Below are 56,202 nucleotides of genomic sequence, written 5' to 3'. Positions count from 1 at the left end.
CAGCGAGCCGGGAATGCCGATGCCGATCGTGCCCCGGCCCCCGGTCTTGGCCTCCATGTCCGCGATGATGGAGCCGATCATGTCGATGCAGCCGAAATAGTCGTGGCGCGGGGTGTCGCGCCGCTCGCGCGCCAGCTCCGTCCCGTCCGGCAGAAGGGCGATGCCCTCGATCTTGGTGCCGCCCCAGTCGATGCCGATCAGCATGCGCGTGTCCCGCCTCCCCCTTGCCTTGCCGGGCCTCACTGGATGCCGCGCCCCTCCCAAGGCGCGGCGCGAGACCCGATTCGCCGACGCGAGCCTATGCGAGCCGCCGCGCCGGGGAAAGCGTGGCGTCTGTCTGTTTGCGCGCTTGGAGTGGGTGCAAGTCCTTCTCGCGAGAGATCGCGTCCGCTCGCGGAAAACCGGTCGCGCGCCGGCCGTGCGGATGCTTAGATGCGGGCAACCGATGCCGGGAGGAAAGCGCATCGGCGCGCGCCGGCCGCTCCATGGGGGCGGGGCCGCAGCTTGCCTGGGAGGAAGAATGACCACGATCGGCCTCGGCGTTGTCGGCTGCGGCAACATCGCCATGACCTATATGCGCAACGCCAAGCTCTTCGGCGGCGTCGAGCTGCGGGGCTGCGCGGACCTGTCGGCCGACATGGCCGCGACGCGCGCCCGCGAATACGGCGTTCGCGCCATGACCCTGGACGAGCTCTACGCCGCGCCCGAGATCGACATCGTTCTCAACCTGACCATCCCCGCCGCGCATTTCGATGTGACGATGTCGGCGCTCTCGGCCGGAAAGCATGTCTTCACCGAGAAGCCGCTCGGCGTGACGGCGGCGGAGGGGCGGCGCATCGTGGCGGAGGCGCGCGAGCGCGGCCTGAAGCTCGGCTCGGCGCCCGATACGTTTCTGGGCGCGGCCGGGCGGCGCGCGCGGCGGTTGATGGACGAGGGGGCGATCGGCAAGCCGGTGGCCGGAACGGCCTTCATGTTCGGCCGGGGCATGGAGCACTGGCACCCCAATCCGCAATTCTACTACCAGCCCGGCGCCGGGCCGATGCTCGACATGGGTCCCTATTACCTCACCATGCTGGTGAACCTTCTCGGGCCTGTGCGCCGGGTCATGGCGCTGACCTCGATGGGAGAGGCCGAGCGCCTGATTACAGCCGAGGGGCCGTTCCAGAACACGCGCTTTGCCGTCGGCACGCCGACGACGGTGCTGACGCTCCTGGAGTTTTCGTCGGGCGCGCAGGTCACCTTCGGCACGTCCTGGGACGTGTTCCGCCATTCCAACCACCCGATCGAGCTGCACGGAACGCAGGGCTCGCTCCGCCTGCCGGACCCCGACACGTTCGGCGGCACGGTGTCGCTCTCCGAGCGCGGGGCCGCGTGGCGCGACTTCCCGAGCGAGGGCGAACTCTACGGCGCCATCAATTGGCCCTTCGCGGCGCCGGAACGGGCGAACTACCGGATGCTCGGCGTCTGCGACCTCGCTCGCTCCATCGCGACGGGGCAGGCGCCGCGCGCGTCCGGCGATCTGGCGCTCCATGTTCTCGAAGTGATGGAGGCGGCGCTTCGATCCGGCGAGACGGGCGAGGCCGTGCACATCGAGGGCACGGTCGCGCAGCCCGCGCCGCTCGGCGAGGCCGAGGCGCGCTCGCTGCTGGCGCCCGAGGCCGAAGCCGCATGAGCGCGCTCGATCCCGGCGCGGCGCGCGTTCTGGACTTGGGGCGCGAGTCCGGCGGCAAGCCCTTCGAGGAGGGGACGGCCGCCGAGGCGCGCGTGGCCTATCGCCGGTCCTATCTCGCCCTGCAGGGCGAGAAGGAGCCCGTAGGCGCGGTGGAGGAGCGCGTGATCGAGGGGCTGCGCGGGCCGATCGCGGCTCGGCTCTACCGCGGCGCGGGTGCGCCGACGACGGGCGCGCCGGGGCTTCTGTATTGCCATGGCGGCGGCTGGGTGATCGGCGATCTCGACTCGCATGACGATATCTGCCGCTGGTTCGCCAACCGTATCGGCGGCGTCGTCCTCTGCCCGGACTATCGCCTCGCGCCCGAACATCCCTTTCCGGCCGGGCTGGAGGATGCGGCGGCAGCTCTGCGTTTCTTGGGTGCGTCTGCCGAGGCACTGGGTCTCGACCCCGCGCGCCTTGCCGTCGCGGGAGACAGCGCTGGCGGAAATCTCGCTGCCGTGCTGGCGCTGATGAGCGGCCGGGACGGGCTGCCGACGCTCGCCGCGCAGCTGCTGATCTATCCCAACACCGACGCGCGGCAGGGATCGGCCAGCATGCGGCGCTACGGCGAGGGTTTCGGCCTCACTGCCCGCACCATGGCGTGGTTTCGCGACCAGTATGTCGGCGGCGACGCCCATCTTGCCTCGGACTGGCGCGTGTCGCCGCTCCTGGCGCCTGAACTTGCGGGCGCGCCGCCGGCCTTCGTGGCGCTGGCGGGGCTCGACATTCTGTTGGACGAGGGCGCAGCCTATGCCGAGCGGTTGCGCGAGGCCGGCGTGCCGCTGCGCCTCGCGCACTGGCCGGACCAGATCCACGGCTTCGTCTCCGCCGGGCGCTTCATTCCGCAGGCTCGCGAGGCGGTGGACCAGGCGGTGGCCGCCTGGCGCGAATTCGAGACGCGCTGACGGCGCGCGTCAGGCCAGGGGGTGGCGTGCGAGATGGGGCAGCGCCGCCTCCGATCCGTCGAAGACATGGCAGGCCGCGGCGTCGATCGACAGCCGCACGGCGGCATGGGCCGGGGTCGGGTTGTTGCCGTCGAGCTGCACGACGGCCGTGCCGCCGTCCGTCAGATCGACATGCAGCACGGTCATGTTGCCGAGCCGCTCGGCCACCAGCGTCGTGCCGCTCAACTCGCCCTCCGTGGAGAGATGCAGATGCTCGGGCCGCACGCCGAGCGTGACCGCCTCGCCGACCGTCACCCCCCGCCCGTCCACCGGCACCAGAAGCTCGGCGCCCGACGCGAGGCGAAGGCGCAGCCCGTTTCCGGCCACCGCCGCGACGCGGGCGGGCATCGTGTTCATCTTGGGCGAGCCGATGAAGCCGGCGACGAAGAGGTTGCGCGGATGGTGATAGAGGTCGAGCGGCGTGCCGACCTGCTCGATCCGCCCGGCGCTGAGAACGACGATCTTGTCGGCCATGGTCATGGCCTCGGTCTGGTCGTGCGTGACATAGATCATGGTGGCGTCGAGCCGCTCGTGCAGGCGCATGAGTTCCAGCCGCATCTGGACGCGCAGCGCCGCGTCGAGATTGGACAGGGGCTCGTCGAACAGGAAGATCTTCGGGCTTCGCACGATGGCGCGCCCGATCGCGACGCGCTGGCGCTGTCCGCCTGAAAGCTCGCGCGGGCGCCGCTCCAGAAGCGGCCCGAGCTGCAGCACCTCGCCGGCCATGCGCACCTTTTCCTCCCGTTCGGCCCGGCCGAGCCCGGCGAGCTTGAGCGCGAAACCCATGTTCTCGGCCACGGTCATGTGCGGGTAAAGCGCGTAGGACTGGAACACCATGGCCAGCCCTCTGTCGGACGGGCCGATTTCGTTCATTCGCTGGCCGTCGATGCGGATTTCGCCGCCGCTGATCTTCTCCAACCCCGCGATCATGCGCAGCAGCGTGGACTTGCCGCAGCCGGACGGGCCGACGAAGACCACGAATTCGCGGTCCTCCACATCGAGGTCGACACCCTTGATAGCCTCGAAGGCGCCATATCGCTTGCGAACGTCCTGAAGGTGCAGCGTCGCCATTCGTCCGGCCTCCCGATTTCAGGTTTCAGGCGCCGTAGCGGCGCATCGTCTCGCGATTGGCGGCGACCGCCGCTTCGGGCGCGGCGCCGGCCTCCTCCGACTCCTCCTCCAGCACCAGCCAGCCGCTGAAACGCGGCGCGCCGCGCACCGCCTCGATCACCGCCGGCGTGTCGCAGACGCCCTTGCCGAGCATCGCCCACTCTCCGGCTCCGTCCACGTCCTTGAGGTGGACGTAGCGGATGCGGTCGCGATGGGCGCGCAGCGTGTCCAAGAGATCGTCGTGGCCGCGCAGAATATGGCCGGTGTCGGGCACCCAGCCGACCCGCTCGGGGTCGAGAAGCGAGAAGATCGTGTCGTAGTCCGCCCGGTCGAACAAAAGCGTGTTGTGATGCGAGCTGGGATGCACCGCGACCTCGACGCCCGCGCCGTGCCCTAGTTCGGCCGCGCGGTTGTAGATCTCGGCGGCGACGCGGAACTTCTCCTCGCGCGGCCCGTCGCTCATGATCGTCGCCGACCCCATGGAAAGAACCGCGCCGGGAAAGCGGGCGGTGAAATCGAGCCAGCGGCGCGCCGCTTCCAGATCGCTCTCCACCTCGTTCAGCTCGGTGAAGCCGCTGGGCGAGCCGATGGCGAAGGCGACGAGCGCGAGCCCGAGATCGTCCAGCGCGCGGGCGAACTCGTCGGGTTTGCCGGCGTAGAAGCCGATCATCTTGTCGGTGATCTCGATGCCGGCATAGCCGGCGCCGGCCACCGCGCGCAGAAGATCGTCCGGCCCTCCCCGGAAGCCTTCGCCCAGCATTTCCCAGGTGAAGGTCTGGCAGCCCAGCTTGATGGATCGATCCGGCATGATGCTCATTTCTTGGTGCTCATTCCTTGACGCCGCCTTGGGTCAGGCCTTCGATGATGTGGCGCTGGAAGACCAGCACGAGGAGGATGAGGGGCACCGTGACGACGACGGACGCGGCCGCGATGTCGCCCCAGGGCACGTAATAAAGGTTGGTGAAGTTCGCGATGCCGACCGGGATGGTCTGGTGCTCGATCGTGGAGGTGAAGGCGAGCGCGAACATGAACTCGTTCCACGCCGCGATGAAGGCGAGAAGCCCGGTGGTCACGAGGCTAGGGAGCGACATGGGCAGGATGATGCGGAACAGAAGACCCAGCGTCGACACGCCGTCCATGCGCGCGGCCTCGTCGATCTCGCGCGGCAGCGTTTCGAAATAGCCGAACAGAACCCAGGTCACGAGCGGCAGGCCGAGCGCGACATAGGTGATGACGAGCCCGGTGAACGTGTCGAGAAGGCCGAACTCGGACGCCACGAGATAGAGCGGGCCAACCAGCGCGATCTGCGGAAACATCGAGATCGAAAGCACGAGCCCGAGCACGCCGAAGCGGTTCTTGATGTCGAGCCGCGACAGGGCGAAGGCCGCGAGCGCGCCGATCAAAAGGCAGACGAGGGTGGTCAGGCTCGCCACGATCAGCGAGTTCACGACATAGTCCTGAAACTGCTTCTCCACGAAGATATTGCGATAGTGCTCCAGCGTGGCGGGCGAGGGCAGGAAACGCGGCGTGTCCGCCGTCAGCTCGCGGTCGAGCTGGAACGAGGTCGAAAGCTGCCAGAGAAACGGGCCGCCCGACCAGAGAAGAATGAGCGAGCCGCCGAGATAGAGCACGAGGCTCTGGACGAGGGGCCGATCGTCGTTCATCCCGCCCTCCGCATCTGGCGCATCACGAACAGGCCGAAGCCGACCGCGATGATGGCTTCCGTCACGAACATGGCGGTGGAGATCGCCGAGCCGTATCCGAACTGAAGCGTGGAAAAGAAGATCTTGTAGGACAGGGTGGACAGGGTCTCGGTGGAATCCGCCGGGCCGCCGCCGGTCAGGACATAGACGAGATCGAACACCCGAAACGCGTCCAGCGCGCGGAACAGGCCGGCGATCAGGAGCGTCGGCAGAAGCAGCGGCAGGCGCACGTACCAGAAGATCGCGAAGGCCTTGCCCCCGTCCATACGCGCGGCCTCCACCAGCGAGGCGGGAATGGTGTGCAGGCCGGCTAGAAGGAGCAGCGCCATGAAGGGCGTCGTCTTCCAGACATCGGCGAAGATGATCGTGCCCAGCGCGTTGTCGACCGAGCCGTACCAGTTGACGTTGGCGTCGATCAGCCCGACCTGGAGGAGGAGATAGTTCACCAGCCCGTGCTGCCCGTCGAAGAGCCAGCCGAACATCTTGGAGGTGACGACGGTGGGCATGGCCCAAGGCACCAGCATGGCCGCGCGCACCACGGCGCGCCCGCTGAAGGGCTCGTAGAGGAGAAGCGCCATGGCAAGGCCGATCAGCGTCTCGGCCAGCGTCGAGACGAGGGTGAAGATCAGCGTGTGCCGCCAGGCGTTCCAGAAGGTCGGGTCGTCCCAGAGCAGGGCGTAGTTCGCCAGCCCCACGAAGTCGTGCTCCTGCGTCACGAGCGAGGTGTTGGTGAGCGACAGCCAGAGCCCGTTGACGATGGGATAGACCGAGACCGACCCCAGCGAGACGAAGGCCGGCACGAGCAGGAGCCAGGGGGGCAGCGCGCGGCGCGGAAAGAGCCCAGCCCCCTTTCGGGCGCTGGACAGGCCGGCCGGAGCGGCGAGCACGGAGGGCATCAGGCGACGATTTTGTCGATGCGGCTGGCTGCGGCGTCGAGCTCCTTCTTCACCTCGCCGCTGACGAGGGCGCGCGACACGGCGGACTGGATGGCGAGCGTGACCTGCGCGTATTTCGGCGTCACGGGCCGGGGCGTCGCGCCGGTGAACACGGTCTCCAGCTGCTGCATGAAGGGCTGCTCCTGGCCGAGCTTCTGCTCCTTGAAGACGGCGGGGCGCGTCGGCGCGAGGCCGAGCTGCAGCGCGAACCAGAGCTGGGTTTCGGGCGAGGACATCCAGCGCACGAACTCCACCGCCGCCTCGCGGTGCTTGGTGTTGGCGTTGACGCCGTACTGGTAGCCGCCGAGGCACGCCGCGCTCTTGCCGCCGGCAAAATGCGGCAGCGGCGCGACGCCCACCTTGTCCACCACGGAGGAACCGCTCGGGTCCTGCGCGATGGCGTAGACATAGGACCAGTTGCGCAGGAAGGCCGCCTTGCCGCCGGTGAAGGGTAGGCGCGAGGGCTCCTCGTCCCAGGACAGGACGTCGCTCGGCGAAATCTTGCTCTTGTTGATCGTGTCGTAGAGAAACTGCACGGCCTCGACCGCCTTGTCGGAGCCGATCGCGGCGGACTTGCCATCGGGGGCGAGGATCGCGCCGCCGTTCGTGGCGATGGCCTCCACCGCGTCGCAGACCAGGACCTCGGCCTGCTTGCCCTGCCAGAGATAGCCGAAATCGACCTTCTTGCTCTTCTGCATCTCGCTGGCGATGGTGGTCAGCTCGTCCCAGGTCTGCGGCGCCTTGGCGCCCGCCGCCTCCAAGAGGTCCTTGCGGTAAAAGAGCATGCCGCCGTCCACGATCCAGGGCAGCGCGGTCAGCTTGCCCCCATAGGTGCAGGCGTCGATCAGGCCGGGGAAATACTGCTGCCGGTCGGCGGCGGGCACGTATTCGTCGAGCGGCAAGGCCCATCCGGCGCCGGCGAACTCGGCGATCCAGATGACGTCCTGGGTGAACACGTCGGGCGTGCCGGAGCGGCGGGCCAGCTGCTGCACCAGCGCCTGATGCACCTCGGTGGAGGAGCTTGGCGGGGGCAGTTCGAGGAACTTGACGAGGATCTTGGACTGGGACTGGTTGAACATCTCGACCGCCTGCCCGATCGACTGCTTGCCGTAGAACTTGGCGCTGGCGAAGGTGATCTCGGTGCGCGACTGGGCGCTGGCACGCGAGGAGGCCGAGGCGAGGAGGCCCCCGCCGGCGAGCGCACCGCCCGCTACCGAGAGGGCGAGGAGGCCGGTGCCCTGGAGGAAGCGGCGCCGGCTCGGCGCGAGACCCTGTGCGGGTTCGCTCGGCGCGGAAGCGGGCGCGGCCTCCGGCGTCTGGGCGCGAGGTGTCGGTCCGACGGCGGCATCGGTGTCGAGTTTGGCCATGGTTCCCTCCGTGAGGCTCCGCGATGCATCGCCGCGGATGTCCGTCAGGGGAAAGCAAACGCCGACTCGCCCTTGGCGTCAAGCAGAATCACGCAATAAAATGCATATGCAATGCAGCATTCTTCGTGCGTTGCGGCATCGATCGATCAGCCGGGGGTGACGACGCTGACGTCCGCGCCCCGCAGCGCCTCCGCCAGAGCGCCGTCCGGCGCGCGGTCGGTGACGAGAATGTCGATCGCCGACAGGGGCGCGATGGTCGCGAAGGCGTATTGGCCGAATTTCGAGGCGTCCGCGACGACGATGGTGCGCCGGGCGAGCGCCATCATGTCTGCGATCATCGAGGCTTCCGCGAGATCGCTGGTCAGGATGCCGTTGTCGGCATGGATGGCGCGCACGCCGATGATCGCCGTGTCGATGTTGATGCGCTCCGAATTGGCGAACAGGAGCGGGCCGACCGACACGCGGGTGAGCGCGCGGTACTCTCCGCCGAGCACGTGCAGCGCGGCGAAGTGCCCCGGCGCCAGGCTGGCGGGCAGGGCGAGATTGTTGGTGAAGACCACGGTCTGCGCATGATCCGCCAGCGCCTCGGCCACGAGAAGCGTGGTGGAGCCGCCGTTCAGCATCAGCGTTTCGCCGTTGCGCACCTGTTTCGCGCAGAGCTTGGCAATCGCCGCCTTCTCGCTGGACTGGTCGAGAACCCGGTCCGCCAGGGGCTTCAGCGGATCGCCCTGCGACACGCGCAGCGCGCCGCCATGCGCGCGCACCAGCGCGCCGCTGCGGGCCAGATGGTCGAGATCGCGCCGCACCGTGTCCAGCGAAACCGCGAAGCGCTCGGCCAGATCCGGCACGCTGACGCTGCCGTCCCGGCCGATCAGCTCCAGCATGTTGGCGCGCCGCCGCGCGGGAAGGGAACTGGCGTTCTTGGCCATCGGGACTCCTGTGTCTCACGCTCGAAATTGCAAAGAGCCTTACGATCTCTCGCTTGACTTGCGCAATGTAGAAGCGATACCTAGCACATAACAGCAAAAAAACGCATATACGGGAGGCGAAGATGCGGAGCGGCGAGGCCGACTTCTGGCGGGACGCCTATGGCGAACTCGCCTTGCGCCTGCCCGGACGGGCGGCGGAGGCCGCGCCGGTGCTGCTCGGCTTTTCCGCCTTCGTGGACGCCGTCGTGCCGCTGCACGAGGCCGCCGCGCTTTTCGCCGGCGATGCGCCCCCCGGCGCCTGGGCCTTGTCGGACGAGCTGCGGCGGCGCGTCGAGGACGGCATCGGCGGCGAGATCGCGCTGGACTGGCCGGAGGGCGACGCCTGGATGGCGGAGAGCCTGCCGCATCGGCTTCGCGCCGGCGGCACCTCGCTGCAGATCGCCAATGTCCTGGCGCTTCTCGGCACCCCGGCGCTGCTGGCGCTCAGTGACCGCTCGCCCGACCAGCTCGCCCTCGTTCACCCCGACGTGCGGCTGGCCGCGCCGGGCGGCTGGCGGCCCAAGCACCGGATCAATGTCGAGCCCGGCGCGGGCAAGGCGCGGCACTGGATCTTCGAAACGCAACTCGGCACCACGATCGGCGGCGTGCCCGTGCGCCGCGCGACGCGGGTCATCGTTCGACTGGCGGCCGACGGGCCGGAGCGCGACGCCGCGTTCGAAGCGCAAAGCGCGATCTTTGCCCATGCGGCGGGCGCGGGGGCCATTTCCAGCCTCGTCGCGACGCCCGACGAGGCGATCGAGGAAACGCTCGCCCATGTCGGGGCGCAGGCGCTTCTCTGGCGCCGGGCGGGGTTGCCCTTCCTGCATCTCGAACTTGCCGACTACGGCGCGCGGGCCCATCTGCCCCAGCGCATCCTCGCGGCCCTGCGGGGCTCGCTGACCTCGGTCGGCATGAGCTGGTCGGAATGGTGCGGCATCAGTGGCGGCGATCTCGGGCCGGAGCTCAAGCTCTTCGCGCTGGCGCACGATCTGGAGCGCGTCTGCGTCCATGCCGACGAGTGGGCCGCCGCGCTGACGCGGGCCGACCCGGCGCGCGAGCGGCAGGCGCTGATGACCGGCTGCCTTCTCGCCGCCTGCCGGGCGCGGGCGGGCGAGCCCGTTCTTCCCGACACCTGCCCGCCGGGCGCGGCCTTCACCGACGCCGGGCCGGACCAGGATCTCGGGCAGGGCTGGCGCCTCGTGCGCTGCCCCAGCCCCTATACCAACCGCCCCCGCAGCACGATCGGGCTCGGCGACACGTTTCTCGCCGGCTGCCTGCTCGTCCACGCGGCGGCGCGCTCCCCATCCCGACACTTGACCCCAGGAGAACTCGCGTGACCGTCCATCCCCGCATCGAGCAGCCTGCCTCCACCGTTGACCTCGATCCCGGAAAGCTGCGCGGCCTGCAGCGGATCACGACGCCGGACGGCTTCTTCGCGATCCTGGCGCTCGACCATCTCATCAGCTTCAAGGACCTTCTGGCCGAGGACCGCAACACCGTGTCCTACGAGCAGGCGGTGGAGGCCAAGCTCGAACTGGTGCGCCACATCGCGCCTGTCGCGAGCGCCTTTCTGCTGGAAGCGCAGTTCAGCTTGGCGCAGGTGATCGCCTCCCGCGCGCTGCCGGGCGCGGTCGGCCTCATCTCCAGCATCGAGGGCGAGGGGTTCGACGTGGTGAACGGCGAGCGGCGCACGCGCTGGCGGCAGGGCTGGACGGTGCGCAAGATCAAGATGCTGGGCGCCGACATGGTGAAGCTGCTCTGGTTCTACCGGCCGGAAGCGGAGACGGCCGAGGCGCAGCGGCAGGTGGTGCGCGATCTCGTGGTGGACTGCCGCGCCTTCTCCATTCCGCTCGTGGTGGAGCCGATCTGGTACGCCCTGCCGGGCGAGGACACCAAGAGCGCCGCCTGGGCCGCGCGCCGCGTGGAAGGCATCATCGAATCCGCCCATCTCGCGGCCGAGTTCGGCGCCGACATGCTGAAGGTGGAGTTTCCCGGCGACGTCTCGACGCCCGAGGGGCGGGACGCGTCGGTCGATGCCTGCCGGCGCCTCGACGCCGGCATGAGCCAGCCCTGGGTCATCCTGTCGGCGGGCGTCGGCTACGAGGAGTTCCGCGATCAGGTCGAGGTCGCCTGCCGGGCGGGCGCGTCGGGCTTCCTGGGCGGGCGCTCGATCTGGCAGGACGCGGCGGCGACGCGCGACCCCGCCCAGCGCGCCGAGGCCGCCGCCGCCGCCGCCGGGCGCCTGTCCGAACTCACCGACATCGCCCGCCGCCATGGCCGCCCCTACCGGCCGGAACTCACCGGCAGCGAGCTCACCCGCGCCTATCCCGACGGCTGGTATGCCGGCTGGCAGGAAGCGTGAGCGGCCAGATGAGCGGAACGGGGGAGGGGCGCATGGGCAGGTTCGAAGGGCAGACGGTGTTCGTCACGGGCGGCGCGTCCGGCATCGGCCGCGCGGTGGTGGAGGGCTTCGCGCGCGAGGGCGCGCGGGTCGCCTTCACCTACGCCGCGAGCGGCGAGGCGGCGCGAGAGATGGTGGAGGCCGCCCCGCAGGGCGCGCTTCTCGCCATCGAGTGCGACGCGACACGGGAAGAGGCGGTGACGGACGCGGTGCGCCGGGCCAACGAGGCGCTGGGGCCGATCTCGGTCGGCGTCGCCAACGCGGGCGGCCTCCTGCGTCGCTGCAAGGTCGTGGACTTCCCGCTCGATCTTTGGAACGAGGTCATGGCCGTCAATCTGACGAGCACCTTTCTCACCGCCCGCGCGCTGCTTCCGCAGATGATCGAGGCCGGGCGGGGCGCGCTGGTGCTCATGAGCTCGCTCGCCGCCCATGACGGCGGCGGCATGGGCGCCTCGGCCTATGCCGCCTCGAAGGGCGGCGTGATGACCTTCGCCAAGGCGCTGGCCAAGGAGGTTGGCGGGCAAGGCATCCGCGTCAACGGCGTCGCGCCCGGCCTGATCGGCACGCAGTTCCACGACCGGTTCTCGACCCGCGAAGGGCGCGACGCGACGGTGGCGCGCACGCCGCTCGGCCGCGAAGGGCGGCCGGAGGACGTGGCGGGCGCCGTTCTCTACCTCGCGTCGGAGGAGGCCTCGTTCCTGACGGGCGAGATCATCGAGATCAATGGCGGGCTCGCGATGTTCTGATCGACGCGCGGAGAAGGGGGAAGCCCATGGAACGAGCCATCTATCCCAGCCTGCACGGCCGCTCCGTCTTCGTCACGGGCGGGGCGTCCGGCATCGGCGCGGAGATCGTCGGCGCCTTCGCGGAGCAGGAGGCCCGCGTCGGCTTCGTGGATATCGACGGGGCGGCGGGCGAAGCACTCGTGACGCGCTGGCGCGAGGCGGGCGCCGAGGTCCGCTTCGAGCGCTGCGACGTGACCGATATCGAGGGGCTTCGGTCGGGTTTCGCAAGCCTTGCCGCGACGCTCGGCCCGGCCGAAATCCTCGTCAACAATGCCGCGCTGGACGATCGGCACGACTGGCGCGAGGTGACGCCGGAGCGCTACGATCGGCTGTCGGCGATCAATCTGCGCCATCTGTTCTTCGCCATCCAGGCCGTCGCGCCCGGCATGATCGCGCGCGGGGGCGGCGCGATCGTCAATATGGGCTCGGCCTCGTGGATGGAGGGGGTCGGCGGGATGCCGGTCTACACCAGCGCCAAGGCCGGCATCCATGGATTGACACGTTCCTTCGCGCGCGATCTCGGCCCGCATCGCATCCGCGTCAACACGGTGGTGCCGAGCTGGGTCATGACCGAGCGACAGTTGACGCTCTGGGCCAGCCCCGAAGGGCTGGAGGCCCATCGCGCCCGGCAGTGCCTGCCCGATCTGAACACGCCAGCCTTCGTCGCGGCGATGGTTCTGTTTCTGGCGTCCGACAATGCCGCCATGTGCACCGCCGGCTGGTATCCCGTGGATGCCGGCTCGATCTGATCGGGGATTGCCGAGAGCACCGCGAAGGGCGCCCCGGGAACCGCTCAGGCCGCGAGCCGGCGCAGCGAGGAGGCGGGCGCCGCCGTTGTCTCGCCCGGCGGGGTCCCGGTGGTTTCGGACCCGGACATGTCGCTGTTCGCGGCGGCCGTCTCCTCGGCCACCTTGAAGAAGCTGACATAGTCGCTGAGATTGGCGGCTTCAGTGGAGAGCTGCTCGGCCGTCGCCGCCATCTCGTTGGCCGCGCTGGCATTGCTCTGCGTCACCTGATCCAGCTGCTGGATCGCCTGATTGATCTGCTCGATTCCGACCGACTGCTCGCGGCAGGCGGCCGAGATTTCGCTCACCAGATCGGCCGTGCGTCGAATGTCGGGCACGAGCTGGCTCAGCATTTCGCCGGCTTCCTCGGAGCGTGTGAGCGTCGAGTTCGAGAGCTCGCTGATCTCCGTCGCGGCCTCCTGGCTCCGTTCGGCCAGCTTCCGCACTTCGGAGGCGACCACGGCGAAGCCCTTGCCGTGCTGCCCCGCGCGCGCCGCCTCGATCGCCGCGTTCAAGGCGAGAAGATCGGTCTGGCGCGCGATCTCGCGGATGATCGCGATCTTCTCCACGATGATGCGCATCGCTTCCATTGATTCCACCACGGCCGTGCCGGTGCGCTCGGCGCTGACATTGGCTTGGACGGCGATCTTCTCGGTCTGCGCGGCGTTGTCGGCGTTCTGCCGGACATTGCCCGCCATCTCTTCCACGGCGGCGGAGGCCTGTTCGGACGCTGCCGCCTGTTCGCTGGAGCCGGCGGACAATTGCTCGGCCGTCGCGGCCGACTGCATCGAGCCGCCGGAAACGCTGGAGGCGGACATCTGCGCGGCCTGCAATGTCTTGACCAGATTGGCGCGCATGCGCTCGGTCAGGATCTGCAACTCGCCGCTCAGGCGCCGCGCGCCGTTCGAGCGAGCGGGCCGCAGATCGCCCTCGGCGAAACGGCCGATCTCGGCGGAGACGAAGCGCAGTGGCGCGATGGCCTTTCGATTGAAGAAAAGGAGGCCGCCCAGGAAGAGAATGAGGGACGTGGCGGAAACGAGGCTGGAGACGATGAGAAGCAGGCGTGTCGTCTCCGTCGCCGTCTGCTCCTCCGCTTCGGCATAGGCGGTGGACGCTTTGACGAGACTATCGACGGCGGCCGCGTGCTGGCTGAACGCTTGTCCGAGAGCCCCGAACGCGGTGTCGATCCCGGCCGCGTCGCCCGACTTGATGGCGGGCAGAGCCTGAGAGTCCAGAACCGACCAGAATTCGCGGGACGTGGCCTGGACTGGCCCGAGCAGCGCGCTCTTCAACTGGTCCGCAAGTTCGTGCGAACTCCAATAGGCAATCCGTTCCGCGTAGCTGGCATGCGCGGCCTTGATCGACTTCAGGATCGGATCGAGATCGTCGTGGGAAAATCGCGCCTGAAACGCCAGCCGATAGGCCTCCGACAGAAAAAGCGGGGGCGGTAGAATGTCGGCCTGGAGATCGCGCCCGGCAATGATGCGTTCATAGCTCTCGCCGCCGATCCGCAAAGTCAGGAATGCGTATGTCTGCGTTCCGAGTGCCGCGACGAAAAGAACTGTCACAAACGCTCCGAAGAGGAGAAGCATTCTGGAGGCGGACAATTTAACCATACCTTATATCGAGAGGTCAGGCGTACTGCGCATCTTACGTTCTGGTAAGATAAGAGTGTTAAGGAGCGATTGAATGAGCGATTCAAATCATCGATGGGATAAGATTGATGTGAATGCCTCATTGCCGGATCATTCGACATAACGCTTGAGGATATGAGCGCGTCTTTGGACGGATTTCTGTCGTCGCGACTGGATCGCGCGAGGCTTCCATTGCCGCGCCGACGTTGAAAGCGGCAACACCCGCCTCGCTCTGGCTTCTCGATCGCTGAACGGCTCTCGGCGAAAACGCTTCCGCAGTCTCGTTTTCATCGCATCATCCGACGGCCGAGCCTGTTCGCTCAACCGGCAGATGCTCTAGCGAGGGCTGCGGCGTAGGATGCCGAGAAACAGCGGCACACCGACCAGCGCCGTCACGATGCCGACCGGCACTTCGTAGGGCGCCAGCACGGCGCGCCCCACCGCATCGGCCAGCATGGTGACCGCCGCGCCCATTCCCATCGCGGCCGGCAGGAGAACGCCGTGCCTCGAGCCGCCGAGCATGCGCACCGCATGGGGCGCGAGAAGGCCGATGAAGCCGACGGCGCCCACGGTCGAGACCGCAAGCCCCGTCGCCAGGGTCGCGGCTCCGAGCGCGAGCCGCCGCGTGGCGGGAACGGCGAGGCCGAGGGAGCGGGCCGTCTCGTCCCCCTGCGCCAGAACGTCGAAGGATCGCCGTGCCAGCCAGAGCACCAGAAGCAGGATCGCGGCGAAGGGGATCGGCACGGCGGCCTGCGTGAGGCTCCGGCCATGCGTCGACCCCGCGAGCCAGGACAGGGCTTCCGTCATCTGGAACTGCGCGTTCACCACGAAAAGCGTGGACAGCGCGCCGAAGCCCGCCGCAAGGGCGACGCCGCACAGAACCAGCTTGAGCGGATCTCGCTCGGCCTTCAGCGCGGCGAGCACGAGAACCACCACGCCGCCGCCCGCCGAGGTGGCAGCAAAGAAGCCGAGCGAGCCCGGCACGGCGCCGAAGCCGATCGCCACGAGGCTGAACAAGGCCGCCCCTTGCAGAATGCCGAGCGTCTCGGGGCCGGCCAGCGGGTTTCGCGTCAGCGTCTGGAGAAGCGTTCCGGCAAGGCCCAGCAGCGCACCCGCGCCGGCGGCGGCGAGGAGCCTCGGCAGTCGCATCGCGGCGGTGTCGAGGAAAGGGCCGTTTGCAAAGGCCCATCCGTCCCCCGCCGCCAGCCCGGCGAGGCCGGCGCACAGAAGAAGAGCCAGGAGAAGCGCGGCCAGCCGGGCAGGAGGCAGAAGCGCCCGGGGCGACGGGGCGCGATCGCCGCCGCCCTGCCGGGCTCCACCCCGCATGCGCAAGACCAGGAACAGCATGGCGGGCGCGCCGACGCAGGCGACGAGCGCCCCGGTCGGCAGCGCGCCGTTGGCACCGAGAGCCTGCGCGGCGATATCGGCCCAAAGCAGCACGAGCGCGCCGCCCACAGCGGAGAGCGGCAGCACATGCCGGTGCCGCGACCCCACCGCCATGCGCGCGAGATTGGGCACGGCCAAGCCGACGAAGCCGATCGGCCCCGCCAGCGAGACCGCCGCGCCCGACAGGAGGACGGCGACGCCGAGGCTCAAGAAAGGAACGGCGCGGCCGAGCCCGAGATTGCCGGCCGTTTCCTCCCCAAGGCTCGCGATGTCGAGGCTTCGGGCAAGAAGAAGCGCCAAGACGAGACCGAGGCCGAGACCGGGCGCGACCTGTCGGAGCCGATCCCAGCCGGTCTGATCGAGGAAGCCCGCGCTCCAGAGAACGAGGCCGGACGCGCGGTCGTCGGCAAACAGAACGATAGCCGAGGACAGGGCGCCGAGCCCTAGGGACACCGCGACGCCGGCCAGCGCCAGCCGGGCCGGCGCCACGCGGGCGCCGCCTGCCACCGCCAGCGACAGGAGGCAACCGGCGAGGCCGCCGAGCGAGGTCGCCGCCAGGTCGGGCACCGCTGCCGAGAACAGGAGATGGTTGGCGACGAGCGCCAGCTGCGCGGCGCTGGTGACGCCGACGATGTCGGGCGCGGCCAGACTGTTGCGAAGCACGCTCTGCATGAGGGCGCCGGCCGTGCCGAGCGCCGCGCCGATCAGGATCGCCACGAGAAGGCGAGGAAGCCGCAGCGTCTCCAGAACGGCCTGTTGGATCCCCGGCCGAGGCTGAAACAGCCGCGTGAGATCGCCCCACCCCAAAAGGTCGGTGCCGACGATGAGGGCCGGCGGACAGCTGGCGAGCACCAGAAGCGCGCAGCACAGGAGAAGACGCCAGGGATGGGCGGCCGGACGGCGCCCCAGAGCCGCCCGCTTCGGACCATGCCGTGCGGGCGCGCGGTGTCTCTCGCGTCCTGCCGAACCCTCAAACCGCTCCGAAATGTCTGTCTTCATGGTCTGCGAAGCGCCTGGCGGGATGTCTGAGCGGAGGATGATCGAGGGTTTTCGTTCGGTGTCGCAGGCAGCCAGAAAGGCGGGCGCTCTAGGGCAGCGCCTCGCGCAGAGCGGCGCGCAGCGCCGAGACGCTGCGATAGCCCACGCGTTCCGCGATGTCCTCCAGCCGCTCGCCCTCCGCCTTGAGGCGCATGACATGGGCGACCCGGAGCCTGCGGCGCCATTCCACGAAGCTCATGCCCGTCTCGGTGCGGAACCGCCGCGTCAGGGTGCGCCGGCTCATGCCGAGCCGATCCGCCCAGGCGTCGATGTCGAGATCCGTGGCGGGCTGGGCGGAGAGCTCCCGGCACAGGCTCTGGATGCGCCGCTCGGCGGGCTCGGGAAGCGCCAGGCGCCCCGGTTCGGCGGCGGCGATCTCTCCCAGCACAAGCGCCGAGAGATGGTCGGCCCGCTCGGACCCGCCCTCCGCCGGCTCCTTCACAAGCGCTTCCAGGCAGGCGCAAAGGAGCCTCGACGCCTGGACGACCCGCGCCCCGTCCCAGGCCGGCTCTCCGCATGCCTCCGGCTCGGCATAGACCGACCACATTCGCACCGGCCCATGCGCCTTCACCGCATGGGGCAGATCGGGCGCGATGACGAGACCGTGGCCGCTTGGGATGATGAAGGACGTGCCGGGAACCCGGGCCGTCATGAAGCCCTGCACGCAATGGAGGAACTGCGCCCGGCGATGGCTGTGCCAGCCGAAATCCATGGCGCCGGGATAGAACCGTTCCATCGCGGCGACGGGCCGGGCGGCGCTCTGGAGATCGAGCGCGGTGACGCGCGTCACCGTCGCCCGTGCCGGTTCGCTCACAGCTTGCTCCATCCCTGACGCCTGGTCCGCCTGCCGCATGAAAGCCTCTTCGCGTTCGGATTGGATCGCTCTCGTCGCGCTGTCAAAACCCGATCCTGGCCCGAAATCGGACCTCGAACCGAGACGGCGCCTCCGGGCCGGATCATGGCCCGATGCAGCCGTTTTTTGACCTGACAAAGTTGAGTTGTAAAGTCTAGTTATCCCGCCCGAACGGTCTCCTTCCATCAGGAGACGACGATGCGAGGGGATTACGAGCCGTGGGTCTGTCCGAAACCAACAAGCGCTGCGGCAACGGGCCGGCGGCGCGTCGCCACGGGTTTTCCGCGATCCTGAAGGTCTCGACCGCCGCGCTCGCGGTCTGCGCCGCGCCCGCCGTCTCGCTGGCCGAGGAGATGGAAGCGATCCAGCTCGACACCGTGACGGTGACGGGCGTCGGCGGGCAAGGCCCGCGCTCCAATCCCCCCGGCTATGTCGCGCGCGACAGCGCTTCCGCGACCAAGACCGCGACGCCGATCAACGAGACGCCGCAGTCGATCTCCGTCGTCACGCGCGACAACATGGACGACCGGGCGGTGCAGACCGTGTCGGAAAGCCTTCTCTACAGCGCGGGCGTCAACGGGCAGCGCTACGGAAACGACCCGCGCTCGGACTATTTCACCGTGCGCGGATTTCCCGCCGATCTTTATCTCGACGGCTTGCGCGTGCCGCAGATCGCCAACCAGACGGGCGGCTATGCCGGCTTCCGCATCGAGCCCTTCTTCCTGAACCGGGTCGAAATCCTGCGTGGTCCGAGCTCGGCCCTGTTCGGGCAGGCCAATGTCGGCGGCGTCGTCAACATGGTGTCGAAGGACCCGCAGACCGAGGCGGGCGGCGAGATCTACACGCGCATCGGCAGCCACCGGCAGAAGGAGGTCGGCGTCGATCTCACCGGGCCGCTGAACGCCGACAAGACCCTGTCCTATCGCCTCATGGGCGTCTGGCGCGACGCCGACACCGACATCTATCTCGGCCGCAACGACCACATCGCGGTAAGCCCCGTCCTGCGATGGGAGCCGGACGCGGCGACGAATTTCACGATCTACGGGGCCTATGCCCGCGACGAGCTGGGGCAGGTCGGCGCCATCGTGCCGGCGCTCGGCAGCGTGTATCCCAATAGTCGCGGCCAGCGGATCGCGCGCGACTTCTCCGACGGCGATCCGCGCTGGGCGACCTACGACAAGGAGTCGGGCTATGCCGGCTATCGCTTCGAGCATGCGTTCGACGGCGGCGTCACGATCCGCCAGAACTTCCGCTATTCCCATCTCGACCTCGCCTACGAGAATCTCTTCACGCGTGGCATCGCGAGGGACGAGCGCACCATCACGCGGCTGAACTACGCCGCCTATCCCACGCTCGACGCCCTGGCGCTGGACACCAACGGGGAAGTCCGCTTCGAAACGGGCGCGGTGTCCCACACCCTCCTCGGCGGCGTCGATCTGCAATGGCAGAGCCTCGACAACGACACGGGCTCGGCGAACGGTCCGACGCAGGACCTTTATCGCCCCGTCTACGACAAGCCCTACAGCCCGCCGTCCGTGACGGCCCGCCTCCAGCAGACGCAGCGCCAGGCCGGGCTCTATGTCCAGGACCAGATGGAATGGGGGCGCCTGCGCGTGACCGGCGGCCTGCGGCACGACTTCGTCGAGATCGACTCGGATTCCACCACGCTCGCGACGGGCGTCACCTCGACCTATCGCCAGGACCCCGGCCAGACGACCGGCCGTCTCGGGCTCGCCTATGCGTTCGACAACGGGCTGACGCCCTATGCGCTCTACTCGACCTCGTTCCAGCCGGTGCTGACGCTGACCGACACGGCGCTGAAGCCGACGACGGGCGAGCTGATCGAGGCCGGCATCAAGTTCTCGCCCGATGCCGCGCCGTATTCGGTGACCCTTTCGGCCTTCGAGGCGACGCAGCAGAACGTCGTCAACCGCACCGCGGGCGTCTACTATCAGACCGACGAGGTGCGGGTGCGCGGCGTCGAACTGGAGGCGACGGCGCGCGTCTTCGACGGGCTCGATCTCGTGGCGGCCTTGAGCGTTCAGGACCCGGAAATTTCCAGGAGCAAGACGGCCGCCAATGTCGGAAACAGGCCCTACACCGTGCCGAAGCAGCAGCAGAGCCTCTTCCTGTCCTACGACGTTCCCATGCCCGACGCCCTGCCGGGCACATTGAAGATCGGCGGCGGCGTGCGGCGGATCGGCGCCACGGCGGGCGACGATGCCAACACGTTCTTCGTGCCGAGCTATGTCCTGGCCGACGCCTTCGTGCGCTACGACGTTCACAATTGGGCTTTGCAGGTCAACGCGACCAATCTCGGCGACAAGACCTATGTCGCCGGCTGCAACATCTCGACCCAGTGCTATTTCGGGCAGGGCCGCAGCGTGGTCGCGACGGCGAGCGTCAAATGGTGATGCCGCTTTCGCGGCGAAGCGTTCTGGCGGGCGGCCTCGCGTCGCTCGCCCTGCCTGGGCCTCTTTGGGCCGGGGAGCGGGCGCGCAAGGTCGTGGCGCTCGAATGGAACTCGACGGAGATCCTGCTTCTTCTGGGGCTCGTGCCGGCGGGCGTCGCGGAGCGCGAGGGTTATGCGAGCTGGGTGAGCATCGCGTCCGACGAACTTGCCGCCGTGCCCGATCTCGGACGGCGCCAGCAGCCGAGCTTGGAGGCGATCTCGCGCTTGCGGCCGGACCTGATCCTCGCCAGCGCGTTTCGCCACCGGTCGATCGAGGCGGAACTCTCCGCGATCGCGCCGACAACGCTGATCGCCGACAATCCCGCCGATCTCGACATGCTCGCCGCGCTGCGAGCGGCGACGCGGGAGATCGGCGCTCTGGTGGGCCGGGCGGGGGAGGCCGACCGCATCCTCGCCGATGTCGAGACGCGGTTGGCCGGGCTTGCGGAGCGCCATGGCGCGGCGGCGGCCTCGCGCCCGCTTCTCGTCGCGCAGCCACTGCCGGGCGTTGCGCGCCTTCGCGTCTTCACCTCGAACGCGGCGCTCGCGCAATGTCTCGCGCGCGTCGGCTTTCCCCCGCCGCCCTTCGCGGAGCCGCAGCCCTTCGGTTTCACCACGCTCGGCCTCGAGCAACTGGCCGCGCTGCCGGCCGAGACGCATCTCGTTCTTCTCGACGCCGAGCTGCCGCCCGCACTGACCGCAAGCCCGCTCTGGCCCCTGCTTCCCATGGTGGCCGCCGGCCATGTCGCGCCGACAGGGGGTAAGCCCTGGCCGTTCGGCGCCTTCGGTTCGCTGATGCGGAGCGTCGAAAGCGTCGTCGGCGCGCTGCGCTGACCCCAGCCGTCAGACGCGGCATAAGCCCGCAAGGGTCGAAAAATCGGACGCCCAACATAGGGCGCGCCTGTATCGTGGGCAAATTGTTTACCGCGGCGGCCCAGGGTGACAGGCGATGGGGAAGCGCATGGCCAAGAAGTCGATCACCTCCGAACTGATGTACCGTCTGCTCGTTCAAAGCGTGAAGGATTACGCGATCTACCTTCTCGCCGAGGACGGCACCGTTCTGAACTGGAACGCCGGGGCGCAGCGGGCCAAGGGCTACAAGGCCGAGGAGATCGTCGGCAAGAACTACGAGTGCTTCTACTCGAAGAAGGACCGCGAGCAGGGCGTGCCGCGGCGCAATCTCGAGCTGGCCCGGCGCTACGGCCATTTCGCGACGGAAGGCTGGCGCTACCGCCAGGACGGGACCGCCTTCTGGGCCAGCGTCGCGCTGGACGCCATCCACGACGAGGACGGCGACTTCATCGGCTTTGCCAAGGTAACGCGCGACCTAACCGATCAGCGCAGCTCCGAACAGCGCTTCCGGTTCCAGGCGCTGCATGACGGGCTGACCGGGCTTCCCAACCGTGTCGGCCTCGGCGAACATTTCGAGATCCAGTTTCCGCAGATCACCTACGGCTCGCGCATCGCGCTTCACTATGTCGATCTCGACCGCTTCAAACCCGTGAACGACATGTTCGGCCATCTCGTCGGCGACGAGGTCCTATGCGAGGTCGCCCGGCGGCTTGAGACGGTCGCGGGGCTTCATGGCGTGGCGGGCCGGCTGGGAGGCGACGAGTTCGCCATTCTCCAGTTCAACTCGCCCAGCCAGAGCGACATCGCCGCCATGGCGAACGACATCGTCGCGGCGATGAACCGCCCGATCGAGATCGGGGCGCACACGGCCAATATCGGCGCGAGCGTCGGCGTCGCTATCGCTCCGCAGGACGGCGACGAGATTCCCGCGCTCTACCGCAGCGCCGACCAGGCGCTTTACCGCGCCAAGAGCGAAGGCCGGAACTGCGTTCGGTTCTACGACATGTCGATGAACGAGGTCGCGCTCGCCCGCTCGCTGCTCGAACTCAAGCTGCGCCATGCCGCCTCGACATGCGATTTCCAGCTCGCCTACCAGCCACTTGTGGATGGGCGCAGCCAGGAAATCCTGGGCTACGAGGCGCTCCTGCGCTGGGTCGACCAGACGGGCGTCTCCGTTTCGCCCGCCGAGTTCGTGCCTGTGGCGGAGAAGCTCGGCCTCATGCCGCAGATCGGCGAATGGGTGCTGCGAACGGCTTGCCGCGACGCCGCCGCCTGGGCGCCGCATCTGACGATTGCCGTCAACCTTTCGGCGACCCAGCTGCGCGGCGAGGGGCTGGCCGATCTCGTCGGCTCGATCCTCGCGTCCACTGGTCTTGCGGCGCATCGGCTGGAACTGGAGATCACCGAGACCGCGATCCTCGAAGATCTGGAAAGCGCCAGCGGGACGCTTCGCTCGGTGCGCGATCTCGGCGTCGGCATCGCGCTCGATGATTTCGGCACGGGATTCTCGTCCCTCGCCCTGGTGCGCGCCCTGCCTTTGACCCGCATCAAGATCGACCGCAGCTTCGTTGCCGATCTCGACGGCGAGGACGGCTGCGCCGCCGTGGTGCAGTCGGTCATCGCGCTGTGTCGGGGCTACAATCTGACGGCCGTGGCCGAAGGGATCGAGACCGAGCGCCAGCGCGAGGTGCTTCTCGCCAGCGACTGCCTGATCCATCAGGGCTTCCTCTACGGGCGACCGGGGCCGGTCGAGATCGAGGACTTTCAGCGCACGGCCTGACCCCGGAGAGACCAGCTTCTCACGGCGTCAGCGTGCGCTTCACGGCGGAGGCCCAGCCGGCGAGCTTGCGGCCGCGTTCCACCGGAGACATGCCCGGTTCGAAGCGGCGCTCCAGGTGCCAGCTGGCGGAAAATCCGTCCTGGTCGGGCCAGACGCCGGCCTGAAAGCCGGCGAGCCAGGCTGCGCCGAGCGCCGTGGTTTCCAACACGACAGGCCGGTCCACCGGTGCGTCGAGAAGATCGGCGAGGCGCTGCATGGTCCAGTCGCTGGACACCATGCCGCCGTCGACGCGCAGGACGCGGTCTCCCTCGCCCTGCCAATCCCGCCCCATGGCGCCGAGCAGGTCGCCCGTCTGGAAGCAGACCGATTCCAGCGCGGCGCGGGCGAATTCGTTCGGGCCGGTGTTGCGGGTCAGCCCGTAGATCGCGCCGCGCGCTTCCGCGTCCCACCAGGGCGCGCCCAGCCCGACGAAGGCGGGCACGAGATAGACGTCCTCCCCCTCGCTGGCCTTCGCGGCCATGGGGCCGGACTGCTCGGCCCGCTCGATCAGCTTCAGCCCGTCGCGCAGCCATTGCACCGCCGCGCCGGCAACGAAGATCGAGCCCTCCAAGGCGAAGGTCGTTTGGCCGCCGAGGCGATAGCCGACGGTGGAGAGGAGCCGGTTCTGCGAATGGCAGCGCGTCCCGCCCGTGTTCAGAACGGCGAAACAGCCGGTGCCGTAGGTCGACTTGGTCATGCCCGGCCGGAAACAGGCATTGCCGAGCAGGGCGGCGTGCTGATCCCCCGCCATGCCGAGAATGGGAATGGCGGCGCCGAACAGGGCGGGATCGGTCGTGCCGAAATCGCTGGCGCAGTCCCGCACCTCCGGCAGAAGGGCGCGGGGCACGCGCAGGAGCCTCAGGAGCTCGTCGTCCCAGCTATTGGCTTCGATGTCGAACAGAAGCGTGCGGCTGGCGTTGGTCGCGTCCGTTGCGTGGACGCGCCCGCCCGTCAGGCGCCAGAGAAGAAAGCTGTCCACCGTGCCGAAGGCGAGCTTGCCGGCTTCGGCGCGCGCTCTCGCGCCCGAGACATTGTCGAGAATCCAGCTGATCTTGGTGCCGGAGAAATAGGGATCGATCACGAGGCCGGTCTTGCCCGTCACCTCGGCCTCGACTCCGTCCTCACGCAGCTGCCCGCAGGTCTCGGCGGTGCGCCGGTCCTGCCAGACGATGGCGTTGTGGATCGGCGCGCCGCTGTCGCGGTCCCAGATCACGGTCGTTTCGCGCTGGTTGGTGATGCCGAGCGCCGCGATGTCGCCGGCCGAAAGCGAGGCGGCGGCGAGCGCCGTGCGCACCGTCGCGACGGTGGAGCGCCAGATGTCCTCCGGATCGTGCTCGACCCAGCCGGAGCGCGGGAAATGCTGCGGGAACTCCTCCTGCCCGACGCCGAGAATGCGGAAGGCATCGTCGAAGACGATGGCGCGGGTGGACGTCGTGCCCTGGTCGATCGCAAGCACATAGCCGGCCATGGAAACTCCCGAAACGAAAGGCGGTAGAGGTCGGTGTAACAGGGAAAGGGCCGGCGAACCGGCCCTTTCGTCAAGATGCGAGAGGGGCCAGGCTTACTTCGCCGGGGCCGAGACGGGGGTCGCCCCCGGCTGGGCCGCAGCGGCATCGGCGTCGGACCAGCTCTTCACCAGCTCGTCGTAATTGACGGTGACGGGCTTTTCCTTCTCGTTCTCTTTCTTGGGCTGGGGCGCGATCGTGCCGTTCTTCTTGGCCTCCTCGACCCAATAGGCCATGTCCTGCTCCTTGTTGAGCACGGGGCCCTTGTCGCCCTGGACCTTGGCCCGCTCCAGGCGCGCCATCACCTTTTCCTGCTCGGCGCAGAGCGTGTCCATCGCCTGCTGCGGGGTCTTGTTGCCGGCCGCCGCATCGCCGATCGCCTGCCACCAGAGCTGAGCGAGCTTGGGATAGTCGGGAACGTTGGTGCCGGTCGGCGACCACTGCTTGCGGGCGGGCGAGCGGTAGAACTCGACCAGACCGCCGAGATCCTTGGCGCGCTCGGTGAAGCTCTTGTCGCGGATCGTGGATTCGCGAACGAAGGTCAGGCCGTGATGGGCCTTCTTCACGTCCACCGTCTTGGAGGTGACGAACTGGGCGTAGAGCCAGGCGGCCTTGGCGCGGTCGGTGGGCGTGGACTGCATCAGCGTCCACGAGCCGACGTCCTGATAGCCGAGCTTCATGCCGTCCACCCAGTAGACGCCGTGCGGCGAGGGGGCCATGCGCCATTTCGGCGTGCCGTCCTCGTTGACGACCGGCAGACCCGGCTTCACGGCGTCGGCGGTGAAGGCGGTGTACCAGAAGATCTGCTGGGCGACTTCGCCCTGCGCCGGCACCGGGCCGCTTTCGGAGAAGTTCATGCCCTGCGCCACCGGCGGGGCGTATTTCTTCAGCCATTCGAGATATTTCTCGATGGAGTAGACGGCCGCCGGGCCGTTGGTGTCGCCGCCGCGCGCCACGCACGAGCCGACCGGCTGCGACTTGTCGTTGACGCGAATGCCCCATTCGTCCACGGGCAGGCCGTTGGGCAGGCCCTTGTCGCCGTTGCCGGCCATGGAGAGCCAGGCGTCGGTGAAGCGCCAGCCGAGCGAAGGGTCCTTCTTGCCGTAGTCCATGTGGCCATAGACCTTCTTGCCCCCGATCTCGCGACCGGTGAAGAATTCGGCGATGTCCTCGTAGGCCGACCAGTTGACCGGAACGCCGAGATCGTAGCCGTACTTGGCCTTGAAGTCGGCCTTGTTCTTCGCGTCGTTGAACCAGTCGTACCGGAACCAGTAGAGATTGGCGAACTGCTGGTCGGGCAGCTGGTAGAGCTTCTTGTCGGGCGCGGTGGTGAAGCTCGTGCCGATGAAGTCGGCGATGTCGAGCGTCGGGCTGGTCACGTCCTTGCCGTCGCCGGCCATCCAGTCGGTCAGGTTGCGGACCTGCTGGTAGCGCCAATGCGTGCCGATCAGGTCGGAATCGTTGACATAGGCGTCGTAGATGTTCTCGCCCGACTGCATCTGCGTCTGCAGCTTTTCGATGACGTCGCCTTCGCCGATCAGGTCGTGCGTGACCTTGATGCCGGTGATGGCGGTGAAGGCCGGGGCCAGCACCTTCGACTCGTATTCATGCGTCGTCAGCGTTTCCGAGACGACCTTGATGTCCATGCCCTGGAAGGGCTTGGCGGCGTCGATGAACCACTGCATCTCCTTTTCCTGGTCGCCGCGCGACAGGCTGGAGAGGTCCTTGACCTCGGTGTCGAGGAACGACTTGGCCGCGCCCATGTCGGCATGGGCCGGACCGGCGAGCGCAAGGGCGGCAAGCGCTACTGAAGCCAACCAATGATGTTTCTGCATGATGCTCCTCCCAGAGAGACGTAAGGGCCGATCGAGAAGACGGGTCCGCGTCGATCGGCCGGTGACGCGAAGACCTGTTGTGCCGCTTCACGCCTTTCGCCCCGCGCCCTCCCCGACATGGGGCGCGAAGGCGTCAGACGAAGCGGAAGACGAGAAGGAACCAGACCAGGCACACGCCGAGGCCGATCCAGAGATTGGCGTCCTCGCCGCCGAGCCCGACGAAGCCGAGGCAGATGAAGGCCGAGCCGAGCAGCGACAGGAACAAACGGTCGCCGCGCGTCGTCTCGAAGCGGAGCAAGCCGTAGCGCGGCCCCCCGCCCGGCGACACGGCCTCCCAGACGCCCATCAGGGCGATGAGGCCGGCGATGGCCACGAAGAAGATGGCGGTCGGCAGCGTCCAGGCCATCCAGGAAAAATCGGGCATGTCAGATCCTCCCGGAGAGGTTGGGGATGGTGTTGCGGGCGAACTCGGACAGTCGTGCCATGTCACACCCGCCCCAGGGCGAAGCCCTTGGCGATGTAGTTGCGCACGAACCAGATCACGATCGCGCCGGGGATAATGGTGAGGACGCCCGCCGCTGCCAGCACGCCCCAGTCCATGCCGGCGGCCGAGACGGTGCGCGTCATGATGGCGGAGATGGGCTTGGCCTCGGTCACCGTCAGCGTGCGCGCGATCAGGAGTTCGACCCAGGAGAACATGAAGCAGAAGAAGGCGGCGACGCCGATGCCGCTCGCGATCAGGGGCATGAAGATCTTCACGAAGAAGCGTGGGAAGGAATAGCCGTCGATATAGGCGGTCTCGTCGATCTCCTTCGGCACGCCCGACATGAAGCCTTCCAGAATCCAGACCGCCAGCGGCACGTTGAACAGGCAGTGCGCGAGCGCCACGGCGATATGCGTGTCGATCAGCCCGAAGGCGGAATAGAGCTGGAAGAAGGGCAGGGCGAAGACCGCCGGCGGCGCCATGCGATTGGTCAGCAGCCAGAAGAAGAGGTGCTTGTCGCCCAGGAACCGGTAGCGCGAGAAGGCGTAGGCGGCGGGCAGTGCGGCCGCCACCGAGATCACCATGTTCAGGACGACATAGGTGATGGAATTGACGTAGCCCATGTACCAGGACGGGTCGGTGAAGATCGTCCGGTAGTTGGCGAGCGTCGGCTCGGCGGGGAACAGCGAGAAGGCGCCGATGATCTCGCTGTTGGTCTTGAAGCTCATGTTGACGAGCCAATAGATCGGCACGAGCAGGAACAGGATGTAGACGATCGGGATCAGCGCCTTGGGCCGGAAGCCGCCCGAGGCCATGCGCGAGCGCGCCTTGATCGCGGCTTCCGAATGCAGCGCCGGCGGCAGCGCGGGCGCGCCGGCTTGTCCGAGGTCGGTCGCGCTCATCTCAAGCGTCTCCCTTGGAGGTGGGGCGATCCACGCCGGCATTGGTCATGACGGTGTAGAAGATCCAGGACAGGAGGAGGATGATGAGGAAGTAGACGAGGCTCATGGCCGCCGCCGGGCCGAGGTCGAACTGGCCCACCGCCATCTTCACCAGATCGATCGACAGGAAGGTGGTGGAGTTGCCGGGGCCGCCGCCGGTGACCACGAAAGGCTCGGTGTAGATCATGAAACTGTCCATGAAGCGCAGCAGCACGGCGATCAGCAGCACCCGTCCCATCTTCGGCAGCTGGATGTAGCGGAACACGGCCCAGCGCGAGGCGCCGTCGATCTTGGCGGCCTGATAATAAGCGTCGGGGATCGAGACGAGGCCGGCATAGCAAAGGAGCACGACGAGGCTCGTCCAGTGCCAGACATCCATGACGATCAGCGTCACCCAGGCGTCGAAGGAATTCTGCACGTAGTTGTAGGGAATGCCGAGGCTGGCCAGCGTGTGGCCGAGAAGGCCGATGTCGGAGCGCCCGAAGACCTGCCAGATCGTGCCCACGACGTTCCACGGAATGAGGAGCGGCAGCGCCATCAGCACGAGGCAGACCGGCACCCAGATGCCCTTCTTGGGCATGGCGAGCGCCACGAGAATACCGAGCGGCACCTCGATGGCGAGGATGATGGCGGAGAAGAGAAGGTTGCGCCAGAGCGCGTCGTGGAAGCGCGGCGAGGTCAGGATCTCGGTGAACCATTCCGTGCCGGCCCAGAAGAACTCGTTGTTTCCGAACGAGTCCTGAACGGAGTAGTTCACCACGGTCATCAGCGGGATCACCGCCGAGAAGGCGACCAGAACGAGAACCGGCAGGACCATGAGCCAGGCGCGGTTGTCATAGGTCTTGTTCATGTCAGGCCCTCCCTTCGACGAGCCAGGAATCGGCGTAGAGATGCAGGGCCTCCGGCGCGAAGGCGACGTCCGCCTCAGTGGGAACGGCCACCCCTTCCGGCACGATCGAGACGATCTTCTGCCCGTCCAACTCGGCGCGTACGACCCGCTCGGCGCCGAGATCCTCCACCCGGCGGACCTGCACCGGCAGACCTTGCCCGCGCGGCACGAGCCGCACGAATTCGGGCCGGATGCCGAGTTCGGTGCGCGCGCCGCTGGCCACCCGCGCGCCGCCGCCCAGGCGAACCCGCCCGCCGGCCAGAACAGCGTCCTCGCCCTCAAGCCGGCAGGGCAGGACGTTCATGCCCGGCGAGCCGATGAAATAGCCGACGAACGTGTGGCGCGGGCGCTCGAACAGCTCCTCGGGCGTGCCGATCTGCACGACCTGCCCCTCGGTCATCACCACGACCTTCTCGGCGAAGGTCAGCGCCTCGGTCTGGTCGTGGGTGACGTAGATCATCGTGGTGCGGAACTGGCGGTGCAGCTCCTTCAGCTGCGAGCGCAGCTGCCATTTCATGTGCGGGTCGATGACGGTCAGCGGCTCGTCGAACAGAATGGCGTTCACATCCGAGCGCACGAGGCCGCGCCCCAGCGAGATCTTCTGCTTCTCGTCGGCGGTGAGCCCCTGCGCCTTGCGCCCGGCCTTGGCCTCGAGCCCCAGCCGGCGCAGCATGTCGCCGACGCGCCGCTCGATCTCGGGCTTGGGGACCTTCCGGTTGCGCAAGGGGAAGGCGAGATTGTCCGCCACGCTCATCGTGTCGTAGATCACCGGAAACTGGAAGACCTGCGCGATGTTGCGCGCTTCCGGCGAGAGCGTCGTCACGTCCCGCTCGTCGAAGCGCAGCGTGCCTTCGGAGGGCGTCAAGAGGCCGGAAATAATGTTGAGAAGCGTCGTCTTCCCGCAGCCCGAGGGGCCGAGCAGCGCATAGGCGCCGCCGTCCTCGAACAGATGGTCGACCTCGCGCAGCGCGTAGGTGCCGGCCCTGGCGAGTTCGGGCGTGTAGGCGTGGCGAATATGGTCCAGGCGGATCGCGGCCATGGTCTGTCTCCTCAGGCCGCCAACCGGGCGGGTTCGCCGACCGCGCGCCCGCTCGCATCGAAGACGAGAAGCGCGGCGGGGTCGAAGTGAAGCGTGACCGCCTCGCCCGGCTCCACGCGCTGGATGCCGGGCAGAAGCGCGACGAGCCTTTGCCCCGCGACCTCGGCATGAACGAAGGTTTCCGAGCCCGTCACCTCGGCGATGACGGCCGTGCCCTGCATAGCGACCGAGCCGGGGCGGTTTGTCAGCGAAAGATGATGTGGGCGAAGGCCGATCTGGCAGGGCCCGTCCGGCAGCATCCGCGCCACGGGCGGCAGCGGCACGGAGAAACCGAGCGAAGAGGCCAGACCCTCCGCGCCCTTCACGGCGGAGGCGACGTTGAGCGGGGGATCGGAAAAGGTGCGGGCGGTGACGAGATCGGCCGGGCGTCGATAGACATTGGCCGTTGGCCCGAACTGGGTGATGCGGCCCTGGCTCATCGTCGCCGTGTTGCCGCCGAGCAGAAGCGCCTCGGTCGGCTCGGTCGTGGCATAGACGAAGACGGCGCCCGTTTCGGCGAAGATGCGCGGCAGTTCCTCGCGCAGTTCCTCGCGCAGCTTGTAGTCGAGATTGGCGAGCGGCTCGTCGAGCAGCACGAGATCGGCGCCCTTGACCAGGGCGCGCGCCAGCGCCGTGCGCTGCTGCTGGCCGCCGGAGAGGTTGAGCGGCGTGCGCTGGAGATAGGGCTCCAGCTTCATCAACTTGGCGGCGCGCGAAACGGCGGCGTCGATCTCCGCCTGCGAGCGACCGGCGACGCGCAGCGGCGAGGCGATGTTCTCGTAGACCGTGAAGGCGGGATAATTGATGAACTGCTGGTAGACCATCGCGACGTTGCGCCGGCGCACGGGCACGCCCGTCACGTCCACTCCATCGGCCAGGATGCGGCCCGATGTCGGCCGGTCGAGCCCGGCCATCAGGCGCATGAGGCTGGTCTTGCCCGCGAGCGTCGGCCCGAGAAGCACGTTCAGCGAGCCGCGTTCGAGGCGCAGCGACACGCGGTCGATATGCGTCTCGGCTCCGACCATGCGCGTCACGTCGATCAGTTCCAGCATCGAACCCTCCCAGGCCCACCCGTCGCGTTCGAGCCCTTTGGGTGCGCACAAGGGCACCGGGAAGGCTCGATCTGTCTGTTCTCAACCCTCGTCCAACACGGGAGCGATCTCGCTCCGGCCGGACATGTCCTCAGGCTCCCGCGCCTCCTGCCGCGCGTCGGAGCCTCGTTGTCCTCAAGCGGCGGCGGTCTTTCGGATCGCCACCAAACCTTCGATGGCCCGTTCCAGCGCCTCGACCTCCGTGGCCGAGAACCGCAGGCCGAGCTTGGATCGCCGCCAGAGCACGTCCTCGGCCGTGCGCGCCCATTCGCGCTCCACCAGCCAGCCGAGCTCGGCCTCGAAGAGGCCATGCCCGAGATCGCGGCCAAGACCGTTGCCTGCGATACCCAGCGCGTCCCGCCCATAGGCCGAGACCATGCGCGAGACCGTCGCCTGGTCCAGCGCGGGGGCGAGACGCGAAAGCTCCGCCTCGATCGCGCCGACGCCGTCGGTGGCGAAGTCGCCGCCGGGCAGGGGGCGGCTGCCTGTCCAGGGCGCGCCCTTGGCGCCGATGCGCTCGCCGATGCGCTCCAGCGCGTCTTCGGCCAGCTTGCGATAGGTGGTGATCTTGCCGCCGAAGCCGTTCAAAAGCCCCGCCTCGCCGCGCGCCGCATCGCCCTCGACCTTGAGGACATAGTCGCGCGTCGCCTCCTGCGCCTTGGAGGCGCCGTCGTCGAAGAGCGGGCGAACGCCGGAATAGGTCCAGACGATGTCGGCCCGCGTCACCGGGCGCTCGAAATAGTCCGAGGCGGCGCGGCAGAGATAGTCGGATTCCTCGTCCGTGATGGCGACCTTGGCCGGGTCGCCGTCATAGTCCCGGTCCGTCGTGCCGATCAGCGTGAAGTCGCGCTCGTAGGGAATGGCGAAGACGATGCGCTGGTCGGCGTTCTGGAAGATATAGGCGCGGTCGTGGTGGAAGAGCTTGCGCGTGACGATGTGCGAGCCCTGCACGAGGCGCACGTGCCGCGCCTCGCTCTGGCCGAGCGCGCGCTGGATCACGCGATCCACCCACGGCCCCGCCATGTTGACGAGGAAGCGCGCGGTGACCACCCGCTCAGTGCCGCCCGCGCGCCGGTCCCGCAGCCGGATGCGCCAGAGCGCGCCTTCGCGCCGGGCTTCGGTGACTTCCGTCCCGACCATGATCTCGGCGCCGCGCGCCTCGGCGTCCCGCGCGTTGAGCACCACCAGCCGCGCGTCGTCCACCCGCGCGTCGGAATATTCGAAGCCCTTGGTGAAGCCGGTCTTCAGCGGCGCGCCGAGCGGGCCGGCGAGATCGACGCCGCTCGTGGCCGGCAACTGCCGCCGCCCGCCGATATGATCGTAGAGAAACAGGCCGAGCCGCAGCAGCCAAGCCGGGCGCAGGCCCTTGTGATAGGGCAGCACGAAGCGCAGCGGGCGCACGATATGGGGCGCGATGCGCCAGAGCACCTCGCGCTCGGCCAGCGCCTCGCGCACCAGTCGGAACTCGTAGTGTTCGAGATAGCGCAATCCGCCATGGATCAGCTTGGTGGACCAGGAGGACGTGCCGGAGGCGAGGTCGTTCATCTCGGCGAGACCGACGCTGTAGCCGCGCCCGGCGGCGTCGCGCGCGATGCCGCAGCCGTTGATGCCCCCGCCGATAATGAAGACGTCGAACTGCGCCATGTCCGGTCCCGCTCACTTTCGCATCGCAGCATGTATTCGCCGGTTGCGAAATCTGATGCGACGATATCGAAAGGAAAACGAAAGTCAATCGCTCGTGATGGACGGAGTCTTGTCCCGCGACGCCACTTCGATCAGCCGGACCTGGGCGGCTTTGCAGACCTGCCGGAACTCCTCCACCGGGCAATGATCGGTCACGAACGTGCCGATCTCGCGGATATTGCCGATTCGCACCGAGGCCGTGCGCTCGAACTTGGTGGCGTCGGACACGAGGATCGTGTGGCGCGCATTGGCGATGATGGCCTGGGCGACGCGCACTTCGCGATAGTCGTAGTCGAGCAGCGTGCCGTCCGCCTCGATCGCGGACACGCCGATCACCGCGAAATCGACCCGAAACTGCTGGATGAAATCCACCGCCGCCTCGCCCACGATGCCGCCATCGGAGCGTCGCACCGTACCGCCCGCGATCACGACCTCGATCTCGGGGCAGGGGCGCAGCGTGGTTGCGACATTGATGTTGTTGGTCACCACCATCAGACCCTGGTGGCGCGACAAGGCCGTCGCGACGGCCTCCGTCGTGGTGCCGATATTGATGGTGAGCGAGGCGCCGTTGGGCACGAGATCGGCGACCGCCCTGCCGATCGCGGCCTTTTCACCGGCGGCGATCAGGCGGCGCGCGTCGTAGCCGACATTCTCCGCCCCGAAGGAGACCACCGCGCCGCCATGAATGCGGGACAGGAGGCGCCCGTCGCACAGGTCGTTGAGATCCTTGCGGATGGTCTGGACGCTGACCTCGAAGCGTTGCGACAGCTCGTCCACCTGCACGCGGCCCTGCCGGCGCGCGAGGTCCAGAATCTGGCTTTGGCGATCGGACAGCATGCGGGCCTCCGAAGAGTTGCGACCCTTCGGTCATAAACGAAAGTCCGCGCAGATAAAGCGAAACCGCCGAACGAAAGAGTGCGCATCGGGCCGGGGATGGAGTCTGACAATGAAGCGGAATGGGCGATCGCCTATGTCGAACAGCGATCGAACACCTTCACCGCATCGCTCGGCAGGCTGGGGGACGCCTGTGTGCGTGAACCGAACACTCTCTGCCGCACAAGGAGAGACGAGGCCCGCAAAGGCGTTGGACGCAGGAGATTACGAAGGCTTCGAAGGGGCGAGGAACCGGCAATTTCCAATGTAGCACCGCGCGGCTTGGGAATGCCTAAAGGCTGGGCCGGCGCCGCCGCCCGGCAAGCGGGTCGAGACGCGGTTCCGGCTGGAGGACGCTTGGCTTTTCGACCCGGCGGGCGCGCGCCTGCGGCCCTGACGGCCGCTCGGTTCAATCAGGCGACCACTCGGTGAGGGTGTTGTCCTCGTGGCGGAGCCTGAGGTTGAGGAGGCGCTCCAGCCCTTCCACACGCAGGCGCTCGCCCGCCGCGTCGCCGGCCAGATTACGCCGCTCTTCCGGGTCGCTCGCCAGATCGTAGATCGCAGGGGGCAGGCCGGGGAAGTGGACGTATTTCAGGCGCTCGGTGCGGACCACGTGCAGCGAAGCGAGTCGGTCCGTCAGCCCTTGCGGGGCCTCCGGCCGCCCCCGGACGAGATCGCGGAAGTCGAAGCTCCAATGGGCCGCGTCGCGCCAGCCGGCGGGCCGCTCGCCCCGGCAGAAGGGCCGGAGGCTTTCGCCGTCGACATTGGCGGGTGGGCGAAGGCCGGCGAAATCGAGAAGGGTCGGCAGGAGATCGATCGACTGGGTGACGGCGTCCACCACGCTGCCGCGCGCGGCGTCGGCCTCGGGCCGGGGGTCGCGCAGGATCAGCGGGATATGGGCCGACTGGTCGAAATAGCCGAGCTTGCCGAGGAGCCCGTGGTCGAACAATTGCTCGCCATGGTCGCCCGACAGGACGAGGAGCGTGCGCTCCCAGCGGCCCGCGGCCTTCAGCGCCGCGACGATGCGGCCGAGATGATGGTCCACCTCCGCCGCCATCCCGGCATAGGTGGCGCGAATGCGCCGAACGCTCGCCTCGTCGGCGGCGACCGCCGGGCCGGCAAGGCCGGGCGCGAAGTTGGACATATTTGTTCGCGCTTGATGGAAGGCGATCAGCGGATGCTGCGCTCCCTCTCGCGCGAAGGCGCCCCAGCCGATCGGCAGCGCGACGTCGGCGGGATCGACCAGCGAATGGAAGGGCTCGGCCACCGCGAAGGGCGGATGGGGCGCGATGAAGGAAAGATGCGCGAAGAAGGGCTCGGGGCCGGCGACCGAGAACCAGTCGAGAAAACGGTCCGTCAGAAAGGCGGTTTCGGAATCCTCCGCGTCGAACAGGGCCGGCGCGCCGAAGGGCCGCGCGGCGAAGATGGCGTCGCGCCCCCGCTCGGGATGCGGCACGGCGGCGCCACGCCGCTTGAGATGGGCGAGCCAGGGCGTCGCGCGCTCGGTCAGAAGCGTGTCCACTTCCAGGCCGGGGGCGACGCCCTCATAGTCGCCGATCGCGGGGTCGCCGGGCGGTAGCAGGCGCGGGTCGGCGGTCGTGTCGGTGTAGCCGAAAAGGCGCGGCCGGACGCCGGCGCGGCGCATCAGCGAGAACACGGTCGGGTGGCGCGCGTCGAGCGGCGTGCCGTTGAGGATCGAACGGTGCTTGTGCGGGTAGAGCCCGGTGTGCAGGCCCGCGCGGGCGGGGCCGCACGGATAGGCCTGCGTGTAATGGCGCCGAAACAAGACGCTGCCCTGCAGCAGCGCTTCGAGGTTCGGTAGCGCGACAGGCGCGCGGCCGGGCAAATGGTCGGCGCGCCATTGGTCGGCGGTGATGAAGAGAATGTCGTAGGTCAAAACGGGGCCCTCACAGCGGGAAGACATGGGCCTCCGCCGGGTCGATCGCCACATGAACCCGGTCGCCGGGATGAAAGTCGCCGACCGCGCGGCTCGGCCAGTCCACCTTCAAGCGAAGCGGGCCGTCCTCGCCGGGCAGCGAGAGACAGAAGCGCGTCGTCTGCCCCTGGAACAGACGGGCTTCGACGGTCGCCGCCTCGCCGTCGCCCCTCCGCGCTTCGGCGGACATCCTCAGCGCACACGAAGACGCCGGCGCGGCTCGCCCCCGAGGGCGCGGGGAAGCGGATCGCGCCGAGGCGCGCTTCGCCGTTCTCGGCGGCCAAGTCGAACCGGTTGCGCCCGCCGATGAAGCCGGCGCTGAAGGCGCTGGTGGGCCGGTCGTAGAGCTCGGCCGGGGCGGCGACCTGTTCGATACGCCCCGCGCGCATGACGACGACCCGGTCGGCCACGGCCAGCGCTTCGGCCTGATCGTGCGTGACGAGGATCGCGGTGATGCCGATGCTCTGCTGGATGCGCCGGATCTCGTCTCGCAGATGGTCGCGCACCACGGCGTCGAGCGCCGAAAGCGGCTCGTCCAGAAGTAGAACGGCCGGATCGGCCGCGAGCGCGCGGGCCAGCGCCGTGCGCTGCTGCTGGCCACCGGATAGCTGGTTGGGAGGGTGGTCGGCGCGCTCGGTGAGGCCCACCATTTCCAGAAGCTCGTCCGCCCGCTGGCGGATGCGCTGCGCGCTTGCGCCGCGCAGCTTCAGGGGAGAGCCGAACGTGCCCTGCGCGGCGGGGAGATCATCGCCCGTCGCGCGCAGGAGACCGAAGGCGATCACGAGAAGCGGCATGGCGAAGGGAATGGCGGCAAGTGTTTCGAGAACCGGGCGGATCGCCGGGTTGCGCACGCGCTGCCAATAGACCACCGGGGCGACAAGCAGGATCTCGATCACCGCCACGAGCACCGCGAGCCAGAGGGAGCGCCAGAGCACCTCGCGAAAGCGCGGATCGGCAAAGCCCTGTGCCCAATGGGAGAGCGTGTAGCCGTCCGGCAGGACGTTGGACGTCCAACGCGTCGCCAGACTGTAGAGCACCAAGGTCGCCATCGGCACGAGGATAGAGAGGGTCGCGACGAGCAGGAGCGGCCAGGCACCCCAGCTCGTGCCGCGCGCGGCGCCGGGCGCACTGCGCGTCAGCCGCAGGCGGCGGGATGGGGCGGGAAGGGTCACGTCAGCCATTTCAACCCCCGAGGGACGACGACGCGACAGAGCGTGAGGCTGATCATGGCGCAGAGCATGAGGATCACGGCCATGGCCGGCATGCGCTGGCTGCCGAAGAGCGAGCCCTGCAAAGTGCGGCTCATGCCGATCATGCCGACCGACCATGTGAAGATCAAAAGCCAGGAGGCGAGGAGAAAGGGCCGCAGCACCGGCCAACCGACATGACGCCAGAACTGGACGCCGATCGACAGGCGCCGCGCGGCCTACGCCTGCCGCTCGGTGAGGTCATGCTCCACCTCGTCGAAGGAGCTCAGCGCGATGCGGATCTTCGCCATCAGGCCTTCCGCCTCGGGCGCGACGCGCAAGGAGTGCCCGTCGCGCAGGAAGAGGCGCATCGGCGTGGCGGCCTCGAAGGCCTGAACCTGCGCCGAGACGGTCGGATCGCTGACGCCGATCTCCCGCGCCGCGCGCGAGAACTGCCCGGTGCGGGCCAAGGCCTCCACCCCGTGCAATTGCGGAATGGAAATGGCCATCTGCCGCTGATCCTCTTGCCGCCGAACAGGGCGACTTATGGGGGCAAGGCGAGGCGAAGAGCAAGCCGCGCGCCTCGCCGGACCCCGGACGGGAAGGGTCCTTTCGGAGCGAAGGCGCGAGTTCGAAGATCGAGCCGGCGGGCTCTTGACCGGAAAAGTTTACACGTGTAGCAATTTGCGGGCGTCGAAGGGAGAGCGGCGCTGACCGGTGGGTGAGGACCGAAGCTGGATCGACGAGGCGCCGGGCATGTCCGGTCTCGCGACGAGGCCGGTGCGACCGGCTCGCGCTTGCAGCAGTTCGGCGACGGATCGTTGTTTGGGAGGAAGGCATGAACCTGCAATCATGGGCTCTGGGCTGCGTCGCGGCTCTCGCGATCGTCTTGCCCGCACAGGCGCAGACGGTGCTTACCGTCGGGACCGTCAACAACAACGACATGATCCGCATGCAGCGGCTCACGCCGGAGTTCGAGGCGAAGCACCCCGACATCAAGATCAACTGGGTGACGCTCGAAGAGAACGTGCTGCGCCAGCGCGTGACCACCGACATCGCCACCAAGGGCGGCCAGTTCGACGTTCTGACGATCGGCAATTACGAGGCGCCGATCTGGGCCCGCAAGGACTGGCTCGCGCCGCTCGACAATCTGGGCGCGGCTTTCGACATCGACGGGCTCCTGCCGCCCGTGCGCGACGCGCTGTCGGTGAACGGCAAGCTCTTCGCCTCGCCCTTCTACGGCGAAAGCGTGCTGACGGCCTATCGCACGGACCTGATGCAGAAGGCCGGGCTGACCATGCCCGAGAAGCCTACCTGGAGCTTCATCACCCAGGCCGCCGAGAAGATGACCGACAAGTCGGCCGGGGTCTACGGCATCTGCCTTCGCGGCAAGCCGGGCTGGGGCGAGAACATGGCGTTCCTCGGAAGCCTCGCCCGCTCCTTCGGCGCCAACTATTTCGACGCCGCCTGGAAGCCGCAGTTCGAGTCGGAAGGCTGGAAGAAGGCGGTCGCCAGCTATGTCGAGACCATGCAGAAGTTCGGCCCGCCGGGCGCGGCGTCGAACGGCTTCAACGAGAATCTGTCGCTGTTCGCGCAGGGCAAGTGCGGCATGTGGATCGACGCCACGAGCCTTGGCTCCTTCGTGACCAACCCGCAGCAGAGCCAGGTCTCCGACAAGGTCGGCTTCACGGCCGCGCCCTGCGGCGTCGACAATTGCCCGAACGGCGGCGCGAACTGGCTCTGGGCCTGGTCGCTGGCGATCCCGGCTTCTTCGCAGAAGAAGGAAGCCGCCGAGACCTTCATCGCCTGGGCGACCGACAGCGACTATTCCAAGCTCGTCGCCGAGAAGGAAGGCTGGGGCAACGTTCCTCCGGGCACGCGGACCTCGCTCTACCAGAACGAAAACTACCTGAAGGCCGCGCCCTTCGCCGCCGAGACGCTGCGCTCCATGAACGCCGCCGACCCCTCGACCGGCCCCGACAAGCCCTATGTCGGCCTTCAGTTCGCCGCCATCCCCGAGTTCCAGGGGCTCGGCACGGCGGTGGGCCAGCAGATTGCCTCGGCGCTGTCGGGCACCATCACGGTGGATCAGGCGCTGGCCGCGGCCCAGTCGCAGGCCACGCGCGAGATGACCCGCGCGGGCTACATCAAGTAACGGCTTCGGGCGCCGGACATTTAGGTCCGGCGCCCGTTTCCCCCCAAACCGGCGCCGCAGCCGCAAGGCCGCCGGAACCCCTTTCCCGATCAGGATCGAACCAATGAAACTCGAGGGTAAGACCGCACTCGTCACGGGCGGAGCCCGGGGCATCGGGCTCGGCTTCGCGCAGGCCTTCGTTCGCGAAGGCGCCCGCGTCGTGATCGCCGACGTCAATATCGAGCGCGCCACGCAGGCGGCCGGGGAGATCGGCCCGCAGGCCCATGCCGTGCGGCTCGACGTCACCGATCTCGCCTCGATCGAGCGCGTCGTGGCCGAGGTGGACGAGGCCCATGGCGGCATCGACATCCTCGTGAACAACGCGGCGATCTTCGACATGGCGCCGATCACCGACATCACGCCCGAGAGCTACGAGCGGGTCCTGTCGGTCAACCTGAGAGGGCCGCTCTTCATGATGAAGGCGGTGTCCAACGCCATGATCGCGCGCAAGCGCGGCGGCAAGATCATCAACATGGCGAGCCAGGCCGGGCGCCGGGGCGAGGCGCTGGTTCTGCTCTACTGCGCCTCCAAGGCCGCCATCATCTCGGCCACGCAGTCCGCCGCGCTGGGCCTCGTGAAGCACGGCATCCAGGTCAACGCTATCGCCCCCGGCGTGGTGGACGGCGAGCATTGGGAGCAGGTGGACGCCGCCTTCGCCAAATGGGAGGGCCTCGCCCCCGGCGAGAAGAAGGCGGCGGTGGCGAAAAGCGTTCCGATCGGCCGCTTCGCCAAGCCCGAGGACATCGCGGGTCTCGCCGTCTTTCTCGCCTCCAGCGACAGCGACTACATCCTGGCGCAGACCTACAATGTCGACGGCGGCAACTGGATGAGCTGATCCCTTGGGGGTCCGCGCCATCCACCCTCTCTCGGGAGCCCAAGCATGAAGGCCGTTCAGTTCCAGTCCGAAGGCGTGGCCGTCGTCACCGATCTGCCGGTGGCCGCGATCCGGCCTCGACATGCCCTGGTGCGCATCAAGGCGTCGGGCCTCTGCCACACGGACATCGACATCCTGCATGGCCGATACGGGGCGGGCGCGTTTCCCATCGTTCCCGGCCACGAGTTCGCGGGTGTGGTGGAAGCGGTGGCCGACGACGTCTCGACGCTCGAAGTCGGCGCCCGCGTGGTGGCGGACCCCAACATCGCCTGCGGCCACTGCGCGTCCTGCCGCAAGGGGCTCGCCAATCTCTGCGAGCGGCTGGAAGCCTATGGGGTGACGCGGGACGGCGGCTTTGCCGAATATTGCCTCGTCGATGTCAGCCATCTCCACGACATCGGCGATCTCGCCTTCGACACGGCGGCGCTGGCCGAGCCCTTGGCTTGCGTGCTCAACGGGCTCGACGCGTCGGGCGTCACCGCGCCCGGCGGCCGCCGCCCTGAGGCGGCGCTGGTGATCGGCGCCGGGCCCATCGGCCTGCTTTTGGCCCTCGCGCTGAAAAGCGCCGGCGCCGGGCGCGTCGTCGTCGCCGACATCAACGAGCATCGTCTGGTCTTCGCGCAGTCGCTCGGCCTCGAGGCCATGGCGCCGGGGTCCTCCGCGCTGGAGGCGATGAAGCGCGGCTTCGACTTCGCGGCGGACGCGACGGGGGTCGCCAGCGTGGCCGCGACGCTGCCGAGCTATGCCGCCGATGGCGGCACGGTTCTTTTCTTCGGCGTCTGCGCGCCCGATGCGCGCATCGAAATCGCGCCGTTCGAAATCTTTCGCCGACAGCTGCGCCTCTGCGGCGCGCATTCGTTGAACGGGCAGATCGAGCGCGCCCTCGCGCTGTTGCGCAGCGATGTCGGCGGCATGAGCCGGCTCGTGTCGCACCGGCTTCCCTTGGACGAGGTCGGCCCCTTCTTTCGCAAGGGCGGAGCGGGTCCCGATACGATGAAGGTCCAGTTTTCGGCTTGAGAGATCGTTTGACAAGTTGCCGAACCGACCCCACCGGGTTGTCGAACGATCTCTGGGGAGGATGGCCGTGACGCCCAGGCAGCGGGTTCTCGAAACGCCGGTTCGCACGATGGAGGAGTTCTCCCTGTTCGTCGGCCTGTCGCGGCCGACCGTCTCGAAGTTCTTCAACGATCCGTCGAGCCTGAAGGACACGACGCGCCGGCGCATAGAGGCGGCGCTGACGACCTCGGGCTTTCATCCCAACATGCTGGCCGCCAACCTCGTGCGCCGCCGCTCCAACATCGTCGGCGTCATCGTTCCCGACCCCTCGGACCCGTTCTACGCGGCGCTGACGCGGCGCATGCAGACCATCGCCGGTGATGCGGGGTTTCAGGCCTTCGTGCTGTCGTCGGACGGCGATCAGGCCAAGGAGGTCCAGGCGGTGCGCACCCTGTCCTCCATGAGCGTGGCCGGCGCGGTGGTGGCGCCGTTGGGCGCCGCCCAGGCCGGCGGGTCGCAGGCACTGGAGCGGCTGGAGACGGACATCCCGCTCGTCTATGTCGATTCCGCGCCGTCCCATCCCGCAAGCTTCGTGGGGACGGACAATCGACGGTCCTTCGGTCTGATCGTCGACCATCTCTGCCGGACCGGCACGCCGCCCTGGTTTCTCGGCATGCCGGCGGTGAACGCCAACGCCTCGGACCGCGCCCGCGCCTATGAGGCCGCGATGCGCTCGCAAGGGTTGGAGCCGAAGTCGCTCGACCTGCCCGCGGCGCGGGACTGGGATTTCGAGCGCTTCGGGTTCGAGACCATGCGCATGGCGATCGAGGCCGGCTCCGTGAAGGGACGCACGATCCTGTGCGCCAACGACCGGCTGGCCTTTGGCGCGCTGGCCGCCGCCTGGCAGGCGGGCCTGAGGGTCGGCAGGGGCGAGGATTACCATCTGCGGATCGCCGGCCACGACGACCACCCGCTGTCGCGCTACACCTGCCCGCCGCTGACCACCGTGGCGCAGAACTACGACGAGATCGGCCGCCGGGCGATGGATATCCTGCTGCGGCGCATGGGCGGCGAGGTAGCGGACGACGCGGCCGAGGAGACGGTGCTTCTCGACGCTGAGATCGTCGAACGCCAGTCCGCCTGAACGAAATCACCCAAGGAGAAACGCGATGGATCCGAAGGGATCGAAGATGCTGGTGACCGCCGGGGAGATCCTGGTCGAGATCATGGCCACCCGGATCGGCCAGACCTTTCTGGAGCCGGGGCCGCTCGTCGGGCCGTTTCCCTCCGGCGCGCCGGCGATCTTCATCGATCAAGCGGCCCGGCTCGGGCAGGCCTGCGGCATGATCGCGGCGGTGGGCGCCGACGATTTCGGCACGCTCAATGTGGAGCGGCTTAAGGCGAGCGGCGTCGACACGTCCGCCATCGCGATGCTGTCGGGCGTGCCCACCGGCACCGCCTTCGTGCGCTACGCGGCGGACGGAAGCCGGGCCTTCGTCTACAATATCCCGCTCAGCGCCTCCGGCCACATCTCGACCACGCCGGAAGCGCGCGCGCTTCTGGACAGGGCCGACCATTTCCACGTCATGGGCTCCTCGCTCTTTTCCCCAGTGGTGATCGAGGTGGTGGAGGACGCGATACGGGCCGTGAAGGCGAAGGGCGGGACCGTGTCCTTCGACCCCAATATCCGGCGCGAGATGCTGGACCTGCCCGGCATGCGCGAGGCGCTTGCGAGCGTCCTGGCATCCTGCGACCTGTTTCTGCCGTCCGGCTCGGAACTCTTCCTGTTCGCCAAGGCCGAGGACGAGGCCGGCGCGGTGGCCGAGCTTCTGGATCGCGGCGTTTCGACGATCGTGTTGAAGAAGGGCGCGGACGGGGCCGTCCATTACGACCGCGACGGTCGCACGGCCATGCCCGCCTTCGCCGCCGAAGAGATCGACCCGACCGGCGCGGGGGATTGTTTCGGCGCGGGCTTCGTCTGCGCCTGGCTTCGCGGCGCCGGCCCCGCCGAGGCGTTGCGCGTCGCCAATGCCTGCGGCGCCCTGGCCGTCCGCGCCAAGGGGCCGATGGCGGGCACGGGGACCCTGGCGGAAATCCAGTCCCTGATCGAAACCAGCCAGCGGGAGAGCGGACGATGAGCGCGGCGGCAACCACGGCGAGCGAGCGCTTCGCCGCGATCGCGCAGCGCTTTGCCGCCGGCGAGGCCGCCGGCATCTGCTCGGTCTGCTCGGCCCATCCGCTGGTGATCGAGGCCGCGCTTCGCCATGGGCTGGCGCATGGCACGGACGTCCTCATCGAGGCGACCTGCAATCAGGTAAACCAGGACGGCGGCTATACCGGCATGACGCCAGCGGATTTCCGGCGCTTCGTGGAGGGGATCGCCGCCGATCTCGGATTCCCGCTCGACCGGCTGGTGCTCGGCGGCGACCATCTGGGGCCCAATCCCTGGAAGGCGCTGCCGGCGGACGAGGCCATGCGAAAGGCCGAGATCATGATCGAGGCCTTCACGGAGGCCGGCTTCACGAAGCTGCATCTCGACACGTCCATGGGCTGCGCGGGCGAACCTGCGGCGCTCGCCGACGAGGTGGTGGCCGAGCGCGCCGCCCGGCTGGCGGCGCGGGCCGAAGGCGCCGCGCGCGGCGAGAGCAGCCCGCTCCCCGTCTATGTCGTGGGCACGGAAGTGCCGGTGCCGGGTGGCGCCTTCGAGGCGCTGGACCATCTTCAGATTACGACGCCGGACGCCGCGCGGCGCACGATCGAGGTGCATCGCGAGGCTTTCGCGAAGGCCGGTCTTTCGGAGGCGTTCGGCCGCGCAGTGGGCGCCGTCGTGCAGCCGGGCGTCGAGTTCGGCAATGCCGAGCTCGTGGTCTACGAGCCGGACAAGGCGCGAACCCTGTCGGCCAGTTTGCAAGACCTGCCGGGCTTCGTGTTCGAGGCCCATTCCACCGACTATCAGCCGGCGGTGGCCCTGCGGGCGCTGGTGCGCGACGGGTTCGCCATCCTGAAAGTCGGCCCCTGGCTCACCTTCGCGCTGCGCGAGGCGCTCTACGGCCTTTCCGCCATCGCCGACATTCTCGTGCCGGCCAAGGGCGAGGAGACCCTGCCCGAGACCATGGAACGGGTGATGCTCGCCGCGCCGGGCAATTGGCTGAAATACTATCCCGGCGACGAAAGCGAGCAGCGGCTCCAGCGCCACTACTCGTTCAGCGACCGCATCCGCTACTACTGGCCGGAGCCGGAGGCGAAGGCGGCGGTGGAGCGTCTTCTCGAAAGGCTCGGCGACAGAGCCCTCCCGCTGCCGCTCGTCAGCCAGCATCTCGGGCAGCTCTATCCGCTGGTGGAAGCCGGCGAGGTCGAGCCCCGGCCAAGAGCGCTTCTTCTGGCCAGCGTGACGCGCGTTCTCGACATCTACGCCGAGGCGATCCGGCCCTGACGAAGCGCGGCGGCGCGCGTCAGTCCTCCACGACCTGCGCGAGCGCGGCGTCGAGCCGCTCGCCCTTCATCACCAGCTTGGGCCGCAGCTTCGCGGCCCGGCTTTTGACATCCTCGATATTGCCGGCTCGTCCCACCTGAACGGCGCCGAGCATCGACATCATGAGATGCGGCGGGCAGACATAGAGATAGACGCCCTCCTACTCCAAGAGGACCGAAAACCGCTCGTCCACGGTGCTTTTCCAAGCCTTCGCGCCGTCCGGCACGGCATAGGACTGGACGAAATGGCCGCTATTTCCGGGCACGAAGGTCACCGTGTCGCCCGGCTCGGCCTGCAGGAAGGCCGGCTCGAACACCATTCCGCCGTCCTTCCCATAGTTCAGCATCCGCACCTCGTGCTCGGCGGCCTGTCCCGGCGCGGCGAGGAGAAGCACGGCGATCGCGGCGGCGAGAGCGGGTTTCACTTTTGCGGTTCCTTCTGAGGAGAGGAGCAGGATCGACGCACGTTTCCGAGCGGCTGAACCATGGGCGAGCCCCCGCGATCGTGCAGAATCTCGACCTCGACGCCGTAGACGGCGCCGATGAGATCGGCGGTGACGAGGCTTCGCGGCGGGCCGCAGGCCCGCAACGTTCCGTCCGCCACGACGAGGAGCGTGTCGGCATATTGGCAGGCGAGATTGAGATCGTGCAGCACCACGACGGTCACCCAGCCTTTGGCCCGCGTTTCGCGGCGCACGAGGTCGAGAAGCGCGATCTGGTGCTTGAGATCGAGGGCGCTGACCGGCTCGTCCAGCAGCATCGCGGCGGGCTCGCGCATGAGAACCTGCGCGAACATGGCCATCTGGCGCTGGCCGCCGCTGAGCGAGCCGATCGAGCGGTTGGCGAGAGCGGCGATGCCGCAATCCTCCAGCCGCGCCATGGCGTCGTGCAACGTCTCGTCGTCGACATGGAACTGGAGGCGGCCCAGCCGACCGAGCACCACGACCTCCAGAACCGTCATCGCGACATCGGCGGCGCTGTCCTGCGGCATGTAGGCGAAGGCGTGGCGCCAGGCTTTCAGCGCCGCGCCCGGCCGACCGGGGCCGAGACGGAGCCTACCAAGTTCGATCTGCCCCGTCGCCAGCGGCAGATCCGCGAAGAGCGCGCGCAGCAGCGTCGTCTTGCCCGCGCCGTTCGGGCCGATCACGGCATGGATGCGACCGGGCTCCAGCGACGCGCTGACGCCTTGCAGGATCGTGCGCCCGCCGCGCGACACGTCGACGGCATCGAGCCGCATCATCGGCCCGTGCCCCTTGGTGCGAAGATCAGCCAGAGAAGAAAGGGCACGCCGACGATGGCGGTGACGATGCCCACCGGAAACAGGGCGCCGGGCACGATCGACTTCGACAGGACGGAGGCGGCCGACAGGATCAAGGCGCCGCAGAGCATCGACATGGGCAGGAGAAAGCGCTGATCCTCGCCGACGCTCATCCGCGCGATATGCGGCGCGACGAGACCGACGAAGCCGATCACGCCGACGAAGCTGGTGGCGGTCGCCGTCATCACCGCGACGATCACCAAGGTCTTCATGCGGAGCCGCCGGACATCGACGCCAAGACTCGCCGCCCGCGTTTCGCCCATGCGCAGCGCCGCGAGCTTCCAGGAATCGCGCAGGAGCAGGGCGCCGCAGAGGGCGGTGACGGCGGTTGTCAGCCAGAAGGTCGGCCAGGTCGCCTTGGTCAGGCTGCCGAAGAGCCAGAAGAGGATTTGCTGGGAGAGCTCGGGCGAAGACAGGAACTGGATCAGCGAAAGGAGCGACTGGAAGAGGAACAACAGCGCGATGCCGCCGAGAATGATCGTGTCGCCCCGCATCCGCCGCATGGAGGCGAGCGCGAAGAGAAACAGGGCGGCCAGCATGGAGAAGACGAAGGCGCCGATGGGCACGGCGATCATCGCGTCGAGCCCGAAACCGCCGAGCGCCAGGACGAGTGCGGCGCCGAAGCCTGCGGCCGCCGCCATGCCGAGCGTGTAGGGACTGGCCATCGGATTGTCGAGGATCGTCTGCATCTGGGCGCCGCCCGCGCCCAGCGCCGCGCCGACGCTGAGCGCCATCAGCGCCATGGGCAGGCGCAGCTGCCGGACGATGGAATCCGTCATCTCCGCCCGCTCGCCGAGTCCGGTCAGCGAGCGCAGCACCTCGCCGGGCGGCAGCAGCGACGGCCCGGTCGCCACGTCGAGAACGAGACTGACCGAGGTGGCGAGCGCGAAGAGCGCCAGCGCACGCCAGCGCCGTCGCTCGCGGCGTCGGTGGTCGGCGATCGCGCCGGCATGCTTGGAAGCGGATGTCATGGAATGTCCGTTGCAATACGCGGGAGGCGTCAGCCCCAGCGCCGCGCCTCGCTCTGGCGGCTTCAGCCCTTCACGTCGATCGCGAACGTGCCCTTCGGCACGACAGGCAGATACTTGGCGTAGTAGCCGAGATAGTTCGCCACCGGATCGACGTCGGCGAAGGCGGCGGGGTAAAGCTGCTTGGCGATGAACTGCACCATCGCGAAGTCGGAATTGGTGCGCGAGGCGCCCTGGTAGACGCCGAAGAGCTGGCCGTTCTTCACGGCGGGAAGCTGCGCCCAGCCGGGACGGCTCTCGAAGGCCTTCAGCTTCTCCCGCGCCACGGCGGGCTCCACACCCTGGCCCATCGGAAGGGCGGCGGGGTTCTTGTTGTTCTCGCGGCCGGACAGAAAAATCGCGTCCGGCTTGGACGCCAGCACCTGTTCGGGGTTGATCGGCCCCCACCATTCCACGAAGGGCGCGGCGATGTTGTCGCCGCCGCCGGCGGTCGCCATCGCGCCCCACATGTTCTTGCCGTAGGTGAACGAGTATTCCGCCGGGCCCTTGTTGCCGAACTCGACATAGACCTTCGGCTTGAGCAGCCCGGACTTGGCCACCCGGTCGGCCACGTCCTTCAGCGCGCCCTCGTAGAAGGAGGCGATCTCGCCGGCCCGTGCCTCCTCGCCCGTCAGCGTGCCGAGAAGCCGCGTCGAGGCGGCGTGGCGCTCCACGGTCTGGGCGTTGTAGTCCACCACGACGATGGGAATGCCGTTTTCCTCGATGCGATCGGCATCGAGCCCCAGCGCCTTGTACTGCCAGTCCGCCAGAACCAGGAGATCGGGCTTGAGCGCCAAGACCTTCTCGACGGAGAAGGTCTGCGCCTCGACCTCGCCGACATCGGCGATGTCGGTCAGGGACGGGCGATGGGCCGTGTGCATGGCCCAGTTGGCGGGCACCCAGCCTTCCCAGGCCTCGCGCGACAGGCCGACGACGCGATCGAAGGCCTTCTCCCCGCCGACCGCCATATAGTCCTCGAAGTAGAAACCGAGAACGACGCGCTGGGCGGGCAGGTCGACCTTCACCTCGCGTCCGATCACGTCGGTCACCGAGCGCGGCTCGGCGGCCGCGAGCGTCGTCGCAGCCAAGGCCAGAAAAGGGGCGATCAAGCTCGCCGCCGCGATGCGGCGCAGGGTCATGGACACGATGGTCTCCTGAAGAGGAACGTAAGCAGAAAGCCGCCTACCACCCACGGATACCATCGGCAACAAGTTTAGTTTGGAAGTATTTTAGAATAGAACGCTTCTATTCGACGTTCAGTAATATCGCCTTATCATTGCAGTTGCTTTTCATGAAAATCCATCTGCGCTCGCGGCCGCGTTCCGTTGCTTACGGGCGAGACCTCATGGGCGCCGGTCCGGTCGAGGCCCGCAGGTCGAGCTCGTTGCGAAGGACGTGCCGGATCGGCTCCTGCGGCGTGTCGGCCGCGATCGCCTCGATCAGCATGCGCGCGCCCGTCCGCCCGAGTTCGAAACGGGGCTGGCGGATCGTGGACAGGGCGGGGCGGCAGAAATCGGCGAATTCGATGCCGTCGAAGCCCAGCACCGAGACCTCGCCCGGCACGTTGACGCCGGCCTCCTGGATCGTGGTCATGAAGCCGATGGCGTTCTCGTCGGACACCGCGATCACCGCGCTCGCACGTCGCTCGCCGGCAGCCAGAAACTCGTGCGCGGCCTCCACCCCGCTTTCCATCGAGAAGTCGCCCTGGCTCGCCCGTGTCAGCGTCAGCCCGGGGCCCGCCGCTTCGAAGGCGGCGGACAGGGCCTGCCAGCGCACGATCTCGTTGTAGTTCCCGGCCGGTCCGCAGAGGTAGAGAAAGTCGCGATGCCCGAGCGCTATGAGCTCGTGCAGGGCCCGCGCCATGCAGGCGTCCTCATCCGTCAGGATCGTGTGCGTTCCCTCGATCGCGGCGCAGAGCGAAACGAGGGGGAGCCCGGTGTCGAACATGGTGCGGCCGTCCACCGAGGCGACGAGCCCCGACAGGAGCACGGTGCCGTCGATCGTGCCGGAAAACATCAGGTCCATGAGCTGGCGGCTGCGCTCGCCCTCGACGGAGTCCACATTGCCGAGCACCATGGCGTAGCCCGCAGCCGCGAACTCGGCGTCGAGCCCGCGCAGAACCTCGGCGAAGAAGGGCGCGCTCCAGCGCTTGCGCGTGACGACCAGCACGGTGCGGCTGCGTTTGACGCGAAGCTGGCGCGCCGCCGCATTGGGCGTGTAGCCAAGCTTGGCGACGGCGGCGTGGACCCGGGCGCGCAACTCGGGCCGAACCTGATCCGGGCTGGCCAGCGCCCGGCTGACCGTGGCGGTGGAGACGCCGGCCTCCAACGCCACGTCGCCGATCCGCACCCCTTGCGCTGCACCGCCAACCCTGTTTTTCGCCAATGCCATGCTGCTCCGCAAGAACGATTTCAAGATCATCTTACTTGTAATCGATTGCAGTGTCGAATAGCATTAGTTTTGTAATCGATTACATCAGTCGAACGAGTCGTCTCTGGGAGGAGAGTCCATGTTGAAGCTGATGCGAGGTGCCCTTTTGGGCGCCACGATGTCTTGCGCTATCTTGTCTGGCGCCGTCTTGTCGGGTGCCTCGGCGCAGGAGCCGTTGCGGGCCGAAGTGATGCACTGGTGGACATCGGGCGGCGAGGCGGCGGGCGTGCGCGTCTTCGCCGATGCCTACGAGAAGGCCGGCGGAACCTGGGTCGATGCCGCGATCGGCGGCGGCCAGAACGCCCGTGCGGCGGCCATCAACCGCATCGTCGGCGGCAATCCGCCCACGTCCTCGCAGTTCAACACCGGCCGACAGTTCGACGATCTCGTCGGCCAGGGTCTGCTGGTGGATCTCGACGCCGTCGCCGCCGAGCAGAAATGGCGCGACGTCATCCCCGCGCCGATCGTCCAGGCGGCCTCGCGCGAGGGCAAGTTCTACGCCGTGCCGGTCAATATCCACGGCCACAACTGGATGTTCTACAACACCGAGACCTTCCAGAAAGCCGGGATCAGCGAAGCGCCCAAGACGTTCGACGCGTTCTTCGCCGACATGGACAAGCTGAAGGCGGCGGGTGTCACGCCCATCGCCTGGGGCGGCCAGCCCTGGCAGGAGGCGCTGGTGTTCGACGCCGTGCTGCTGGGCCAAGGCGGCAAGGACCTGTTCTACAAGGTCTATCGCGACAAGGACGAGGCGGCGATCAAGTCCGAGGCCTTCCAGCGCGTCGCCGCGACCTTCCACCGTATGCGCGACTATATCGACGCGGGCGCGCCGGGTCGCAACTGGAACGACGCCACCAGCATGGTCATCACCGGCCAGGCCGGCATCCAGATCATGGGCGACTGGGCCAAGGGCGACTTCATCGCCGCCGGAAAGACGCCGGGCAAGGAAGCGGGCTGCGCCCTCGTGCCGGGCGAGGCCGGCTATCTCATGGGCGGCGACGTCTTCGTGTTTCCCAAGATCGGCGGCGGCGCGGCGACCGAGGCTCAGACGCTTCTCGCCAAGACCCTGCTCGACCCCGCAACGCAGATCGCCTTCAACGAGAAGAAGGGCTCGATCCCCGTGCGCACCGATGTCGATGTCTCCAGCATGGACGCCTGCGCGCGCCGGGGCGCCGAACTGGTGAAGGACCCGGCCAACCAGATCCCGTCCGTCAACTTCCACGTTTCGGCCGACACGGTCGGCGCGTTGCAGGACACGATCACCTCCTACTTCAACGATCCCTCGGCGACGGCGGAAGATTTCGCGGCGGACTTCGCCTCCGTCATGACGGCCGCCCGCTGAGCGCGTCGGGGTCGCCTCCGGCGCGGCCCCGCACCGTCCCGAACGCTGAAAGGAAGCCCGCCCATGGCGACGCGCATCCGGCGCTCGGCCGTCCCGGTCGTCGCGCTGTCTCCCACGATCCTCATCGTTCTCTTCGCCTATGTCGGGACGATGGGATGGACGGTCTGGATGTCCTTCACCGGCTCCCGGCTGCTCCCGGTCAACACGTTCGTCGGCACCGAGCAATATCAGCGCCTGTTCGGCGATCCGCGCTGGCTGGTCTCGGTGCAGAACATGGCGCTGTTCGGCGTCCTGTTCATCGGCTTCTGCCTGGTTCTCGGCTTTCTGCTCGCGGTGGCGATCGACCAGCGCGTGCGCGGCGAGGACGGGCTGCGGACCATCTTCCTTTATCCGCACGCCATGTCCTTCATCGTTACCGGCCTCGTCTGGCAATGGATGATGAACCCGACGCTCGGCATTCAGGAGGCCGTGCAGTCCATGGGCTGGGCGAGCTTCCGCTTCGACTGGGTCGTGCGGCGCGACATGGCGCTCTATGCCGTGGTGATCGCCGGCGTCTGGCAGTCGGCCGGGCTGGTCATGGCGCTGATGCTGGCGGGCCTGCGCGGCGTCGACGAGGAATTGTGGAAGGCCGCCCGCGTCGACGGCATTCCGACTTGGCGCGTCTATGTCTCGATCGTGCTGCCGCTGCTCAAGCCGATGATCATCACCTCCGTGGTGCTGCTCTCGATCGCGGTGGTGAAGGTCTACGATCTCGTGGTCGCGCTGACCAACGGCGGCCCCGGCACGTCCACCGCCGTGCCCGCCAAATACGTGATGGACTACCTGTTCGAGCGCCAGAATATCGGCTTGGCCGCTGCCGCCTCGACGGTTCTTCTCGTCACCGTCCTCTGCGTCCTGGCGCCCTGGATCTATGCCGAATACTTCCGCAAGGAGAGGGGAGGCGCCTGATGACCACGATCGATACGATCTCGCCCGCGACCCTCGACCGCGCCGCCACCCATCGCGGCGCCCGGCCCCGGCGCCTCACGGCGGGCCGGGTCGGGCTCTACGCCTTCCTCGCCCTGTCGGCGGCCTTCTTCCTGCTGCCGCTCTACATCATGATCGTCACCTCGCTGAAGACCATGGACGAGGTGCGCCTCGCCAACATCTTCGCCTGGCCCGCCGATCCCGGCTTCCAGGCCTGGGTCGCGGCATGGTCCACGGCCTGCACCGGGCTCGACTGCTCCGGCATCCAGGTCGGTTTCCTGAACTCGGTGAAGATCCTCGTGCCGTCCGTGATCGCCTCGATCGCGCTCGGCTCGGTCACCGGCTACGCCCTGTCGCTCTGGCGGGTGCGCGGGGCCAATGTGCTCTTCGTGGTTCTGCTGCTCGGGGCCTTCATCCCCTATCAGGTCTTCATCTATCCCTTGGTGCGCATCTTCTCGACGCTCGGCATCTACGGCTCGCTGCCGGGCATCGTGCTCGTCCACGTCATTTTCGGCCTGCCGGTGATGACGCTCCTGTTCCGCAACTTCTATGCCGGCCTTCCGCCCGAGCTGTTCAAGGCGGCGCGCATCGACGGCGGCGGCTTCTGGCGCATCTTCGCCCATGTGATGCTGCCCATGTCGACGCCCATGCTGGTGGTCGCCGTCATTCTTCAGGTCACCGGCATCTGGAACGACTTCATTCTCGGCCTCGTCTTCGCGGGCCGCGAGAACCTGCCGATGACGGTGCAGCTCAACAACATCGTCAACGCCGCGCAGGGCGAGAAACTCCACAACGTCAACATGGCGGCGACGATCCTCACGGCCCTCGTGCCGCTCGTCGTCTATCTCCTGTCCGGCCGCTGGTTCGTGCGGGGCATTGCAGCGGGGAGCGTGAAGGGATGATGATGTCCAGCGTTCAGGCTATGAGCGTCGCGGTTCGCGAGCTCGACATCCACTACGGCGCGCTGCGCGCGATCGACAAGCTCGATCTGGAGGTGCGGCAGGGCGAGTTCCTCGTGCTGCTGGGGCCGTCGGGCTGCGGCAAGTCCACGCTGCTCAACGCCATCGCCGGGCTTCTCGACATCACCGACGGGGAGATCTGGATTTCCGGGCGCAACGTCACCTGGGCCGAGCCGAAGGATCGCGGCATCGGCATGGTGTTCCAGTCCTACGCGCTTTATCCGCGCATGAGCGTGGAGGAGAACCTGTCCTTCGGCCTGCGCATGAACGGCACGCCGCGCGCCGACATCGCGGCGCGCATCGCCAAGGCGGCGAAGATGCTGCAGCTCGAACCCTATCTCAAGCGCAAGCCGGCGGAACTGTCCGGCGGCCAGCGCCAGCGCGTCGCCATCGGCCGCGCCCTGGTGCGCGAGGTCGACGTGTTCCTGTTCGACGAGCCCTTGTCCAATCTCGACGCCAAGCTGCGGGCCGAGCTGCGGGTGGAGATCAAGCGCCTGCACCAGAGCCTCGGCAACACGATGATCTACGTCACCCACGACCAGATCGAGGCGCTGACGCTGGCGGACCGGATCGTCGTCATGAAGGGCGGCGTCATCCAGCAGCTCGGGCCGCCCGCGGAGGTCTATCGCCGCCCGGTGAACCGGTTCGTTGCCGGCTTCATCGGCTCGCCCGCAATGAACTTCATCGAAGGGCGCCTGGAGAACGGCCGGTTTCGCGCCGGGTCGCAGGACCTGCCGCTCAGTGGCTACGAATTCGCGGGCACGGGCGCGCCGCCGCCCGGCGAGGCCAGCCTCGGCTTGCGCCCCGAGCATATCCGTTTGAGGGGCGGGGAGGGCCCCGGCCTCGTTCCGGCCGAAGGGCGCATCGAGGTCGTGGAGCCGATGGGCGCCGACACGCTGCTCTGGACCAGCCTCGGCGGCCAGCCTCTGGCGATCCGCACCGACGGCGAAAGCGGCCACCGCGTCGGCGAAACGCTGCGCTTCGCGCTCGACATGCCCAAGGCCTCGCTCTTCGGACCGGACGGCGAACGGCTCTAGCCCAGCCACCCTTCCGCCCAGCGCCCGGCCCCAGCGAGACGGGCCGGACACCCCATCGTCCACCGCCGGCCCCGGCCTTCCCGCGCGACCACGGGGAAGGACGGCCGACGCGCGGCCTCCCGCCTTCCCCTTCGTCGCTTCACAAGGAGTTCGTCATGACCACCTTCTCCATGCAGCTTTATTCCGCCCGCAACGCTCCGCCGCTGGCGGACCGGCTGCGGGACCTCGCCGCCCTCGGCTACACCGATGTCGAATGCTTTCGCGGGCTCTACGACGACGTGCCGGCTCTCAAGGCGGCGCTGGACGCCAACGGCCTTTCGGCGCGCAGCGGCCATTTCAGCGTCGAGCTTCTGGAAAGCGATTTCGCCCGCTGCATGGAGATCGCCCGCACGCTCGGCAACGAGATCGTTGTTCTGCCCTATCTCCTGCCGGACGCGCGCCCGAGCGACGCGGCGGGCTGGCAGGCCTTCGGCGAGCGCGTGGCCACGATCGCCCGGCGCGTGAAGGCGGAGGGCCTGCGCGCCGCCTGGCACAATCATGATTTCGAGATGCGCGAGGTCGAGGGCGGCGGTCGGCCGCTGAGCTACATTCTCGACGCCGATCCCGCGATCGAATGGGAGGCGGATCTCGCCTGGGTCGTGCGCGGCGAAGAGGACCCCGCCGCCTGGCTCCAGCGCTATTCCGGCCGCGTCGCGTCCCTGCACGTCAAGGACATCGCGCCTGCCGGCACCAAGACGGACGAGGACGGCTGGGCCGATGTCGGCGAAGGCGTGCTCGACTGGGAAGCGCTGTGGAAGGCGGGCAAGGCGGCTGGGGCCGATCTGATGATCGCCGAACACGACAATCCCAGCGATTTCACCCGCTTCGCGCGCACGTCGCTCGCAGCTTTCCGGCGTTTCGAAGAAAGGAGCTGACCCGATGGTGCAGCGTATCGGCCTTGTCGGATGCGGCGTCATTTCCGACATCTATCTCAGAAACGCGGCGCTGTTTCGCGACATCCGCTTTACCGCCTGCGCCGACATGCGGCGCGAGGCGGCCGAGACGAGGGCGGGGCAGTATGGGTTGAAAGCCCTGTCGCTGGACGAACTCTACGCCAGCGACGACGTGGACATCGTCCTCAACCTCACCAACCCGGACGCCCATGCCGAGGTCTCGCTGCGGGCGCTGGCAGCTGGCAAGCATGTCTATACCGAGAAGCCGCTCGCGACGTCGCTGGAGGACGGCCGCGCCATCGTGGCCTCCGCCAGGGAAAGGGGGCTGCAGGTCGGCTCGGCGCCCGACACGATCCTCGGCCCCGGCCTTCAGACCTGCCGCCGTCTGATCGACGAGGGCGTGACCGGCCCCGTCGTCTCCGGCATCGCCACCATCATGTCGCGCGGCATGGAGCACTGGCACCCCGCGCCGGCCTATTATTTCCAGCCTGGCGGCGGCCCCGTTCTCGACATGGGACCCTATTACATCGGCGCGCTGGTGACGCTGCTGGGGCCGGTGGCGAAGGTTACCGCCGTCGGCCGGATCGGCCTGCCTGAGCGCGTCGTCACGGCCGAGGGGCCGAATGTCGGCCAGCGCATCCGCGTCGAGGTGCCGACCACCGTCCACGCCGTCCTGTCCTTCGAGAGCGGCGCGCAGGTCACGCTTCTGGCGAGCTGGGACGTCTGGAAGCACGCGCATCTGCCGATCGAGCTGCATGGCGAAACGGCCTCGCTGCGCGTGCCCGACCCCAACTTCTTCGGTGGGCGGATCGAGCGGGCCGAAGACCGCGACGACTGGCGGCCGAGCGACACGAGCGAGCGCTTCTTCGGCCGGGTGAACTACCCCCTCGCCAAGCCGCTCTACGCCAATTATCGCGGCCTCGGCCTGGCCGAGATGGCGCGGGCGATCGAGAGCGGGCGCACCTGCCGCGTCAACGGCGACTGGGCGTTCCACATTCTCGACGTCATGCTGTCCATCCTTCGCTCCGCCGAGGAGGAACGCGGCGTCGCGGTCGCGTCCCGCTGCGAGCGCCCCGAGCCGCTGACGGACGAGGAGGCGCTGTCGCTCTTGGGCGAGGCGTCGATGCGCGAGGCCGGCTGAACGGACGGCCCGCCGACCGGCTTCACCTCGCGATGCGCGTGGAAAGAATGATCGAGGATTGCGTGCGCTCCACGCCCTCGATCGCGCCGATCTCGTCGATCCGCTGGTCGAGTTCGGCGATGGACGGCGCGGCGATGATCGCGATCAGATCGAACGCGCCGCTGATCGAGTGAAGCTCGGTGACGGCCTGCACCTTGCCCATCGCGGCCGTCACCTCACTGAGCGACTTCGGCGCGATGGTGACGAGGATATGCGCCCGCACCAGACTGGACGCATAGGCCTCCGACAGCCTGACGCCGTAGCCCGCGATCACGCCGATCCGCTCCAGGCGCTCCAGCCGCGCCTGCGCCGTGGTGCGGGACACCCCCAGCCGCTTGGCCAGCGTCGCCACCGGCATCCGAGCATTCTCGCCAAGAAGTGCCAAGAGCTCTCGGTCCTTCACCGTCAGGTCGATCATACCGGGCATTCCGTCAAAACGCGTCGTCATATTGTCTAATCGGAAGCGTCGATTGAAGCAAACCGACGCTATGATCCACCCGCTCCGTCTTTATGCTGCCTTTATGTGAGTTCGACAGCGGGAGTGGGACATGAACGAGATCGTGGTGGTCGGCGCTGGGAAGATCGGGGGCGCCATCGCGCTCATGCTGGCGCAGACCGGCGACTACCGGGTTGTTTTGGCCGATCGCAGTGACGAGCAGCTGCGCAAGATCGAGGCGCATCCGGCCGTCCCCACCCAAGCCGTCGACATTTGCGACGAGCGCGACCTCGCCGCCGCTCTCCAGGGCAAGTTCGCGGTTCTCTCGGCCGCGCCCTTCCATCTGACGGGCCGGATCGCCAAGGCCGCGCGCGAGGCCGGCGTTCACTATCTCGACCTGACCGAGGATGTCGCAACGACCCGGATGGTGGAGGCGCTGGCGGAGGGCGCGGGGAGCGCCTTCATTCCGCAATGCGGCCTGGCGCCCGGCTTCATCTCGATCGTCGCCAACGATCTTGCCAAGCGCTTCGAGCGTCTCGACAGCGTTCGCATGCGCGTCGGCGCCCTGCCGCAATATCCCTCGAACGCGCTGAACTACAACCTGACCTGGAGCACGGACGGGCTCATCAACGAATATATCGAGCCCTGCGAAGCCATCGTGGAAGGTAGGCTGATCGCCGTTCCCGCGATGGAGGAGCGCGAGGAGTTCTCGCTGGACGGCGTGACCTACGAGGCCTTCAACACGTCCGGCGGGCTCGGCACCCTGGCCAAGACGCTGGAAGGCCGCGTGCGGACGATGAACTACCGCACCATTC

52 protein-coding genes and 1 pseudogene (2 of these 53 cut by a window edge) are annotated in these 56,202 nt (G+C 68.2%); 22 read left to right on the top strand and 31 right to left on the bottom strand.

Annotated elements, in window-relative coordinates; genetic code table 11:
* On the bottom strand, nt 1-204 hold the 5' end (the start) of the coding sequence (locus M673_RS21565; RefSeq protein ID WP_061978791.1) for an ROK family protein. It extends 696 nt beyond the left edge of the window; the window shows 204 of its 900 coding nt (coding positions 1-204); its start codon is at nt 202-204; the stop codon falls past the left edge of the window.
* A gap of 316 nt (nt 205-520) precedes the next feature.
* Between M673_RS21565 and M673_RS21560 the strand changes: the two genes are divergently transcribed.
* Together M673_RS21560 and M673_RS21555 are read left to right on the top strand one after the other, a co-directional pair.
* A complete protein-coding gene (locus M673_RS21560) occupies nt 521-1,672 on the top strand; it encodes a Gfo/Idh/MocA family protein (protein ID WP_061978790.1) in 1,152 nt (383 codons plus the stop codon).
* Complete coding sequence (locus M673_RS21555) at nt 1,669-2,616, top strand: alpha/beta hydrolase (protein ID WP_061978789.1); 948 nt, start codon at nt 1,669-1,671, stop codon at nt 2,614-2,616. Before M673_RS21560 ends, M673_RS21555 begins: the two co-directional genes overlap by 4 nt.
* Nucleotides 2,617-2,625: 9 nt before the next feature.
* On the opposite strand, the gene M673_RS21550 is transcribed toward M673_RS21555, so the two are convergent.
* The 6 genes from M673_RS21550 to M673_RS21525 all read right to left on the bottom strand — a co-directional run bounded on the left by M673_RS21550 (nt 2,626) and on the right by M673_RS21525 (nt 8,699).
* Nucleotides 2,626-3,726: an ABC transporter ATP-binding protein gene (locus M673_RS21550; RefSeq protein WP_061978788.1), complete on the bottom strand. Its 1,101-nt coding sequence runs from the start codon at nt 3,724-3,726 to the stop codon at nt 2,626-2,628.
* A gap of 25 nt (nt 3,727-3,751) precedes the next feature.
* Nucleotides 3,752-4,573 carry a sugar phosphate isomerase/epimerase family protein gene (locus M673_RS21545; RefSeq protein WP_061978964.1) on the bottom strand — a complete coding sequence of 274 codons (822 nt, stop codon included), beginning with the start codon at nt 4,571-4,573 and terminating at the stop codon, nt 3,752-3,754.
* Nucleotides 4,574-4,592: 19 nt separating this feature from the next.
* A complete protein-coding gene (locus tag M673_RS21540; RefSeq protein WP_061978787.1) occupies nt 4,593-5,429 on the bottom strand; it encodes a carbohydrate ABC transporter permease in 837 nt (278 codons plus the stop codon).
* On the bottom strand, nt 5,426-6,364 hold the full coding sequence (locus M673_RS21535) for a carbohydrate ABC transporter permease (protein ID WP_187301366.1): 939 nt from the start codon (nt 6,362-6,364) through the stop codon (nt 5,426-5,428). The genes M673_RS21540 and M673_RS21535 overlap by 4 nt, the downstream gene beginning before the upstream one ends.
* Nucleotides 6,364-7,770: an ABC transporter substrate-binding protein gene (locus tag M673_RS21530; RefSeq protein WP_082639987.1), complete on the bottom strand. Its 1,407-nt coding sequence runs from the start codon at nt 7,768-7,770 to the stop codon at nt 6,364-6,366. Before M673_RS21530 ends, M673_RS21535 begins: the two co-directional genes overlap by 1 nt.
* A gap of 146 nt (nt 7,771-7,916) precedes the next feature.
* Nucleotides 7,917-8,699, bottom strand: a complete 783-nt coding sequence (locus tag M673_RS21525) for a DeoR/GlpR family DNA-binding transcription regulator (protein WP_061978786.1) — start codon at nt 8,697-8,699, stop codon at nt 7,917-7,919.
* 122 nt (nt 8,700-8,821) lie between these two features.
* On the opposite strand from M673_RS21525, the gene M673_RS21520 reads away from it, so the two are divergent.
* From M673_RS21520 to M673_RS21505, 4 genes are read left to right on the top strand one after another with little or no spacing between them, the layout of a single operon-like run.
* Nucleotides 8,822-10,075, top strand: coding sequence for an ADP-dependent glucokinase/phosphofructokinase (locus M673_RS21520; protein WP_061978785.1), 1,254 nt, complete (start codon nt 8,822-8,824; stop codon nt 10,073-10,075).
* Complete coding sequence (locus M673_RS21515; RefSeq protein ID WP_061978784.1) at nt 10,072-11,100, top strand: tagatose 1,6-diphosphate aldolase; 1,029 nt, start codon at nt 10,072-10,074, stop codon at nt 11,098-11,100. Before M673_RS21520 ends, M673_RS21515 begins: the two co-directional genes overlap by 4 nt.
* Nucleotides 11,101-11,132: 32 nt before the next feature.
* Nucleotides 11,133-11,885, top strand: coding sequence for an SDR family NAD(P)-dependent oxidoreductase (locus M673_RS21510; RefSeq protein ID WP_061978783.1), 753 nt, complete (start codon nt 11,133-11,135; stop codon nt 11,883-11,885).
* 26 nt (nt 11,886-11,911) lie between these two features.
* On the top strand, nt 11,912-12,673 hold the full coding sequence (locus M673_RS21505) for an SDR family NAD(P)-dependent oxidoreductase (protein WP_061978782.1): 762 nt from the start codon (nt 11,912-11,914) through the stop codon (nt 12,671-12,673).
* Nucleotides 12,674-12,717: 44 nt separating this feature from the next.
* Here the strand turns inward: M673_RS21505 and M673_RS24735 are convergent, their stop codons facing one another.
* The 3 genes from M673_RS24735 to M673_RS21490 all read right to left on the bottom strand — a co-directional run bounded on the left by M673_RS24735 (nt 12,718) and on the right by M673_RS21490 (nt 17,581).
* Nucleotides 12,718-14,277 carry a methyl-accepting chemotaxis protein gene (locus M673_RS24735; RefSeq protein WP_244493106.1) on the bottom strand — a complete coding sequence of 520 codons (1,560 nt, stop codon included), beginning with the start codon at nt 14,275-14,277 and terminating at the stop codon, nt 12,718-12,720.
* A gap of 402 nt (nt 14,278-14,679) precedes the next feature.
* Nucleotides 14,680-16,728 (bottom strand): iron ABC transporter permease, encoded by a 2,049-nt coding sequence (locus tag M673_RS21495; RefSeq protein ID WP_082639981.1) that lies wholly within the window; start codon nt 16,726-16,728, stop codon nt 14,680-14,682.
* Nucleotides 16,729-16,816: 88 nt separating this feature from the next.
* Nucleotides 16,817-17,581: an AraC family transcriptional regulator gene (locus M673_RS21490; RefSeq protein ID WP_244493105.1), complete on the bottom strand. Its 765-nt coding sequence runs from the start codon at nt 17,579-17,581 to the stop codon at nt 16,817-16,819.
* Between the two features lie 257 nt (nt 17,582-17,838).
* Between M673_RS21490 and M673_RS21485 the strand changes: the two genes are divergently transcribed.
* The 3 genes from M673_RS21485 (at nt 17,839) to M673_RS21475 (ending at nt 22,704) form a co-directional block, all read left to right on the top strand.
* Entirely contained in the window at nt 17,839-20,034 is a 2,196-nt protein-coding gene (locus M673_RS21485; protein ID WP_306302813.1) for a TonB-dependent siderophore receptor, read from the top strand.
* Nucleotides 20,028-20,906: an ABC transporter substrate-binding protein gene (locus M673_RS21480; RefSeq protein WP_244493104.1), complete on the top strand. Its 879-nt coding sequence runs from the start codon at nt 20,028-20,030 to the stop codon at nt 20,904-20,906. The genes M673_RS21485 and M673_RS21480 overlap by 7 nt, the downstream gene beginning before the upstream one ends.
* Before the next feature lie 127 nt (nt 20,907-21,033).
* Entirely contained in the window at nt 21,034-22,704 is a 1,671-nt protein-coding gene (locus M673_RS21475; RefSeq protein ID WP_061978779.1) for a putative bifunctional diguanylate cyclase/phosphodiesterase, read from the top strand.
* A 19-nt stretch (nt 22,705-22,723) separates the two neighbouring features.
* Here the strand turns inward: M673_RS21475 and glpK are convergent, their stop codons facing one another.
* The 14 genes and pseudogenes from glpK to M673_RS21410 all read right to left on the bottom strand — a co-directional run bounded on the left by glpK (nt 22,724) and on the right by M673_RS21410 (nt 36,754).
* Nucleotides 22,724-24,211 carry a glycerol kinase GlpK gene (gene glpK, locus M673_RS21470; protein WP_061978778.1) on the bottom strand — a complete coding sequence of 496 codons (1,488 nt, stop codon included), beginning with the start codon at nt 24,209-24,211 and terminating at the stop codon, nt 22,724-22,726.
* Between the two features lie 93 nt (nt 24,212-24,304).
* Nucleotides 24,305-26,083: an ABC transporter substrate-binding protein gene (locus M673_RS21465; protein WP_061978777.1), complete on the bottom strand. Its 1,779-nt coding sequence runs from the start codon at nt 26,081-26,083 to the stop codon at nt 24,305-24,307.
* 133 nt (nt 26,084-26,216) lie between these two features.
* The gene (locus M673_RS21460) at nt 26,217-26,507 is read right to left on the bottom strand and encodes a DUF2160 domain-containing protein (RefSeq protein ID WP_061978776.1); all 291 of its coding nucleotides are present in this window, start codon (nt 26,505-26,507) and stop codon (nt 26,217-26,219) included.
* A 62-nt stretch (nt 26,508-26,569) separates the two neighbouring features.
* The gene (locus M673_RS21455; RefSeq protein WP_148640227.1) at nt 26,570-27,382 is read right to left on the bottom strand and encodes a carbohydrate ABC transporter permease; all 813 of its coding nucleotides are present in this window, start codon (nt 27,380-27,382) and stop codon (nt 26,570-26,572) included.
* 88 nt (nt 27,383-27,470) lie between these two features.
* Nucleotides 27,471-28,358: a carbohydrate ABC transporter permease gene (locus tag M673_RS21450; RefSeq protein ID WP_061978774.1), complete on the bottom strand. Its 888-nt coding sequence runs from the start codon at nt 28,356-28,358 to the stop codon at nt 27,471-27,473.
* A gap of 1 nt (nt 28,359) precedes the next feature.
* Nucleotides 28,360-29,436 (bottom strand): ABC transporter ATP-binding protein, encoded by a 1,077-nt coding sequence (locus M673_RS21445; RefSeq protein WP_061978773.1) that lies wholly within the window; start codon nt 29,434-29,436, stop codon nt 28,360-28,362.
* Nucleotides 29,437-29,447: 11 nt separating this feature from the next.
* Nucleotides 29,448-30,527: an ABC transporter ATP-binding protein gene (locus tag M673_RS21440; RefSeq protein WP_061978772.1), complete on the bottom strand. Its 1,080-nt coding sequence runs from the start codon at nt 30,525-30,527 to the stop codon at nt 29,448-29,450.
* 174 nt (nt 30,528-30,701) lie between these two features.
* Nucleotides 30,702-32,210, bottom strand: a complete 1,509-nt coding sequence (gene glpD, locus M673_RS21435; protein ID WP_061978771.1) for a glycerol-3-phosphate dehydrogenase — start codon at nt 32,208-32,210, stop codon at nt 30,702-30,704.
* Nucleotides 32,211-32,294: 84 nt separating this feature from the next.
* A complete protein-coding gene (locus tag M673_RS21430; RefSeq protein ID WP_061978770.1) occupies nt 32,295-33,086 on the bottom strand; it encodes a DeoR/GlpR family DNA-binding transcription regulator in 792 nt (263 codons plus the stop codon).
* A gap of 445 nt (nt 33,087-33,531) precedes the next feature.
* Nucleotides 33,532-35,046: a sulfatase-like hydrolase/transferase gene (locus tag M673_RS21425; protein WP_061978769.1), complete on the bottom strand. Its 1,515-nt coding sequence runs from the start codon at nt 35,044-35,046 to the stop codon at nt 33,532-33,534.
* Nucleotides 35,030-35,248 carry a TOBE domain-containing protein gene (locus M673_RS25230; RefSeq protein ID WP_061978768.1) on the bottom strand — a complete coding sequence of 73 codons (219 nt, stop codon included), beginning with the start codon at nt 35,246-35,248 and terminating at the stop codon, nt 35,030-35,032. Before M673_RS25230 ends, M673_RS21425 begins: the two co-directional genes overlap by 17 nt.
* A gap of 394 nt (nt 35,249-35,642) precedes the next feature.
* A pseudogene (locus tag M673_RS25225) lies at nt 35,643-35,708 on the bottom strand (hypothetical protein); the annotation flags it as partial.
* A gap of 518 nt (nt 35,709-36,226) precedes the next feature.
* On the bottom strand, nt 36,227-36,430 hold the full coding sequence (locus M673_RS24365) for a hypothetical protein (protein WP_148640219.1): 204 nt from the start codon (nt 36,428-36,430) through the stop codon (nt 36,227-36,229).
* 54 nt (nt 36,431-36,484) lie between these two features.
* A complete protein-coding gene (locus tag M673_RS21410; protein WP_061978766.1) occupies nt 36,485-36,754 on the bottom strand; it encodes a helix-turn-helix domain-containing protein in 270 nt (89 codons plus the stop codon).
* Between the two features lie 329 nt (nt 36,755-37,083).
* Between M673_RS21410 and M673_RS21405 the strand changes: the two genes are divergently transcribed.
* The 6 genes from M673_RS21405 (at nt 37,084) to M673_RS21380 (ending at nt 43,742) form a co-directional block, all read left to right on the top strand.
* Entirely contained in the window at nt 37,084-38,400 is a 1,317-nt protein-coding gene (locus M673_RS21405) for an ABC transporter substrate-binding protein (protein WP_061978765.1), read from the top strand.
* A 103-nt stretch (nt 38,401-38,503) separates the two neighbouring features.
* Nucleotides 38,504-39,274, top strand: coding sequence for an L-iditol 2-dehydrogenase (locus M673_RS21400; protein WP_061978764.1), 771 nt, complete (start codon nt 38,504-38,506; stop codon nt 39,272-39,274).
* Between the two features lie 45 nt (nt 39,275-39,319).
* Entirely contained in the window at nt 39,320-40,330 is a 1,011-nt protein-coding gene (locus tag M673_RS21395; RefSeq protein ID WP_061978763.1) for a zinc-dependent alcohol dehydrogenase family protein, read from the top strand.
* A 109-nt stretch (nt 40,331-40,439) separates the two neighbouring features.
* A complete protein-coding gene (locus M673_RS21390) occupies nt 40,440-41,453 on the top strand; it encodes a LacI family DNA-binding transcriptional regulator (RefSeq protein ID WP_061978959.1) in 1,014 nt (337 codons plus the stop codon).
* 25 nt (nt 41,454-41,478) lie between these two features.
* Nucleotides 41,479-42,447: a tagatose kinase gene (locus M673_RS21385; RefSeq protein ID WP_061978762.1), complete on the top strand. Its 969-nt coding sequence runs from the start codon at nt 41,479-41,481 to the stop codon at nt 42,445-42,447.
* Nucleotides 42,444-43,742 (top strand): D-tagatose-bisphosphate aldolase, class II, non-catalytic subunit, encoded by a 1,299-nt coding sequence (locus M673_RS21380; RefSeq protein WP_061978761.1) that lies wholly within the window; start codon nt 42,444-42,446, stop codon nt 43,740-43,742. The genes M673_RS21385 and M673_RS21380 overlap by 4 nt, the downstream gene beginning before the upstream one ends.
* Nucleotides 43,743-43,761: 19 nt before the next feature.
* Here M673_RS21380 and M673_RS25170 read toward each other — a convergent pair whose 3' ends face one another.
* The 6 genes from M673_RS25170 to M673_RS21355 form a co-directional block, all read right to left on the bottom strand.
* Nucleotides 43,762-43,905: a hypothetical protein gene (locus M673_RS25170; RefSeq protein ID WP_306302812.1), complete on the bottom strand. Its 144-nt coding sequence runs from the start codon at nt 43,903-43,905 to the stop codon at nt 43,762-43,764.
* Between the two features lie 36 nt (nt 43,906-43,941).
* Nucleotides 43,942-44,205, bottom strand: a complete 264-nt coding sequence (locus tag M673_RS25165) for a hypothetical protein (RefSeq protein WP_306302811.1) — start codon at nt 44,203-44,205, stop codon at nt 43,942-43,944.
* Nucleotides 44,202-45,020, bottom strand: coding sequence for an ABC transporter ATP-binding protein (locus M673_RS21370; RefSeq protein ID WP_061978760.1), 819 nt, complete (start codon nt 45,018-45,020; stop codon nt 44,202-44,204). The genes M673_RS25165 and M673_RS21370 overlap by 4 nt, the downstream gene beginning before the upstream one ends.
* Nucleotides 45,017-46,069 (bottom strand): FecCD family ABC transporter permease, encoded by a 1,053-nt coding sequence (locus M673_RS21365; protein WP_061978759.1) that lies wholly within the window; start codon nt 46,067-46,069, stop codon nt 45,017-45,019. Before M673_RS21365 ends, M673_RS21370 begins: the two co-directional genes overlap by 4 nt.
* Nucleotides 46,070-46,131: 62 nt before the next feature.
* Nucleotides 46,132-47,244 (bottom strand): ABC transporter substrate-binding protein, encoded by a 1,113-nt coding sequence (locus tag M673_RS21360; RefSeq protein ID WP_082639978.1) that lies wholly within the window; start codon nt 47,242-47,244, stop codon nt 46,132-46,134.
* A 190-nt stretch (nt 47,245-47,434) separates the two neighbouring features.
* Nucleotides 47,435-48,496 (bottom strand): LacI family DNA-binding transcriptional regulator, encoded by a 1,062-nt coding sequence (locus M673_RS21355; protein WP_187301365.1) that lies wholly within the window; start codon nt 48,494-48,496, stop codon nt 47,435-47,437.
* A gap of 157 nt (nt 48,497-48,653) precedes the next feature.
* Between M673_RS21355 and M673_RS21350 the strand changes: the two genes are divergently transcribed.
* The 6 genes from M673_RS21350 (at nt 48,654) to M673_RS21325 (ending at nt 54,912) form a co-directional block, all read left to right on the top strand.
* Complete coding sequence (locus tag M673_RS21350; RefSeq protein WP_061978957.1) at nt 48,654-49,877, top strand: ABC transporter substrate-binding protein; 1,224 nt, start codon at nt 48,654-48,656, stop codon at nt 49,875-49,877.
* Between the two features lie 63 nt (nt 49,878-49,940).
* Nucleotides 49,941-50,825: a carbohydrate ABC transporter permease gene (locus M673_RS21345; protein WP_061978757.1), complete on the top strand. Its 885-nt coding sequence runs from the start codon at nt 49,941-49,943 to the stop codon at nt 50,823-50,825.
* Nucleotides 50,825-51,745, top strand: a complete 921-nt coding sequence (locus M673_RS21340) for a carbohydrate ABC transporter permease (protein WP_061978756.1) — start codon at nt 50,825-50,827, stop codon at nt 51,743-51,745. The genes M673_RS21345 and M673_RS21340 overlap by 1 nt, the downstream gene beginning before the upstream one ends.
* 2 nt (nt 51,746-51,747) lie before the next feature.
* Nucleotides 51,748-52,839 (top strand): ABC transporter ATP-binding protein, encoded by a 1,092-nt coding sequence (locus M673_RS21335; RefSeq protein ID WP_374700977.1) that lies wholly within the window; start codon nt 51,748-51,750, stop codon nt 52,837-52,839.
* Between the two features lie 155 nt (nt 52,840-52,994).
* On the top strand, nt 52,995-53,753 hold the full coding sequence (locus M673_RS21330) for a sugar phosphate isomerase/epimerase family protein (protein ID WP_061978755.1): 759 nt from the start codon (nt 52,995-52,997) through the stop codon (nt 53,751-53,753).
* Between the two features lie 4 nt (nt 53,754-53,757).
* A complete protein-coding gene (locus tag M673_RS21325; protein ID WP_061978754.1) occupies nt 53,758-54,912 on the top strand; it encodes a Gfo/Idh/MocA family protein in 1,155 nt (384 codons plus the stop codon).
* Between the two features lie 22 nt (nt 54,913-54,934).
* Here M673_RS21325 and M673_RS21320 read toward each other — a convergent pair whose 3' ends face one another.
* Nucleotides 54,935-55,378 (bottom strand): Lrp/AsnC family transcriptional regulator, encoded by a 444-nt coding sequence (locus M673_RS21320; RefSeq protein WP_187301368.1) that lies wholly within the window; start codon nt 55,376-55,378, stop codon nt 54,935-54,937.
* A gap of 121 nt (nt 55,379-55,499) precedes the next feature.
* Between M673_RS21320 and M673_RS21315 the strand changes: the two genes are divergently transcribed.
* On the top strand, nt 55,500-56,202 hold the 5' portion of the coding sequence (locus M673_RS21315) for a saccharopine dehydrogenase family protein (protein WP_061978753.1). Its footprint extends 401 nt past the window's final position; 703 of the gene's 1,104 nt are visible here — the first part of the coding sequence; its start codon is at nt 55,500-55,502; the stop codon falls past the right edge of the window.

The sequence above is a fragment of the Aureimonas sp. AU20 genome (genome assembly GCF_001442755.1).
Taxonomy (GTDB): Bacteria; Pseudomonadota; Alphaproteobacteria; order Rhizobiales; family Rhizobiaceae; genus Aureimonas.
This window is presented reverse-complemented; position numbering and strand designations above follow the sequence as displayed.

Excerpts from the sequence above, each read along its gene's own strand:
- M673_RS21560 (WP_061978790.1), top strand. The coding sequence starts at position 521 with ATGACCACGATCGGCCTCGGCGTTGTCGGCTGCGGCAACATCGCCATG.
- M673_RS21555 (WP_061978789.1), top strand. The coding sequence starts at position 1,669 with ATGAGCGCGCTCGATCCCGGCGCGGCGCGCGTTCTGGACTTGGGGCGC.
- M673_RS21550 (WP_061978788.1), bottom strand. The coding sequence starts at position 3,726 with ATGGCGACGCTGCACCTTCAGGACGTTCGCAAGCGATATGGCGCCTTC.
- M673_RS21545 (WP_061978964.1), bottom strand. The coding sequence starts at position 4,573 with ATGCCGGATCGATCCATCAAGCTGGGCTGCCAGACCTTCACCTGGGAA.
- M673_RS21540 (WP_061978787.1), bottom strand. The coding sequence starts at position 5,429 with ATGAACGACGATCGGCCCCTCGTCCAGAGCCTCGTGCTCTATCTCGGC.
- M673_RS21535 (WP_187301366.1), bottom strand. The coding sequence starts at position 6,364 with ATGCCCTCCGTGCTCGCCGCTCCGGCCGGCCTGTCCAGCGCCCGAAAG.
- M673_RS21530 (WP_082639987.1), bottom strand. The coding sequence starts at position 7,770 with ATGGCCAAACTCGACACCGATGCCGCCGTCGGACCGACACCTCGCGCC.
- M673_RS21525 (WP_061978786.1), bottom strand. The coding sequence starts at position 8,699 with ATGGCCAAGAACGCCAGTTCCCTTCCCGCGCGGCGGCGCGCCAACATG.
- M673_RS21520 (WP_061978785.1), top strand. The coding sequence starts at position 8,822 with ATGCGGAGCGGCGAGGCCGACTTCTGGCGGGACGCCTATGGCGAACTC.
- M673_RS21510 (WP_061978783.1), top strand. The coding sequence starts at position 11,133 with ATGGGCAGGTTCGAAGGGCAGACGGTGTTCGTCACGGGCGGCGCGTCC.
- M673_RS21505 (WP_061978782.1), top strand. The coding sequence starts at position 11,912 with ATGGAACGAGCCATCTATCCCAGCCTGCACGGCCGCTCCGTCTTCGTC.
- M673_RS21495 (WP_082639981.1), bottom strand. The coding sequence starts at position 16,728 with ATGAAGACAGACATTTCGGAGCGGTTTGAGGGTTCGGCAGGACGCGAG.
- M673_RS21480 (WP_244493104.1), top strand. The coding sequence starts at position 20,028 with ATGGTGATGCCGCTTTCGCGGCGAAGCGTTCTGGCGGGCGGCCTCGCG.
- M673_RS21475 (WP_061978779.1), top strand. The coding sequence starts at position 21,034 with ATGGCCAAGAAGTCGATCACCTCCGAACTGATGTACCGTCTGCTCGTT.
- glpK (WP_061978778.1), bottom strand. The coding sequence starts at position 24,211 with ATGGCCGGCTATGTGCTTGCGATCGACCAGGGCACGACGTCCACCCGC.
- M673_RS21465 (WP_061978777.1), bottom strand. The coding sequence starts at position 26,083 with ATGCAGAAACATCATTGGTTGGCTTCAGTAGCGCTTGCCGCCCTTGCG.
- M673_RS21460 (WP_061978776.1), bottom strand. The coding sequence starts at position 26,507 with ATGCCCGATTTTTCCTGGATGGCCTGGACGCTGCCGACCGCCATCTTC.
- M673_RS21455 (WP_148640227.1), bottom strand. The coding sequence starts at position 27,382 with ATGGCCTCGGGCGGCTTCCGGCCCAAGGCGCTGATCCCGATCGTCTAC.
- M673_RS21450 (WP_061978774.1), bottom strand. The coding sequence starts at position 28,358 with ATGAACAAGACCTATGACAACCGCGCCTGGCTCATGGTCCTGCCGGTT.
- M673_RS21445 (WP_061978773.1), bottom strand. The coding sequence starts at position 29,436 with ATGGCCGCGATCCGCCTGGACCATATTCGCCACGCCTACACGCCCGAA.
- M673_RS21440 (WP_061978772.1), bottom strand. The coding sequence starts at position 30,527 with ATGCTGGAACTGATCGACGTGACGCGCATGGTCGGAGCCGAGACGCAT.
- glpD (WP_061978771.1), bottom strand. The coding sequence starts at position 32,210 with ATGGCGCAGTTCGACGTCTTCATTATCGGCGGGGGCATCAACGGCTGC.
- M673_RS21430 (WP_061978770.1), bottom strand. The coding sequence starts at position 33,086 with ATGCTGTCCGATCGCCAAAGCCAGATTCTGGACCTCGCGCGCCGGCAG.
- M673_RS21425 (WP_061978769.1), bottom strand. The coding sequence starts at position 35,046 with ATGTCTTCCCGCTGTGAGGGCCCCGTTTTGACCTACGACATTCTCTTC.
- M673_RS25230 (WP_061978768.1), bottom strand. The coding sequence starts at position 35,248 with ATGTCCGCCGAAGCGCGGAGGGGCGACGGCGAGGCGGCGACCGTCGAA.
- M673_RS21410 (WP_061978766.1), bottom strand. The coding sequence starts at position 36,754 with ATGGCCATTTCCATTCCGCAATTGCACGGGGTGGAGGCCTTGGCCCGC.
- M673_RS21405 (WP_061978765.1), top strand. The coding sequence starts at position 37,084 with ATGAACCTGCAATCATGGGCTCTGGGCTGCGTCGCGGCTCTCGCGATC.
- M673_RS21400 (WP_061978764.1), top strand. The coding sequence starts at position 38,504 with ATGAAACTCGAGGGTAAGACCGCACTCGTCACGGGCGGAGCCCGGGGC.
- M673_RS21395 (WP_061978763.1), top strand. The coding sequence starts at position 39,320 with ATGAAGGCCGTTCAGTTCCAGTCCGAAGGCGTGGCCGTCGTCACCGAT.
- M673_RS21390 (WP_061978959.1), top strand. The coding sequence starts at position 40,440 with ATGGAGGAGTTCTCCCTGTTCGTCGGCCTGTCGCGGCCGACCGTCTCG.
- M673_RS21385 (WP_061978762.1), top strand. The coding sequence starts at position 41,479 with ATGGATCCGAAGGGATCGAAGATGCTGGTGACCGCCGGGGAGATCCTG.
- M673_RS21380 (WP_061978761.1), top strand. The coding sequence starts at position 42,444 with ATGAGCGCGGCGGCAACCACGGCGAGCGAGCGCTTCGCCGCGATCGCG.
- M673_RS25170 (WP_306302812.1), bottom strand. The coding sequence starts at position 43,905 with ATGATGTCGATGCTCGGCGCCGTTCAGGTGGGACGAGCCGGCAATATC.
- M673_RS21370 (WP_061978760.1), bottom strand. The coding sequence starts at position 45,020 with ATGATGCGGCTCGATGCCGTCGACGTGTCGCGCGGCGGGCGCACGATC.
- M673_RS21365 (WP_061978759.1), bottom strand. The coding sequence starts at position 46,069 with ATGACATCCGCTTCCAAGCATGCCGGCGCGATCGCCGACCACCGACGC.
- M673_RS21360 (WP_082639978.1), bottom strand. The coding sequence starts at position 47,244 with ATGACCCTGCGCCGCATCGCGGCGGCGAGCTTGATCGCCCCTTTTCTG.
- M673_RS21355 (WP_187301365.1), bottom strand. The coding sequence starts at position 48,496 with ATGGCATTGGCGAAAAACAGGGTTGGCGGTGCAGCGCAAGGGGTGCGG.
- M673_RS21350 (WP_061978957.1), top strand. The coding sequence starts at position 48,654 with ATGTCTTGCGCTATCTTGTCTGGCGCCGTCTTGTCGGGTGCCTCGGCG.
- M673_RS21345 (WP_061978757.1), top strand. The coding sequence starts at position 49,941 with ATGGCGACGCGCATCCGGCGCTCGGCCGTCCCGGTCGTCGCGCTGTCT.
- M673_RS21340 (WP_061978756.1), top strand. The coding sequence starts at position 50,825 with ATGACCACGATCGATACGATCTCGCCCGCGACCCTCGACCGCGCCGCC.
- M673_RS21335 (WP_374700977.1), top strand. The coding sequence starts at position 51,748 with ATGTCCAGCGTTCAGGCTATGAGCGTCGCGGTTCGCGAGCTCGACATC.
- M673_RS21330 (WP_061978755.1), top strand. The coding sequence starts at position 52,995 with ATGACCACCTTCTCCATGCAGCTTTATTCCGCCCGCAACGCTCCGCCG.
- M673_RS21325 (WP_061978754.1), top strand. The coding sequence starts at position 53,758 with ATGGTGCAGCGTATCGGCCTTGTCGGATGCGGCGTCATTTCCGACATC.
- M673_RS21320 (WP_187301368.1), bottom strand. The coding sequence starts at position 55,378 with ATGCCCGGTATGATCGACCTGACGGTGAAGGACCGAGAGCTCTTGGCA.